This window comes from Pseudomonas sp. E1BtOHC1 (assembly GCF_058744285.1).
Genome location: NZ_CP196023.1, coordinates 562080 through 616945, shown reverse-complemented (window position 1 = coordinate 616945; position 54866 = coordinate 562080). Strand labels below are relative to the sequence as shown.

General features: G+C 61.6%; 54 protein-coding genes and 1 pseudogene (2 of these 55 cut by a window edge). 27 read left to right on the top strand and 28 right to left on the bottom strand.

The features are described from left to right. The 4 genes from ACSSVC_RS02915 to exbB form a co-directional block, all read right to left on the bottom strand. Positions 1-878, bottom strand: partial view of a hydrogen peroxide-inducible genes activator gene (locus tag ACSSVC_RS02915; protein ID WP_102881293.1) — the 5' portion only. The gene continues 43 nt to the left of window position 1, outside the view; 878 of the gene's 921 nt are visible here — the first part of the coding sequence; it begins with the start codon at positions 876-878; its stop codon lies beyond the left edge, outside the window. 147 nt (positions 879-1025) lie between these two features. Further along, positions 1026-1778, bottom strand: a complete 753-nt coding sequence (locus ACSSVC_RS02910; RefSeq protein WP_317070627.1) for an energy transducer TonB family protein — start codon at positions 1776-1778, stop codon at positions 1026-1028. After that, positions 1775-2203 (bottom strand): TonB system transport protein ExbD, encoded by a 429-nt coding sequence (exbD, locus tag ACSSVC_RS02905; protein WP_102862272.1) that lies wholly within the window; start codon positions 2201-2203, stop codon positions 1775-1777. The genes ACSSVC_RS02910 and exbD overlap by 4 nt, the downstream gene beginning before the upstream one ends. Before the next feature lie 6 nt (positions 2204-2209). Then, positions 2210-3214 carry a tonB-system energizer ExbB gene (exbB, locus tag ACSSVC_RS02900; RefSeq protein ID WP_492611973.1) on the bottom strand — a complete coding sequence of 335 codons (1005 nt, stop codon included), beginning with the start codon at positions 3212-3214 and terminating at the stop codon, positions 2210-2212. Positions 3215-3404: 190 nt separating this feature from the next. On the opposite strand from exbB, the gene ACSSVC_RS02895 reads away from it, so the two are divergent. After that, positions 3405-4262, top strand: coding sequence for an SDR family oxidoreductase (locus ACSSVC_RS02895; RefSeq protein ID WP_346633424.1), 858 nt, complete (start codon positions 3405-3407; stop codon positions 4260-4262). Between the two features lie 42 nt (positions 4263-4304). Here the strand turns inward: ACSSVC_RS02895 and ACSSVC_RS02890 are convergent, their stop codons facing one another. The 6 genes from ACSSVC_RS02890 to ACSSVC_RS02865 all read right to left on the bottom strand — a co-directional run bounded on the left by ACSSVC_RS02890 (position 4305) and on the right by ACSSVC_RS02865 (position 9594). Then, entirely contained in the window at positions 4305-5045 is a 741-nt protein-coding gene (locus tag ACSSVC_RS02890) for a hypothetical protein (protein ID WP_346633423.1), read from the bottom strand. A gap of 55 nt (positions 5046-5100) precedes the next feature. Beyond that, positions 5101-5481 (bottom strand): RidA family protein, encoded by a 381-nt coding sequence (locus ACSSVC_RS02885; RefSeq protein ID WP_007921133.1) that lies wholly within the window; start codon positions 5479-5481, stop codon positions 5101-5103. 24 nt (positions 5482-5505) lie between these two features. After that, positions 5506-7611: a bifunctional GTP diphosphokinase/guanosine-3',5'-bis pyrophosphate 3'-pyrophosphohydrolase gene (gene spoT, locus ACSSVC_RS02880; protein ID WP_346633422.1), complete on the bottom strand. Its 2106-nt coding sequence runs from the start codon at positions 7609-7611 to the stop codon at positions 5506-5508. A gap of 57 nt (positions 7612-7668) precedes the next feature. Next, on the bottom strand, positions 7669-7932 hold the full coding sequence (gene rpoZ / locus ACSSVC_RS02875) for a DNA-directed RNA polymerase subunit omega (RefSeq protein ID WP_007921129.1): 264 nt from the start codon (positions 7930-7932) through the stop codon (positions 7669-7671). A 167-nt stretch (positions 7933-8099) separates the two neighbouring features. Next, positions 8100-8720, bottom strand: a complete 621-nt coding sequence (gene gmk / locus ACSSVC_RS02870) for a guanylate kinase (protein ID WP_123726837.1) — start codon at positions 8718-8720, stop codon at positions 8100-8102. Between the two features lie 10 nt (positions 8721-8730). Further along, positions 8731-9594, bottom strand: a complete 864-nt coding sequence (locus ACSSVC_RS02865; RefSeq protein WP_346633421.1) for a YicC/YloC family endoribonuclease — start codon at positions 9592-9594, stop codon at positions 8731-8733. A 272-nt stretch (positions 9595-9866) separates the two neighbouring features. Between ACSSVC_RS02865 and rph the strand changes: the two genes are divergently transcribed. Further along, positions 9867-10589: a ribonuclease PH gene (gene rph, locus ACSSVC_RS02860; protein ID WP_011064229.1), complete on the top strand. Its 723-nt coding sequence runs from the start codon at positions 9867-9869 to the stop codon at positions 10587-10589. A 30-nt stretch (positions 10590-10619) separates the two neighbouring features. Beyond that, positions 10620-10988, top strand: coding sequence for a DUF4870 domain-containing protein (locus ACSSVC_RS02855; RefSeq protein WP_346633420.1), 369 nt, complete (start codon positions 10620-10622; stop codon positions 10986-10988). A gap of 61 nt (positions 10989-11049) precedes the next feature. Here ACSSVC_RS02855 and crc read toward each other — a convergent pair whose 3' ends face one another. After that, positions 11050-11829 (bottom strand): catabolite repression control protein Crc, encoded by a 780-nt coding sequence (gene crc / locus ACSSVC_RS02850; protein ID WP_123726834.1) that lies wholly within the window; start codon positions 11827-11829, stop codon positions 11050-11052. An 81-nt stretch (positions 11830-11910) separates the two neighbouring features. Here crc and pyrE point away from each other — a divergent pair, with 81 nt between their 5' ends. Then, positions 11911-12555, top strand: a complete 645-nt coding sequence (pyrE, locus tag ACSSVC_RS02845; RefSeq protein WP_346633419.1) for an orotate phosphoribosyltransferase — start codon at positions 11911-11913, stop codon at positions 12553-12555. A gap of 167 nt (positions 12556-12722) precedes the next feature. Here pyrE and argB read toward each other — a convergent pair whose 3' ends face one another. The 4 genes and pseudogenes from argB to coaBC all read right to left on the bottom strand — a co-directional run bounded on the left by argB (position 12723) and on the right by coaBC (position 16985). Continuing rightward, positions 12723-13628 carry an acetylglutamate kinase gene (gene argB / locus ACSSVC_RS02840; RefSeq protein WP_011064225.1) on the bottom strand — a complete coding sequence of 302 codons (906 nt, stop codon included), beginning with the start codon at positions 13626-13628 and terminating at the stop codon, positions 12723-12725. 24 nt (positions 13629-13652) lie between these two features. Beyond that, positions 13653-15053: pseudogene (locus ACSSVC_RS02835) on the bottom strand (phosphomannomutase/phosphoglucomutase); the annotation flags it as partial. A gap of 262 nt (positions 15054-15315) precedes the next feature. Further along, a complete protein-coding gene (dut, locus tag ACSSVC_RS02830; protein ID WP_102862261.1) occupies positions 15316-15771 on the bottom strand; it encodes a dUTP diphosphatase in 456 nt (151 codons plus the stop codon). A gap of 5 nt (positions 15772-15776) precedes the next feature. Beyond that, complete coding sequence (coaBC, locus tag ACSSVC_RS02825) at positions 15777-16985, bottom strand: bifunctional phosphopantothenoylcysteine decarboxylase/phosphopantothenate--cysteine ligase CoaBC (protein WP_346633418.1); 1209 nt, start codon at positions 16983-16985, stop codon at positions 15777-15779. Between the two features lie 132 nt (positions 16986-17117). Here coaBC and radC point away from each other — a divergent pair, with 132 nt between their 5' ends. Further along, complete coding sequence (radC, locus tag ACSSVC_RS02820) at positions 17118-17792, top strand: RadC family protein (RefSeq protein ID WP_102881287.1); 675 nt, start codon at positions 17118-17120, stop codon at positions 17790-17792. Between the two features lie 48 nt (positions 17793-17840). Here the strand turns inward: radC and ACSSVC_RS02815 are convergent, their stop codons facing one another. Next, positions 17841-19424: an ABC transporter substrate-binding protein gene (locus ACSSVC_RS02815; RefSeq protein ID WP_346633417.1), complete on the bottom strand. Its 1584-nt coding sequence runs from the start codon at positions 19422-19424 to the stop codon at positions 17841-17843. A 475-nt stretch (positions 19425-19899) separates the two neighbouring features. Here ACSSVC_RS02815 and rpmB point away from each other — a divergent pair, with 475 nt between their 5' ends. Then, positions 19900-20136: a 50S ribosomal protein L28 gene (gene rpmB, locus ACSSVC_RS02810; RefSeq protein WP_011064219.1), complete on the top strand. Its 237-nt coding sequence runs from the start codon at positions 19900-19902 to the stop codon at positions 20134-20136. 11 nt (positions 20137-20147) lie between these two features. Next, positions 20148-20303, top strand: a complete 156-nt coding sequence (gene rpmG / locus ACSSVC_RS02805) for a 50S ribosomal protein L33 (RefSeq protein ID WP_003177274.1) — start codon at positions 20148-20150, stop codon at positions 20301-20303. A gap of 58 nt (positions 20304-20361) precedes the next feature. Here rpmG and ACSSVC_RS02800 read toward each other — a convergent pair whose 3' ends face one another. After that, positions 20362-20724: a cupin domain-containing protein gene (locus tag ACSSVC_RS02800; RefSeq protein WP_346633416.1), complete on the bottom strand. Its 363-nt coding sequence runs from the start codon at positions 20722-20724 to the stop codon at positions 20362-20364. A gap of 238 nt (positions 20725-20962) precedes the next feature. On the opposite strand from ACSSVC_RS02800, the gene ACSSVC_RS02795 reads away from it, so the two are divergent. Further along, positions 20963-22456, top strand: a complete 1494-nt coding sequence (locus ACSSVC_RS02795) for an aldehyde dehydrogenase (protein ID WP_346633415.1) — start codon at positions 20963-20965, stop codon at positions 22454-22456. A gap of 173 nt (positions 22457-22629) precedes the next feature. Further along, a complete protein-coding gene (locus ACSSVC_RS02790) occupies positions 22630-23778 on the top strand; it encodes an MFS transporter (protein WP_346633414.1) in 1149 nt (382 codons plus the stop codon). A 4-nt stretch (positions 23779-23782) separates the two neighbouring features. Here ACSSVC_RS02790 and ACSSVC_RS02785 read toward each other — a convergent pair whose 3' ends face one another. Beyond that, positions 23783-25351: a phospholipase D family protein gene (locus tag ACSSVC_RS02785; protein ID WP_492612549.1), complete on the bottom strand. Its 1569-nt coding sequence runs from the start codon at positions 25349-25351 to the stop codon at positions 23783-23785. Between the two features lie 72 nt (positions 25352-25423). Then, positions 25424-26848 carry an aminotransferase-like domain-containing protein gene (locus tag ACSSVC_RS02780; RefSeq protein ID WP_346633412.1) on the bottom strand — a complete coding sequence of 475 codons (1425 nt, stop codon included), beginning with the start codon at positions 26846-26848 and terminating at the stop codon, positions 25424-25426. A 180-nt stretch (positions 26849-27028) separates the two neighbouring features. Between ACSSVC_RS02780 and ACSSVC_RS02775 the strand changes: the two genes are divergently transcribed. Next, on the top strand, positions 27029-27274 hold the full coding sequence (locus ACSSVC_RS02775) for a DUF1127 domain-containing protein (RefSeq protein ID WP_404937904.1): 246 nt from the start codon (positions 27029-27031) through the stop codon (positions 27272-27274). 31 nt (positions 27275-27305) lie between these two features. On the opposite strand, the gene ACSSVC_RS02770 is transcribed toward ACSSVC_RS02775, so the two are convergent. After that, positions 27306-28619, bottom strand: a complete 1314-nt coding sequence (locus ACSSVC_RS02770; protein ID WP_346633410.1) for an NAD(P)/FAD-dependent oxidoreductase — start codon at positions 28617-28619, stop codon at positions 27306-27308. 147 nt (positions 28620-28766) lie between these two features. Here ACSSVC_RS02770 and ACSSVC_RS02765 point away from each other — a divergent pair, with 147 nt between their 5' ends. Continuing rightward, the gene (locus ACSSVC_RS02765) at positions 28767-29120 is read left to right on the top strand and encodes a YkgJ family cysteine cluster protein (RefSeq protein ID WP_102862531.1); all 354 of its coding nucleotides are present in this window, start codon (positions 28767-28769) and stop codon (positions 29118-29120) included. A 62-nt stretch (positions 29121-29182) separates the two neighbouring features. Here ACSSVC_RS02765 and ACSSVC_RS02760 read toward each other — a convergent pair whose 3' ends face one another. Next, positions 29183-29671: an Lrp/AsnC ligand binding domain-containing protein gene (locus tag ACSSVC_RS02760; RefSeq protein WP_011064210.1), complete on the bottom strand. Its 489-nt coding sequence runs from the start codon at positions 29669-29671 to the stop codon at positions 29183-29185. A 157-nt stretch (positions 29672-29828) separates the two neighbouring features. On the opposite strand from ACSSVC_RS02760, the gene dadA reads away from it, so the two are divergent. From dadA to ACSSVC_RS02730, 6 genes are all read left to right on the top strand, one after another. After that, entirely contained in the window at positions 29829-31130 is a 1302-nt protein-coding gene (gene dadA / locus ACSSVC_RS02755) for a D-amino acid dehydrogenase (protein ID WP_346633409.1), read from the top strand. Continuing rightward, the gene (locus tag ACSSVC_RS02750; protein ID WP_346633408.1) at positions 31102-31455 is read left to right on the top strand and encodes a RidA family protein; all 354 of its coding nucleotides are present in this window, start codon (positions 31102-31104) and stop codon (positions 31453-31455) included. Before dadA ends, ACSSVC_RS02750 begins: the two co-directional genes overlap by 29 nt. 91 nt (positions 31456-31546) lie before the next feature. Continuing rightward, positions 31547-32620 (top strand): alanine racemase, encoded by a 1074-nt coding sequence (gene alr / locus ACSSVC_RS02745; RefSeq protein WP_492611972.1) that lies wholly within the window; start codon positions 31547-31549, stop codon positions 32618-32620. A 132-nt stretch (positions 32621-32752) separates the two neighbouring features. Continuing rightward, the gene (locus ACSSVC_RS02740; RefSeq protein WP_123726820.1) at positions 32753-33301 is read left to right on the top strand and encodes a cupin domain-containing protein; all 549 of its coding nucleotides are present in this window, start codon (positions 32753-32755) and stop codon (positions 33299-33301) included. A gap of 182 nt (positions 33302-33483) precedes the next feature. Further along, positions 33484-33900, top strand: a complete 417-nt coding sequence (locus ACSSVC_RS02735) for a c-type cytochrome (protein WP_123726819.1) — start codon at positions 33484-33486, stop codon at positions 33898-33900. Positions 33901-34036: 136 nt separating this feature from the next. Beyond that, positions 34037-35965, top strand: coding sequence for an acetyl-CoA hydrolase/transferase C-terminal domain-containing protein (locus tag ACSSVC_RS02730; protein ID WP_492611971.1), 1929 nt, complete (start codon positions 34037-34039; stop codon positions 35963-35965). Positions 35966-36072: 107 nt separating this feature from the next. On the opposite strand, the gene ACSSVC_RS02725 is transcribed toward ACSSVC_RS02730, so the two are convergent. Next, complete coding sequence (locus tag ACSSVC_RS02725) at positions 36073-36645, bottom strand: xanthine phosphoribosyltransferase (protein ID WP_346633405.1); 573 nt, start codon at positions 36643-36645, stop codon at positions 36073-36075. Between the two features lie 55 nt (positions 36646-36700). Continuing rightward, positions 36701-38710, bottom strand: coding sequence for a DNA helicase Rep (gene rep / locus ACSSVC_RS02720; RefSeq protein ID WP_346633404.1), 2010 nt, complete (start codon positions 38708-38710; stop codon positions 36701-36703). Positions 38711-38977: 267 nt separating this feature from the next. Between rep and ACSSVC_RS02715 the strand changes: the two genes are divergently transcribed. Next, entirely contained in the window at positions 38978-40651 is a 1674-nt protein-coding gene (locus ACSSVC_RS02715) for a putative bifunctional diguanylate cyclase/phosphodiesterase (RefSeq protein ID WP_346633403.1), read from the top strand. Between the two features lie 54 nt (positions 40652-40705). On the opposite strand, the gene ACSSVC_RS02710 is transcribed toward ACSSVC_RS02715, so the two are convergent. Beyond that, a complete protein-coding gene (locus ACSSVC_RS02710; RefSeq protein WP_346633402.1) occupies positions 40706-42106 on the bottom strand; it encodes a NorM family multidrug efflux MATE transporter in 1401 nt (466 codons plus the stop codon). 157 nt (positions 42107-42263) lie between these two features. Here ACSSVC_RS02710 and ACSSVC_RS02705 point away from each other — a divergent pair, with 157 nt between their 5' ends. The 3 genes from ACSSVC_RS02705 (at position 42264) to ACSSVC_RS02695 (ending at position 46444) form a co-directional block, all read left to right on the top strand. Then, a complete protein-coding gene (locus ACSSVC_RS02705) occupies positions 42264-43184 on the top strand; it encodes a LysR substrate-binding domain-containing protein (protein WP_404937899.1) in 921 nt (306 codons plus the stop codon). A 192-nt stretch (positions 43185-43376) separates the two neighbouring features. Then, positions 43377-45353: a methyl-accepting chemotaxis protein gene (locus tag ACSSVC_RS02700; protein WP_346633400.1), complete on the top strand. Its 1977-nt coding sequence runs from the start codon at positions 43377-43379 to the stop codon at positions 45351-45353. A 122-nt stretch (positions 45354-45475) separates the two neighbouring features. Beyond that, positions 45476-46444 (top strand): Ca2+-dependent phosphoinositide-specific phospholipase C, encoded by a 969-nt coding sequence (locus ACSSVC_RS02695; RefSeq protein WP_492611970.1) that lies wholly within the window; start codon positions 45476-45478, stop codon positions 46442-46444. 3 nt (positions 46445-46447) lie between these two features. On the opposite strand, the gene ACSSVC_RS02690 is transcribed toward ACSSVC_RS02695, so the two are convergent. Further along, positions 46448-47374: an ABC transporter six-transmembrane domain-containing protein gene (locus ACSSVC_RS02690; protein WP_346633398.1), complete on the bottom strand. Its 927-nt coding sequence runs from the start codon at positions 47372-47374 to the stop codon at positions 46448-46450. Between the two features lie 113 nt (positions 47375-47487). Here ACSSVC_RS02690 and ACSSVC_RS02685 point away from each other — a divergent pair, with 113 nt between their 5' ends. Then, entirely contained in the window at positions 47488-48066 is a 579-nt protein-coding gene (locus ACSSVC_RS02685; RefSeq protein ID WP_346633397.1) for a TetR/AcrR family transcriptional regulator, read from the top strand. A 111-nt stretch (positions 48067-48177) separates the two neighbouring features. After that, positions 48178-49392 carry an aldose 1-epimerase family protein gene (locus ACSSVC_RS02680; protein WP_492611969.1) on the top strand — a complete coding sequence of 405 codons (1215 nt, stop codon included), beginning with the start codon at positions 48178-48180 and terminating at the stop codon, positions 49390-49392. Between the two features lie 4 nt (positions 49393-49396). Here the strand turns inward: ACSSVC_RS02680 and ACSSVC_RS02675 are convergent, their stop codons facing one another. Then, positions 49397-50890, bottom strand: a complete 1494-nt coding sequence (locus ACSSVC_RS02675; RefSeq protein ID WP_492611968.1) for a YifB family Mg chelatase-like AAA ATPase — start codon at positions 50888-50890, stop codon at positions 49397-49399. Positions 50891-51069: 179 nt separating this feature from the next. Next, a complete protein-coding gene (locus tag ACSSVC_RS02670; RefSeq protein WP_346633374.1) occupies positions 51070-51330 on the bottom strand; it encodes an accessory factor UbiK family protein in 261 nt (86 codons plus the stop codon). 416 nt (positions 51331-51746) lie between these two features. Here ACSSVC_RS02670 and glnK point away from each other — a divergent pair, with 416 nt between their 5' ends. The 4 genes from glnK (at position 51747) to sutA (ending at position 54517) form a co-directional block, all read left to right on the top strand. Then, complete coding sequence (gene glnK, locus ACSSVC_RS02665; protein ID WP_002555808.1) at positions 51747-52085, top strand: P-II family nitrogen regulator; 339 nt, start codon at positions 51747-51749, stop codon at positions 52083-52085. Positions 52086-52118: 33 nt separating this feature from the next. After that, entirely contained in the window at positions 52119-53456 is a 1338-nt protein-coding gene (locus ACSSVC_RS02660) for an ammonium transporter (RefSeq protein WP_346633373.1), read from the top strand. Positions 53457-53665: 209 nt separating this feature from the next. Next, positions 53666-54091 (top strand): secondary thiamine-phosphate synthase enzyme YjbQ, encoded by a 426-nt coding sequence (locus ACSSVC_RS02655; protein ID WP_123726806.1) that lies wholly within the window; start codon positions 53666-53668, stop codon positions 54089-54091. 102 nt (positions 54092-54193) lie between these two features. After that, positions 54194-54517, top strand: coding sequence for a dormancy-specific transcriptional regulator SutA (gene sutA, locus ACSSVC_RS02650; protein ID WP_123726805.1), 324 nt, complete (start codon positions 54194-54196; stop codon positions 54515-54517). A gap of 124 nt (positions 54518-54641) precedes the next feature. On the opposite strand, the gene ACSSVC_RS02645 is transcribed toward sutA, so the two are convergent. Continuing rightward, positions 54642-54866: the end of an HAD family hydrolase gene (locus ACSSVC_RS02645; protein WP_346633372.1), read on the bottom strand. 480 nt of this gene lie beyond the right edge of the window; 225 of the gene's 705 nt are visible here — the last part of the coding sequence; the start codon falls outside the window, past its right edge; it ends in the stop codon at positions 54642-54644.

Below are 54866 nucleotides of genomic sequence, written 5' to 3'. Positions count from 1 at the left end.
GAGTCGGCGAGGATCTCGATGGCCTTGGGCCGCGGGAAGCTGGCACGCCAGGCGATGGCCACGGTGCGGAACGGCACCGGCGGAGTCAGTGGGCGGACTTCGATCACCCCGGGTGCGTAGTGATGGCTGTCCACTGCCGACAGCGGCAGGATCGAGATGCCCAGGCCGGAGGCGACCATGTGGCGGATGGTTTCCAGGGAACTGGATTCCACGGTGGTGTGCTTGGCGCCGTCGTTGCCCTTGGTCAGGGTCGGGCAGGCTTCCAGTACCTGATCGCGGAAGCAGTGGCCTTCGCCCAGCAGCAACAGGCTCTTGTCGTTGAGCAGGCTGGCGTCGATGGTTTCCTTCTTGGTCCAGGAATGGCCGCTGGGCATCAGTACATAGAAGGGTTCGTCGTACAGCGGCAGGGTCAGGACATCGGCCTCGTTGAACGGCAGGGCGATGATGATGGCGTCCAGCTCGCCGTTGCGCAGTTTGTCGCGCAGGACGTGGGTGAAGTTTTCTTCGATATACAGCGGCATTTGCGGAGCGACCCGGTGCAGCTGTGGAATCAGGTGGGGAAACAGGTAAGGACCGACGGTGTAGATGGCGCCCACCTTCAGCGGTGCGGTCAGCTGGTTCTTGCCGGCCTGGGCCAGTTCGCGGATGCCTTGGGCCTGTTCCAGAACCTTCTGTGCCTGGGCAACGATGGTTTCGCCTACTGGCGTCAGGCGCACCGCGCTCTTGCTGCGCTCGAAAATCAGCACACCGAGTTCGTCTTCAAGCTTCTTCACGCCTACCGAAAGGGTCGGCTGGCTGACATGGCAACGCTCGGCGGCGTGGCCGAAGTGCTGCTCTTGGGCGAGGGTAACGATGTAGCGTAATTCTGTGAGAGTCATAGCGGGCGTCCATGAGGTTGCGGCCAAGCATAACGGCTGCAATCGATAGACGCACGTTATCAGACAGAGGGTGGAGTGCGACACCCGCCAATGTCTGCTGCAGGCTGCACAAACGACAAGGGCACCCTGAGGTGCCCTTGCGTTGTATCAGCGGCGGCCGCGGCTTCTGTCGATCTCGTAGTTGTACGAGGCGGTGATTTCCACGCTGCCGTTGGTGAGCATGTCGGCCGGTGGCTTGGGCAGTGGCTGGGCGCGCCGGATCATGTCCAGGGTGGCCCGGTCCAGATCAGCGTTGCCCGAGCGTCCCACCAGTTCGTAGGACAGCACCTTGCCTTCGGCATCCACCACGAAGCGCAAGGAGTTGGTGCCTTCCTTGCCGCGACGCTGGGCTTCGCCCGGGTAGCGCTTGTATTTCGCCAGGTGGGCTTGCAGTTCACCCTGCCAGTTGGCTTTGGCGGCTGCCTGGGCCGGTGACGGGCCTGGAGTCGCTGGAGCCGGCTGCTTGGACGGCGACGGGGTTACCGGAGCGTCGCTGGGCTTTTCCTCGGAAGGTTTTTCCTTGGGTGGCTCAGGCTTGACCACCGGTTTTGGCGGCTGCGGCTTGGGCTTCTGCTTGACCGGCTTGGGCACCGAAATAGTCGGCTTCGGTGCTTCGGCGAGCTTGGGCAATGGCAGTTCTTCCACGGGCGCCGGTGGTTGCGGCGGGGTCACCACTTTCGGTGGTGCCGGTGGAGGCGGCACAGGGGCAGGCGCCAGTTCGACCACCATGGCTTGTGGTGGAATGGGCATCGGCTGTGGCTTGGACCAGTTGAGGGCGAGCAGGATCGCCACCGCATGGACACCCAGCACCACCGCCAGGCTACCGCTGTAACGCGTCAGTCTTTGGCGCGTCGTGATCATTTCTTGGCTGCCGTCTCAAGTCCGACCAGGCCGACTTTCAGGTAGCCGGCGGCCCGCAGTGTGTCCATCACGCTCATCAGGTCGCCGTAGTCCACGCCCTTGTCAGCCTGGAAGAAGATCGTGGTGTCCTTCTTGCCCTGGGTGCGGGCGTCGAGAATGGCTCCGAGGGTTTCGGCCTTGACCTCGTCTTCACCGAGGAACAGGCGTTGATCGGCCTTGACGCTGAGGAACACCGGTTTCTCGGGGCGCGGCGCCGGCTTGGCGCTGGAGGCAGGAAGATCGACCTTGATGTCCACAGTGGCCAGAGGGGCGGCCACCATGAAGATGATCAGCAGCACCAGCATCACGTCGATGAACGGCGTGACGTTGATTTCGTGGTTTTCGGCCAGGTCGTCGCCTGCGCCTTCTTTCAAATGCAAGCCCATGGCTGATTACCCCACTTTCACCATGTGCGGTTGTGCGGAGCGCTCGGTCGGCTGGTGATCCAGGTCACGGCTGACCAGCAGCAGGACTTCTGCCGAGGCGTCTGCCACCTGGGCCCGATAGCCGGTGATGGAGCGAGCGAAGACGTTGTAGATGACGACCGCCGGGATTGCTGCAACCAGGCCCAGGGCGGTGGCCAGCAGGGCTTCGGCGATACCCGGGGCAACCACGGCAAGGTTGGTGGTCTGGGTTTTGGCGATGCCGATGAAGCTGTTCATGATGCCCCAAACGGTACCGAACAGACCGACGAACGGTGCGGTTGAGCCGATGGTGGCCAGTACGCCGGTGCCACTGCTCATGTTGCGGCCGCAGGCGGCTACCAGGCGTTCCAGGCGGAACGCGACGCGCTCCTTGATGCCTTCTTTTTCACGGCTGTTGACCGAAAGGCGCATTTCTTCCAGGGCGTCGTGCACCAGCAGGTGGGCGAGGGTGCCTTCCTTGGATGCGCTGGTGCTGGCTTCTTTGAGGGTGGTGGCCTTTTTCAGGGCGGCGATTTCACTGCGCAGACGGCGTTTGGCGCCCATCAGCTCAAGGCCTTTGGCGATCCAGATGGTCCAGGTGATGATCGAAGCGATGGCCAGCCCGATCATCACCAGTTTCACGATGATGTCGGCGTTCTGGTACATGCCCCATGGCGACAGGTCGTGTGCCATGCCCAGGCTGTTGTCAGCTTCGAGGACTTCGGGAGCGTCTTCACCAAGCACTGGCTGGCCTTCGGCCTGAGCCGGTTCGCCAGAGACTGGGGCGGAGACGGGAGCGGTTGGATCGGCGGCCGGATGCTCGGTGGCCGGTGCGGTCGCGGCAGGGGCTGCGGCGGTGGCCGGTGCATGCTGGTCGGCGAAGGCTGCGGTCGGTGCCAGCAGCAGGCTGCACAGCAGCGCTGCAACCGCGCTCACGGAGCGCAGCGGGCTTGGGCGTTTGGTTGGCGAGGCGGAGAGTTGATTGCTTGTCATGCTGGCCGGACCTGAGAGGAAAAAAGGGTTAAATGTCCTTCTAGGCCTCGCAGGGCCGAGAACAAAATGGGCGAGCATTATTGCAAGTAATTCTTGTTAACAGAAGTAATAGAGTATCTTTTTTTCCTTGATTGCTAGCCGTTCGTCCAGTGTCGAGGCTAGTCTTGACCTTTCTGAAAGGAGTTTTCTGATGTCCTCCCCCTCTGTTTTGATCGCCGGCTGCGGTGATGTCGGGAGTCGCCTGGCGACTCAATTGCTGGCCGAGCAATGGCAGGTTTATGGCCTGCGTCGCAACGTTTCGCGCTTGCCGCAGGGGGTGGTGGGCGTCGCCGGAGACCTGTTCAGCGAGCACTGTCCGGCGCACTGGCCGCAAGCGTCCCTGGATTACCTGGTGTACTGCGCGGCGGCCACGGAACATGACGAGGCCGGGTATCGCGCGGCCTATGTCGAGGGCTTGCAGCATGTCCTGAGCTGGCTCAAACAGCATGGTCAGCAGCCCAAGCGTTTGTTGTTCGTGTCCAGCAGCAGTGTCTACGAGCAAAAGGACGGCGAGTGGGTCGACGAGAGCTCCCCGGCCCTGGCGACTGGCTACTCGGGCCGTTTGATGCTGGAGGCAGAGCAGGTGGCCTTGGACAGCGGGATTCCTGCCAGTCGGGTGCGCCTGACCGGTATCTATGGGCCGGGCCGTGAATGGTTGCTGACCCAAGTGCGTCGTGGCTATCGCGTTGCCATCGATCCGCCGTTATATGGCAATCGCATTCATGCCGACGATGCGGCGGGGTTGCTGGCGTTTTTGCTCAAGGCTGACCAGGGCGGTGCTGTCCTGGACGACTGCTATATAGGCGTGGATGACGCGCCTGCGCCTCTGGCGGAGGTGGTTGGCTGGCTGCGTGATTACCTGGGCGTGACCGAATGGGCTGATGATGCCAGCGTCCGGCGCACAGGCAGCAAGCGCTGCAGCAATGCCCGGGTCCGGGCATTGGGTTGGGTGCCACGTTATTCGAGCTATCGCGAGGGGTATGCGGAGATTCTTCAGGGACAAGACTGAGCCGGGCTGTAGCCGCTGCGGTTGGCAGCGGCTACAGGGGTGTCATTGTTTTTCCAGCAGCCATTGCTGACTGCCCGGCGTCAGCGAGGGCACTTCATCCGCCAGTGCGGTATTCACCGCCTGGAAGATTTCCATCTGCTGATCCTTGCGGACAAAGATCCAGGAGTTGCCCTGGCCATTGAGCTGCAGCCAGATGCTGTCATTGCCGCCGCTCATGGAGGCGCAGTCACCGGCCAGGCACAGGGCGTAGCGATCGGCGCCTGGCAGGCCTTGCACGGCGCCGTTGGCCTGGAACTGTACTTCGCTGCCCAGTCCGGGGCCGCTGACGATTTTCCATTTGCCACCCAGATAGGCCGAGTACAAAGCGCGCTCGAAGTTGGCGCCCAGTGGCGCGCCTTCAGGTGCCGGGTCTTTGGGCGCTGCGAACACTTGTTCGGGTTCGTTGTCGTTGGCCACTTGCAGCAATTGCTTGCCGTTGCGCTTGAGTTCGGTGGCGGCGCTGCCATAGAACTCGACCTTTGTGGTGTTTGAGCCGTCGCCGATGATCTTGCCTTCGATGGTCTCGAAGCCATTGGTGTAGCGGGCCTGGCCAGCTTTGGTGTTGAGTTCCCATTCCAGGTTCGGGCCGTAAGCCTGGAGGGCTTCACGCAAAGGGCCGCCCTTGGAGGCTGCGTCGATCGCTACCTGATTGATCCAGATGCCGCCAACATCGTTTTTGGCGGGGTCGCTGGCACAACCGCCGAGCAATACGGCGAGCAGCGAAACAGCTAGCGCTTGGCGCATGACGAAATCCTTTCAGAACGAAAACGGCGCAGCCTGAACAGCTGCGCCGCGGGTGTTACTCGATGACCAGAATGGCATCCATTTCAACCTGTGCGCCCTTTGGCAGGGCCGCCACGCCAATGGCGGCGCGGGCTGGGTAAGGCTGTTGGAAGTACTTGCCCATGATCTCGTTGACCTTGGCGAAGTGGCTCAGGTCGGTGAGGAAGATGTTCAGTTTGACGATGTCCTTGAACGAACCACCAGCAGCTTCGGCCACCGACTTGAGGTTCTCGAACACCTGGACGGTCTGGGCTTCGAAGCCCTCAACCAGTTCCATGGTTTTTGGATCGAGAGGGATCTGGCCCGACATGTAGACGGTGTTGCCCGCCTTGATGGCCTGGGAATAGGTGCCGATGGCGGCGGGGGCCTTGTCGCTGGTGATAACTGTCTTGGTCATGAATGACTCCTTGTAATGGAAGGGCTACGCACGCATGCGGGTGATGCGGATGACCCCGGTCAGGGCGCGCAGTTTCTTGATTACGCGGGCCAGGTGCACGCGGTCGTGCACGCTGACCACCAGTTGGACCACGCTGATGCGACCATCGCGTTCGTCCATGCTGATTTTCTCGATGTTGCCGTCGGCGGCGTTGACGCTGCTGGCCAGCAGCGCGATCAGGCCGCGCTGGTGCTCCAGCTCGACCCGCAGTTCGACGTTGAATTCGCCGGTGACATCCTTGGCCCAGGACAGCTGGATGCATTTTTCCGGGTTGTGGCGGATTTCACTGATATTGCGGCAGTTGTCCAGGTGCACCACCATCCCCTTGCCGGCGGACAGATGGCCGACGATCGGGTCGCCGGGGATCGGTGTGCAGCACTTGGCGTAGCTCAGGACCAGGCCTTCGGTGCCGCGGATCGCCAGCGGGCCTTCCGGGCTTGGCAATTGTTCGCCTTCGCCCAGCAGGCGGCGTGCGACTACATAGGCCATGCGGTTGCCCAGGCCGATGTCTTCCAGCAGGTCCTCGATCAGCTCCAGGCGGTATTCCTGAAGAATCGCCTGGATACGTTCCGCCGGGATTTTTTCCAGGGAGCTGTCGAAGCCGTTGAGCACCTTGTTCAGCAGGCGTTCGCCGAGGCTGATGGACTCGGAGCGACGTTGCAGCTTGAGGGCGTGACGAATGTGGGTGCGGGCCTTGCCGGTGACCACGAAGTTGAGCCAGGCCGGGTTCGGCCGCGCTCCCGGGGCGCTGACGATCTCCACGGTGGAACCGCTTTGCAGGGGTTCCGACAGCGGGGCCAGGCGGCGGTTGATCCGGCAGGCGATGCAGCTGTTGCCCACGTCGGTGTGCACCGCATAGGCAAAGTCCACCGCGGTGGAGCCTTTGGGCAGCTCCATGATCCGGCCTTTGGGCGTGAACACGTAGACCTCGTCCGGGAACAGGTCGATCTTCACGCTTTCGATGAATTCCAGGGAGTTGCCGGCCCGCTGCTGCATTTCCAGCACGCCTTTGACCCATTGGCGAGCCCGGGCGTGGGTGCCTTTGGGCTGCTCATCGCCGCTGGATTTGTACAGCCAATGGGCAGCGATGCCGTTGTTGGCCATCTCTTCCATTTCCCGGGTGCGGATCTGAATCTCGATCGGCACGCCGTGCATGCCAAACAGCGTGGTATGCAGGGATTGGTAGCCGTTGGCCTTGGGAATGGCGATGTAGTCCTTGAAGCGTCCGGGCAGCGGTTTGTACAAATTATGTACAGCGCCGAGCACGCGGTAGCAGGTGTCTACTTTGTCGACGATGATGCGGAATGCGTAGACATCCATGATCTCGTTGAAGGCGCGACGCTTGCCGCGCATCTTCTTGTAGATGCCGTACAGGTGTTTCTGGCGCCCACTGACCTCGCCCTGGATTTCATCAATCGCCAGGCAGTGGCTCAGGGACTCTTCGATTTTGTTGACGATTTCCTTGCGGTTGCCCCGGGCGCGTTTGACCGCCTGGTAGATCCGCGCGGAACGCATCGGGTGCATGGCCTTGAAGCCCAGGTCCTCGAACTCGATGCGAATGGCGTGCATGCCCAGGCGATTGGCGATGGGCGCGTAGATTTCCAGGGTTTCCTTGGCGATCCGCCGACGTTTTTCGCCGGACAGCACTTCCAGGGTGCGCATGTTGTGCAGGCGGTCGGCGAGTTTGACCAGGATCACGCGAATGTCGCGAGCCATGGCCATGGCCATCTTCTGGAAGTTTTCAGCTTGGGCTTCGGCCTTGGTTTCGAAGTTCATCTGGGTCAGTTTGCTGACCCCATCCACCAATTCGGCCACGGTTTCACCAAACTGCGCGCTGAGCGCTTCTTTGGCGATTCCGGTGTCTTCGATCACGTCATGCAGCATCGCAGCCATCAGGCTCTGATGGTCCATGTGCATGTCGGCAAGAATGTTCGCTACCGCGAGTGGGTGCGTGACGTACGCCTCGCCGCTGCGACGGCGTTGACCGTCATGGGCTTGTTCGGCGTAGAAATACGCTCGGCGGACCAGATTGACCTGGTCCGTGCCGAGATAGGTCGATAAGCGATCGGCGAGGGCGTCTATGCTCGGCATGATGTCTCCTGCCGTAAGCTGTGATCCCGCGCCGTGCTACGTCGACCAGGCATAGGCTTAGACGGCCTCGTTGGACTCGTCCTCGAAAGCAGCAAAAAGCGGTTCATCTTCAACGATTTCGGCTTCGGCGATAGCTGCGTAGTCGATCAGGCCTTCAGCGATTTCGCGCAGGGCGACAACGGTAGGCTTGTCGTTTTCCCATGCTACTTTCGGCTCTTTGCCGCCGGTTGCCAGTTGACGGGCACGCTTGGTAGAGAGCATGACCAGCTCAAAGCGGTTATCCACGTGTTCTAGACAGTCTTCAACGGTTACGCGGGCCATGGTCTTCCTCGTAGCAAATGCAATATGCGCGCTGCCCGGATGGGCGAGCGGACTCAACAGTTTAAAAAATCACCAGCGTTTAGGGAAGCGCTGATTTTTTGACCAAGCTCTTCAACGCGCTGCAAGTGCCAATGTAAAGCGCTTGCAGCGGTTTTGGGAAGTGCTGTTTAACCAAGCAATTCGGCAAGCAATTTGCCAAAGCGCTGCTGCTGACGTTTCTGTTGCAGCTGATTGGAGCGGAAAATCGCTTTCAGATCATCCAGCGCGTGGGCGAAATCGTCGTTGATGATCAGGTAGTCATAGTCGACGTAGTGGCTCATTTCGCTGACGGCTTCACGCATCCGCCCTTCGATGATTTCGTCGCTGTCCTGCCCGCGGTTGGTCAGGCGCTGGTGCAGGGCCTGCAGTGACGGCGGCAGAATGAAGATCGAGCGTGCCTGAGGCATCAGCTTGCGCACCTGCTCGGCACCCTGCCAGTCGATTTCCAGAATCAGGTCATGGCCTTCATCCAGGGTCTGCTGCAGGTGGCTTTGGGAGGTGCCATAAAGGTTGCCAAAGACTTCGGCACGCTCGAGAAAATCGCCGTGCTCGATCATCTTCACGAACTCGCTGCGTTCGACGAAGTGATAGTTCACGCCATTCACTTCACCTGGGCGCATGGCGCGGGTGGTGTGGGAGACCGAGACGCGGATCTCCTGATTGGCGTCGGTCAGGGCCTTGACCAGGCTGCTTTTGCCCGCGCCCGACGGGGCGGAAATGATGTACAGGGTGCCGGTGCTGTGGGTCATGTCAGTTGCCTTACTCAATGTTCTGCACTTGTTCGCGCATCTGCTCGATCAACACCTTGAGGTTGACCGCAGCCTGGGTGCTGCGCGGGTCGAAGGCCTTGGAGCCCAGTGTGTTGGCTTCGCGATTGAGCTCCTGCATCAGGAAGTCCAGGCGCCGACCGGCAGCGCCGCCGGACTTGAGCACGCGGCGTACTTCGATGATGTGGGTGCTCAGGCGGTCCAGTTCTTCGGCGACGTCGCTCTTTTGCGCCAGCAAGACCATCTCTTGCTCGAGGCGGGCGGGGTCCAGCTCGGCTTGCATGTCGGCGAAGCGGTCGAGGACTTTCTGGCGCTGGGTCGCGAGCATCTGCGGAACCAGTTCACGCAAGGTCGCCACGTCTTCTTCAATGGAGGACAGGCGTTCGTTGATCAGTCGGGCCAATTCGGCGCCTTCGCGCTCGCGGCCATTCTTCAGGTCTTTCAGGCCCTGGTTGAACAGGGCCAAGGCGTCGCTGTTCAAGGCTTGCGGGTCAGTGGCGTCGGCCACCAGCACGCCGGGCCAGGCCAGGACTTCCAGGGGATTCAGGGCTGCCGGCTGCTTGATCAGGCTGGCGACGGATTCGGCAGCGGCGACCAGTTGTGCCGCACGCTCACGGTCGACCTGCAGTGGCTTGCCGGTGGTTTCTTCAGTGAAGCGCAGGGTGCATTCGACCTTGCCCCGGGACAGGCCCTGGCGCAAGGCTTCGCGGACTGCGCTTTCGAGGTCGCGAAAGGCTTCCGGCAAACGCAGGTGCGGCTCCAGGTAGCGGCTGTTGACCGAGCGCAATTCCCAGCTCAGGGTGCCCTGAGTGCCGGCCCGTTCGACTCGGGCGAAGGCGGTCATGCTGTGCACCATGGAGGTACCTCCGATTCAGCGCCGGCGCCAACCCCAAGAGGATTGAGCGGGCCTGATAGTGATGAATTGAAGCCGACAGGCTGCGAAGGCGCAGGATTGTAGCGCAGTGCGGCCGGAGGCCCCAATCCCTGGCGCTGACAATGGGCTGCAGGTCGTCGCTACAGGACCGATCTGACGCGTAAATGTGCCTTTGGCCGTTTTAGGCGTGCCCTGGTGCGGTTGCGGGCTTTATAATGCTCGGCAGTTTTCCGTCCTCGTACAGGTGTTCCCCTATGAAACGTCCAAGTGGTCGCGCTGCCGATCAGCTCCGCTCGATCCGCATCACCCGCAACTACACCAAACACGCCGAGGGATCTGTACTGGTCGAGTTCGGTGATACCAAGGTGATTTGCACTGTCAGTGTCGAGAATGGCGTACCGCGCTTCCTTAAGGGCCAGGGTCAGGGTTGGCTGACCGCCGAATACGGCATGCTGCCGCGCGCCACCGGCGAGCGTAACCAGCGTGAAGCCAGCCGTGGCAAGCAAGGCGGCCGGACTCTGGAAATCCAGCGTCTGATCGGTCGTTCCCTGCGTGCCGCACTGGACATGTCCAAGTTGGGCGACGTGACCCTGTATGTCGATTGCGATGTGATCCAGGCGGATGGTGGCACTCGTACCGCTTCGATCACAGGTGCCATGGTGGCCCTGGTAGACGCTTTGAAAGTGATCAAGAAGCGTGGCGGCCTCAAGGGTGGCGATCCACTCAAGCAGATGATTGCTGCCGTGTCCGTGGGCATGTATCAGGGCGAACCGGTTCTGGACCTGGACTATCTGGAAGACTCGGCAGCCGAGACCGACCTCAACGTAGTGATGACCAGCACTGGAGGCTTCATCGAGGTGCAGGGCACCGCCGAGGGTGCGCCATTCCAGCCTGCTGAACTGAATGCAATGCTGGCCCTGGCTCAGCAAGGTATGAACGAAATCTTCCAACTGCAGCAGGCGGCACTCGCCGATTGATGGGCGCCGGTCTTCAGCAAGGAGAGCACCATGAGTGATGAGCAGCTACCCCAGCCCACCCCGAGCCATGAAGTTCGGCAATGGGCAATGTTTTGTCACTTGTCCGCCTTGCTGGGGATCTGGGTTCCATTCGGCACACTGATTGGGCCGCTGATTCTTTGGCAGATGAAGCGCGAGACCGATCCCTTCATTGATGCACAAGGTAAGGAAGCGCTGAACTTTCAGCTGACGGTCGCTATCGCTTCGGCAGTGTGTTTCCTGCTGATGATCGTGATAATCGGGTTCTTTATGTTCGGCCTGTTGGCGATTGGTGGTCTGGTGCTGACCATCATCGGTGGGGTCAAGGCTGGAGAGGGAGTGCCATATCGCTACCCTTTCACGTTGCGCCTGATCAAATAGAGCAAGCGCGCACAAAAAAGCCGACAGTGATGTCGGCTTTTTTGTGGCTGTGAACGGACGCTTAGATGGTCAGTGTCCAATCATAGTCCACGATCAGCGGTGCATGCTGCGAAAAACGCGGCTGGCGCGGCAGGCGTGCGCTGCGGACAAAGCGGCGCAGGCCGGGAGTCAGCAACTGATAGTCGAAACGCCAGCCCAGGTTGAGCATCTCGGCCTGTTCATTGTCCGGCCACCAGCTGTACTGGTCGCCTTCGCGACTGACTTCGCGCAGTGCGTCGACATAACCCATGTTGCCGATAATCTCGTCCATCCAGGCGCGTTCAGGTGCCAGGAAGCCCGGAGATTGCTGGCCGTCACGCCAGTTCTTGATATCCAGCTTCTGTTGCGCCACGTACAGCGAGCCACAATAAATGTACTCGCGACGTTTGCGCCGCTGCTTGTCCAGATAACGGGCGAAATCGTCCATTAACTTGAACTTCTGGTTCAAGTCTTCATCGCCGTTCTGCCCTGATGGAAGCAGCAAGGTCGCGATGCTGACCTTGTCGAAATCGGCTTGCAGGTAGCGCCCGTAACGATCGGCTGTCTCGAAGCCGAGGCCGCTGATGACCGCCTTCGGCTGCAACCGCGAATACAAAGCCACACCGCCTTGGGCAGGGACTTCAGCATCGCAGGCATAAAGGAAGTAGCCATCCAGTTGGAAGGCTGGGTCGTCCAGTTCAAAGGCAGAGGCGCGGGTGTCCTGCAGGCAGATGACGTCGGCATTCTGTGCCTGCAGCCAACTGAGCAAACCACGCTCCACTGCAGCCTGAATACCATTGACGTTCACACTGATGATCCGCATAAATGGCCCCAAAAATCACGTGCGTGTATGATACCCGAGCTCTACCTAATTAGCTAAATCCGTGGTATCTGGGGTTTTTTCATGCAGGCGTATCAGCGCGATTTCATTCGTTTTGCCATCGATCGCGGGGTTCTGCGCTTCGGTGAGTTCACCCTGAAGTCCGGGCGCACCAGCCCTTACTTCTTCAATGCCGGTCTGTTCAACAGCGGTTCGGCCCTGGCCCAGCTGGGGCGTTTCTATGCGGCGGCGATCGTCGAGAGCGGCATTCCCTTCGATGTGCTGTTTGGCCCGGCTTATAAAGGCATTCCCTTGGCAGCAGCCACTGCAGTGGCTCTGGCTGAACATCATCAGCGCGATCTGCCTTGGTGCTTCAACCGCAAGGAAGCCAAGGCGCACGGTGAAGGCGGGAGCCTGGTAGGCGCGCCATTGACCGGCGATGTGCTGATCATCGATGACGTGATCACTGCCGGCACTGCGATTCGTGAAGTGATGCAGATCATCGAGTCCCAGGACGGTGCCAAGGCTGCCGGTGTGTTGATCGCCCTGAACCGCGAGGAGCGTGGCAACGGTGAGTTGTCGGCGATCCAGGAAGTCGAGCGTGACTTCGGCATTCCAGTGGTGAGTATCGTTTCCCTGACCCAGGTCCTGCAGTTTCTGGCGGATGATCCGGCGCTCAAGCAGCACTTGCCGGCGGTAGAGGCCTACCGCGCGCAGTACGGAATCTGACACTGTAGGAGCCGGCTTGCCGGTGAAGAGACCTTGAGTCTTGAGTTGCCCGTGTGAGCGCCTTCGCTGGCAAGCCAGCTCCTACACAAGCCAGCTCCTACAAAGATTGCGTCGATAAAAAAGCCCCCGCCCGGGATGCCGGGCGGGGGCTTTTTTGTGGCTGTCGCTTAAGGGCGCTTGCGGTTGCTGATCAGGGTGCCAACACCGGTATCGGTGAAGATCTCCAGCAAAATCGCATTGGGTACGCGACCGTCGATGATCAGGGAACTGCCGACGCCGCCTTGTACTGCTTCCAGGGCACAGCGGATTTTCGGCAGCATGCCGCCGTAGATAGTGCCATCGGCGATCAGCTCGTCTACCTGCTGGGTGCTCAGGCCGGTCAGGACCTTGCCGGACTTGTCCATCAGACCGGCGATGTTGGTCAGCAGCATCAGCTTTTCGGCTTTCAGTGCTTCAGCCACCTTTCCGGCGACCAGGTCGGCGTTGATGTTGTAGGACTCGCCGTTGGCGCCAACGCCGATCGGCGCGATCACCGGGATGAAGTCACCCTTGACCAGCAGGTTCAGCAGGTCGGTGTTGATCCCGACCACTTCGCCCACATGGCCGATATCGATGATTTCAGGCGTGGTCATTTCCGGTGTCTGGCGGGTCACTGTAAGTTTCTTCGCCCGGATCAGCTCGGCATCTTTACCGGTCAGGCCGATAGCGCTGCCGCCGTGACGGTTGATCAGGTTGACGATGTCCTTGTTGACCTGGCCGCCGAGGACCATCTCCACCACGTCCATGGTCTGTGCGTCAGTCACGCGCATGCCGTCGACGAAGTGGCTTTCGATCGACAAGCGCTTGAGCAGGTCACCGATTTGCGGGCCGCCGCCGTGCACCACCACCGGGTTGATCCCGACAGCCTTCATCAGCACGATGTCGCGGGCGAAGCCGGTTTTCAGCTCCTCGCTCTCCATAGCGTTGCCGCCGTACTTGATCACCAGGGTCTTGCCGACATAGCGGCGAATGTAGGGCAGCGCTTCGGATAGGACCTTGGCGGTATTGGCGGCGGCATCGCGTTCGATGGTCATTCAGGGCTCCGGTGCTTCAAACAGTCAAAACGGTAGTTGGAGATCAGGTGCAACACGTTTCAGCTGGACGTGGAACACGTCCTTGATCCGCTGCAGCTCGGCTTCGTCATCAGCCTCGAAGCGCAGCACCAGCACAGGGGTGGTGTTGGAGGCGCGAACCAGGCCCCAGCCCTTGGCATAGTCGACTCGCACCCCGTCAATGGTGGTCAGGTCGGCGCCTGCGCCCCACTGCGCGTCGTGCAGGGCATCAATGATGCTGAATTTGCTCTCTTCGGTCACATGGATATTGATTTCCGGCGTAGAAATATCGTTCGGGAAGGTCGCGAACAACTCTTCTGCAGTGGATTTTTCCTTGCTGAGAATCTCCAGCAACCGTGCGGCGCTATAAATGCCGTCGTCGAAACCGAACCAGCGCTCCTTGAAGAACACGTGGCCGCTCATCTCGCCGGCCAGCAGGGCACCGGTCTGTTTCATTTTCTTTTTGATCAACGAGTGACCGGTTTTCCACATTAGTGGGCGACCGCCATATTCCTTGATCAGCGGAATCAGGCGCCGGGTGCATTTGACGTCAAAGATGATCTCCGCGTCCGGGTTGCGCGCCACCACATCCTTGGCGAACAGCATCAGCAGGCGATCGGGGTAAACGATACTGCCGGTGTTGGTCACCACGCCGACGCGATCGCCGTCACCGTCGAAGGCCAGGCCCAGGTCGGCGCCGGTTTCCTTGACCTTGGCGATCAGGTCTTCAAGGTTCTCGGGTTTGCCCGGGTCCGGGTGATGATTGGGGAAGTTGCCGTCCACCTCGCAGAACAGCGGAATGACTTCGCAGTTCAAGGCCTCGATCAGTTGCGGGGCAATGACCCCGGCGGCGCCGTTGCCGCAATCCACCACGACTTTCAGGCGGCGGGCCAGCTTCACGTCCCGGGTGATCTCGTCGGCGTAGCGCGGCAGGATGTCGACCTTGGTGATGCTGCCCTTGGCGCTGCTCAGGTTGTTGGTCTTGAGGCGCTGGTGCAGGGCCTGGATCTGTTCGTTGGCCAGGGTGTCGCCGGCAATGACGATCTTGAAACCGTTGTAGTTCGACGGGTTGTGGCTGCCGGTGAGCATCACGCCGGACTTGCCGGCCAGGACGTTGGCGGCGTAGTACAGGGCAGGGGTAGGTACCAGGCCGACATCGCTGACGTGGCAGCCGCTGTCGTGCAGGCCCTGGATCAGTTGCGCTACCAGCTCTGGCCCGGACAGGCGACCGTCGCGCCCCACGCAAACATCGGGTTCGCCTTGTTCAAGGCTCTGGGAGCCAATGGCGCGACCGATCCAGTAGGCGGTTTCGGCGGTCAGGGTTTGCGGTACAACGCCGCGGATGTCATAGGCGCGGAAGATGCTCTCGGGAAATGTCGGGGCGACTTTGGCTGCGTTGCTCATCACTGAGGGTGCTCCATTTGAAGAGGGGGCAGTACGGCCGGGGAAATGACAGGCCGGCGGGCTCAAACTGAAGGGTATGACGGCGTTTTCAGCATAGAGTTCGTACTGTGAAAGTGCCATCCGGAGGGCACTTGCCGGTCTGCTGATGCTCAAGAGCCCGATTTGACAGGCCCATGGGGCCATGCAGAAACCGGCGGTCATTTATCCTTGAATCCCCTGCAGCCACCCTCGGGCCGGGCCAGGTGCCCGGTCCGAGGGCGCGCAATCAGTGACTACCGGAGTGGCCGAAACCGCCTGCGCCACGCTGACTTTCATCAAAAGCCTCAACCACTTCGAAGTGCGCCTGCACCACCGGCACCAGCACCAGTTGGGCGATACGCTCGCCAACAGCGATATTGAAGGCGGTCTGGCCGCGGTTCCAGCAGGAAACCATCAGTTCGCCCTGGTAGTCCGAGTCGATCAGGCCTACCAGGTTACCCAGCACGATGCCGTGTTTATGGCCCAGGCCGGAGCGCGGCAGGATCAGCGCCGCGAGGCCCGGATCGCCAATGTAGACCGACAGCCCGGTAGGGATCAGCAGCGTCTGGCCTGGCTCCAGGATGGTGTCTTCCTTGAGCATAGCCCGCAGGTCGAGGCCGGCGGAGCCCGGCGTGGCGTACTGCGGCAGAGGGAATTCGTTGCCGATGCGTGGGTCGAGGATCTTGGCTTGTAAAGCGTGCATTGAAGTTAAACCTGGTTCAGCCGTTCGGCGATAAAAGAGATCAGTTGGCGGGCAATCTTGCCCTTGCTGGTCTGGGCGAAGAGAGTTGCGTGCAACTCCCGGTCAATCACGCTGCAGGCGTTTTCCTCGCTGTTGAAGCCAATGCTCGGGTTGGCTACGTCGTTGGCGACGATCAGGTCGAGGTTCTTGTCCTTCAATTTGCGTGCAGCGTAGTCGAGCAGATTTTCGGTTTCGGCGGCGAAACCGACACTGAATGGCCGGTCCGGCCGCGTAGCGATGGTGGCCAGGATATCTGGGTTGCGCACCATCTGTAGTAGCAGGCCGTCACCTTTCGTAGGGTCTTTCTTTAATTTCTGTGGGGCGACGACTTCCGGGCGGTAGTCCGCGACCGCCGCGGAGGCGATGAAAACGTCGCACGGGATGGCCGCCTCGCAGGCCGCGAGCATGTCGCGAGCGCTGACTACGTCGATCCGAGTGACTCTGTCGGGGGTCGGCAGGTACACCGGTCCGGTGATCAGAGTGACCCGGGCGCCGGCTTCGACGGCAGCCTCGGCCAGGGCGAAGCCCATTTTTCCTGAGCTATGGTTGGTGATGTAGCGCACCGGATCGATGTTTTCCTGCGTGGGCCCGGCCGTGATCAGCAGGTGTTTACCGGTCAGTGCCAGGTGCTGGAAGCAGTCGGCGGCGCACAGCGCCAGATCGTTGGCTTCCAGCATGCGGCCCAGACCGACGTCGCCACAGGCCTGGCTGCCGGAGGCCGGGCCGAAGACCCGCAGGCCACGGCTTTGCAGCAATTGGGTGTTGGCCTGGGTGGCAGGGTCGCGCCACATGGCCTGATTCATGGCCGGGGCGATGGCGACGGTGGCGTCTGTGGCCAGGACCAGAGTGGTCAGCAGGTCATCGGCGATGCCCTGGGCCAGGCGGGCGATCAGGTCGGCCGTGGCGGGGGCGATCAGGACCAGGTCGGCCCATTTGGCCAGCTCGATGTGGCCCATGGCAGCTTCTGCGGCCGGATCCAGCAGGTCGAGATGGACCGGGTGCCCGGAGAGAGCCTGCATGGTCAGCGGGGTGATGAATTCACTGCCGCCCCGAGTCATGACCACACGCACTTCGGCGCCCTGGTCGAGGAGTCGGCGAACCAGCTCCGCGCTCTTATAGGCGGCAATGCCGCCGCCGACGCCGAGCACGATGCGTTTCCGATACAGCCGCTGCATAGGCCTGTTTTTCCGTTCAGTGATTGCTGCGTGGCATGCCCCCTCCCCAGGTGAAATACCACGCAAAAAAGAGGGGGCTAAGATAGCACAGCGCCCGCTGCCGAACAGCGGCGCCATGCACAGGGAGGTGTGATGAGTATTCGTGATTGGCCTGCGGCGGAGCGCCCGCGGGAACGGCTTCTGGAGCAGGGCGCCATCAGTCTTTCCGACGCCGAATTACTGGCTATTTTCCTGCGCACCGGGGTAGCCGGAAAAAGTGCGGTCGACCTGGCGCGGCACCTGTTGCATCGCTTCGGCAGCTTGCGCAGTCTGCTGGAAGCCGATCAGCTGACCTTCACCCGTCAGTTGGGGTTGGGGCCGGCCAAGTACGCCCTGTTGCAAGCGGTGTTGGAGATGGCGCGTCGGCATCTGGCAGAAAAACTCCACCGGCAGTCGGCCCTGGAAAGTCCGCTGGTGGTGCGTGATTACCTGAAGTCGATGCTGCGACACGAGCCCCACGAGGTGTTTGGCTGTCTGTTTCTCGACACCAAGCATCGGGTCCTGGCCTTTGAGGTGCTGTTTCAAGGTTCGATCGACAGCACCACGGTGTACCCGCGGCAAGTGCTCAAGCGCACCCTGGCGCATAACGCCGCAGCGGTGATTCTCTGTCACAACCATCCATCGGGCATCTCTGAGCCCAGCCCGGCCGATCGAGTGGTGACCCGGCGTTTGCAGGAAGCACTGGAGTTGATCGATGTAAGGGTGCTGGATCACTTCATCGTGGGAGAGGGCGATCCGTTGTCCATGGCCGAGTATGGCTGGATCTGAAGGCGGCCAGCTTCAAGGTCGGCATTGACCTTGAAGCTGGCCTGTGTGTCATTTGACGCTGACCTTCGAGTAGTCCTGGCGGCCGAAGGGGCTCACTTGATAACCCTCGACCTGTTTGCGGGTCAGGGCGAAAGCGGTCGGGTGAGCCAGGGGGAGCCACAGCGCCTGTTGCTGGATCTGGGTCTGGGCCTGTTGGTAGAGCTTGCTGCGCACGCCCTGTTCGCTGGTGGTCTTGCCGGCGGTGATCAGCTTGTCCAGGTTCTGGTCGCAGTAGCGGGCGAAGTTGGTGCCGGATTTGACCGCTGCACAGGTGAACTGTGGTGTGAGGAAGTTATCCGGGTCGCCGTTGTCGCCGGCCCAGCCCATGAACAGCAGGTCATGTTCGCCGGCCTTGGCCCGGCGGATCAGCTCGCCCCATTCGATCACGCGGATTTCCGCCTGGATTCCCACTTGGGCCAGGTCCGCCTGCAGCAGTTGGGCGCCCAGGCTCGGGTTGGGGTTGAGCAGGCTGCCGGAGGGGCGGGTCCAGATCGTGGTCTCGAAGCCGTTTTTCAAGCCTGCCTTGGCCAGCAACTGACGAGCTTTTTCCGGGTCATGGGCGTAACCCGGCAGCTCCTTGGCGTAGCTCCAGGTATTGGCCGGGTAGGGGCCGTTGGCGGCCTCGGCGGTGCCTTCGAACACCGTCTTGAGGTAGTGGGCCTTGTCGAAGGCCAGGTTGATCGCCTGGCGTACTTCGGGTTTGTCCAGAGGCGGATGCTGGCTGTTGATCGCGACAAAGGCCGTCATGAAGGCAGCAGTTTTCTCGATCTTCAGGGTTGGATCGTCACTGGCGGCCTGGACATCCAGGGGCTTGGGCGACAGGGCGATCTGGCACTCATTGCGCCGCAGTTTCTGCAGGCGCACGTTGGCGTCTGGGGTGATGGCGAATATCAGCGAGTCTACCGCCGGTTTGCCGGCAAAGTAGTCGCGGTTGGCCTTGTAGCGGATCGAGGCGTCTTTCTGGAAGCGCCCGAAAATGAACGGGCCGCTGCCGATTGGCTGGCTGTTGAGCTTCTCCGGGGTACCGGCCTTGAGCAACTGGTCGGCGTACTCCGCGGAGTAGATCGAGGCGAAGCCCATGCTCAGCGTGGGAAGGAAGGTCGAGTCGGCGTGATCCAGGGTAAAGCGCACGGTCAGCGGGTCCAGGGCGTCGATCTTCTTGATCAGGCTGGGCAACTGCAGGGATTGGGCGTGTGGGAAACCGCTCTGGGCGACCTTGTGCCACGGTTGGGCTGGGTCGAGCATGCGCTCGAAGCTGAATTTGACGTCTTCGGCGGTCAGCTCACGGCTGGGGTTGAAGTAGTCGGTACGGTGAAACTTGACCTTGGGATGCAGCTTGAAGACATAGCTCAGGCCATCCGCGGAGACTTCCCAGCTATCGGCCAGGCTGGGGACCACCTTGCCGCTGACAGCGTCGAATTCCACCAGGCGGTTCATCAGTACGTCGGCGGACGCGTTGGTGGTGGTCAGCGAGTTGTACTGCACCACGTCGAAGCCTTCCGGGCTGGCTTCGGTGCAGACGCTCAACGCGGCGGCCTGGGCCAACGGGCTCAGAAGAGGGGCGAGCAGGAGCGGGAGGGCGGCGAGACGCATGGTCGGGTTCCTTGTGCAGATCGAAAGCCCATCTGCGAGTGCAGTCTGGAAATGCCTTACCCTAGTGGCCTCTTTGTAAAATGACTATCCCTTTTGTATCCGCCGCTGAAACCTGGGGCGCGGTCAGGGCCCGAGCCGTGATTTTGCACAGATAGGCCCGCGTTCAGCGGCAGATTTGTTCCCGGGGTTTCGAGAGAAATATATTCTGCGACGAGCGGTAGATTTCTGCGGTAGCCTTTGCCGCAGGCGTCCGGCGCAAGAAAATCAGGACTTTTCATCATCCTGCACACAGCGGCTGTTGTTGCTATGGGGTCTTTCTGGTATAAAGCAGCGCTCTTTTCTAGGGGCCCGGTTCCTTCGCTTGTAGGTGTAGCCGGTAAGACCCTAAAGAAACGCGGCGCCTGGCGCCAAATGACTGAGAGATTAAGCGGCCAACCCATGCCGGGTTGGGCATGTGGTTTTAGAGGGCTGAGGCATGTCTAGAGTCTGTCAAGTTACCGGTAAGGGTCCGGTGACTGGGAATAACATTTCCCACGCAAACAACAAAACCCGTCGTCGTTTCCTGCCGAACCTGCAGCATCACCGCTTCTGGGTTGAGTCCGAGAAACGTTTTGTGCGTCTGCGCGTATCTGCCAAAGGCATGCGTATCATCGACAAGCGCGGCATTGATGTCGTGCTGGCCGAAATCCGTCGCGATGGCGGCAAGGTTTAAGGGAGCTAATCATGCGTGAATTGATTCGTTTGATCTCGAGCGCCGGTACTGGTCACTTCTACACTACCGACAAGAACAAGCGTACTACTCCGGACAAAATCGAGATCAAGAAATATGATCCGGTTGTTCGTAAGCACGTGATCTACAAGGAAGGCAAAATCAAGTAATTGATTTTTCTTCTGACAAAAAAACCCGCCTTCAAGCGGGTTTTTTTGTGCCTGGGATTCAGGCTTTCTGTTCGAAGGCCACGTAGACCTTGCGGCAGGGCTCCAGCACTTCCCAGGTGCCCTTGAAGCCGGCCGGGATCACAAAGCGGTCGCCAGAGCGCAAGGTCTTGGCGTTGCCGTCGTTGTCTCGCAGCACCGACACGCCCTGGAGAATCTCGCAGTATTCGTGTTCGGTGAAGTTCACCGTCCATTGGCCCACTGCGCCTTCCCAGATCCCGGCATTGAGCTGCCCGCAGGGGCTGCCGTAGTGGTTGAACACCGCTTGCTCGGGATCGCCCTTGAGGATTTTTTCCGGAGCAGGGCGGTAGCGTTCACCCTCGGTGTTGGCCTGGCTGAAGTCGACGACGTTGTGGATGCTCATTCTTGTATTCCCCCGTGATTGCGGCGCGAGTGGCTATGAAGGCCAAAGTCTATGTTTATTAAAATGCACATAGCAATGGCGTTTGCCCGGACTTTGTCAAATATATTGAAAGTACAGGGGTCGCTGGTTTAGGGTGGCGGGTGCCTTTGGCCGAAAACAGGCTGGCCGGGCAGAATTCTTCATGAGTGCCGGCGTAGTTCGCATGGCGCTTGTATTCAAATAAGAGGAGGACACTCGTATGACCACCCTGACTCGTGCCGATTGGGAACAACGTGCCCGCGACCTGAAAATCGAAGGCCGCGCCTACATCAACGGTGAATACACCGCATCTGTTTCCAATGACACCTTCGAGTGCATCAGCCCGGTAGACGGCCGTGTGCTGGCAACCATTGCCAGCTGTGACGCCGCCGATGCCCAGCGCGCCGTGGACAATGCCCGCGCCACCTTCAACTCTGGCGTCTGGTCGCGCCTGGCGCCGGCCAAGCGCAAGTCCGTCATGATTCGTTTTGCCGGCCTGCTCAAGCAACACGCCCAAGAGCTCGCGCTCCTGGAAACCCTGGACATGGGCAAGCCCATCACCGACTCCCTGGAAATCGACGTTCCCGGCGCGGCGCAGGCCCTGAGCTGGAGCGGCGAGGCCATCGACAAGATCTACGACGAAGTCGCTGCCACCCCCCACGACCAACTGGGTCTGGTGACCCGTGAGCCCGTGGGCGTAGTCGCGGCCATCGTGCCGTGGAACTTCCCGCTGATGATGGCCTGCTGGAAACTGGGGCCGGCGCTGTCCACCGGTAACTCGGTGATCCTCAAGCCTTCGGAAAAATCCCCGCTGACCGCGATCCGCATCGCGGCCCTGGCGGTGGAAGCCGGGATTCCGGCTGGCGTATTCAACGTACTGCCAGGCTACGGCCACACAGTGGGCAAGGCCCTGGCCCTGCACATGGACGTGGACACCCTGGTGTTCACCGGCTCCACCAAGATCGCCAAGCAACTGCTGGTGTACTCCGGTGAATCCAACATGAAGCGCGTCTGGCTGGAAGCCGGTGGCAAAAGCCCGAACATTGTGTTCGCCGATGCCCCGGACCTGCAGGCCGCCGCCGAATCCGCTGCCAGCGCCATCGCCTTCAACCAGGGCGAAGTCTGCACCGCCGGTTCCCGCCTGCTGGTGGAGCGTTCCATCAAGGACAAATTCCTGCCGCTGGTGATCGAGGCCCTGAAAGCCTGGAAACCGGGCAACCCACTGGATCCGGCTACCAACGTCGGCGCCCTGGTGGACACCCAGCAGATGAACACCGTGTTGTCCTACATCGAGGCCGGTCATGCCGATGGCGCCAAACTGGTGGCCGGTGGCAAGCGCACCCTGCAGGAAACGGGCGGTACCTACGTCGAGCCGACGATTTTCGACGGCGTCAGCAACGCGATGAAGATTGCTCAGGAAGAGATCTTCGGCCCCGTGCTGTCGGTGATTGCTTTCGACAGCGTGGAAGAGGCGATCCAGATTGCCAACGACACCCCGTACGGGTTGGCGGCAGCGGTCTGGACTGCGAACATCTCCAAGGCTCACCTGACGGCCAAGGCACTGCGTGCCGGTAGCGTGTGGGTCAACCAGTACGACGGTGGCGACATGACCGCGCCGTTCGGCGGCTTCAAGCAGTCGGGCAATGGTCGGGACAAGTCGCTGCACGCGTTCGACAAGTACACCGAGCTGAAGGCGACCTGGATCAAGCTCTGAGTCTTCGGGGTTGAGGCGATGGCGTCCGCCAGGGCGCTTTCGCCGGCAAGCGCCACGCCGTACAGGCGCTCCTGCCCGAAGCTGTTGATCCACAGCGCAGCCGGACTTCCCGAGAGGGGAGTCCGGCTGTGTTGTCTGTGGCTTGCAGAATAATGATCCACAGGAGTGTGGAAATGCCTTGGGCGACCTATTTCGCCGTTTTATCCGCTGTCTTGAGTGTCGGCCTGGCCCTGGGCATGACCATGCCGCTGGTGTCCTTTCGCCTGGAAAGCTGGGGCTACGGACCCTTTGCGATAGGTGTGGTAGCGGCGATGCCGGCCATTGGCGTGCTGCTGGGCGCGAAGATTTCCAGCCGCCTGGCGGCCCGCTTCGGTACCGCCAACCTGATGCGCCTGTGCCTGTGGGCGGGTGCGCTCTCTATTGGGCTGCTGGCGCTGTTGCCCAGCTATCCGGTGTGGCTGGCGTTGCGCCTGATCCTGGGTGTGGTACTGACCATCATCTTCATCCTGGGGGAAAGCTGGATCAACCAGCTGGTGGTGGAGCAGTGGCGGGGGCGGCTGGTGGCGTTGTATGGCAGCGGCTATGCCTTGAGCCAGCTGGCGGGTCCCCTGCTGCTGGGCGTCCTGGGTACCACGCAGGACTACGGTTTCTGGGTCTCGGTGGGGTTGTTGGTGGCGGCGCCCTTGCTGCTCTTGGGGCGTAGCGGAGCGCCGAGCACCGAGTCCTGCAATGTCACCCTGATCGACCTCTGGCGCTTCTGTCAGACGCTGCCGGCGATTGGTTGGGCGGTGGCCTTGTTCGCTACTTTCGAGGCTCTGATCCTGACCCTGCTTCCGGTTTATTGCTTGAGCCAGGGCTTCACCGAGGACGTGGCCCTGGCCATGGTCAGCACCGTGGTGGTGGGCGATGCATTGTTGCAGCTGCCGATCGGCGCCTTGGCCGATCGCGTCTCCCGGCGCGGCCTGTTCACCGGTTGCGCGGTAATCCTGCTGTGTTCCAGCCTGGCCATTCCCCTGCTGCTGGACAGCGTATTGATCTGGCCTTTGTGGGTGCTGTTCGGGGCCAGCGCTGGCGGGTTGTTCACTCTGTCGCTGATCCTGATCGGCGAGCGTTATCGCGACGATGCGCTGGTGCGAGCCAATGCCCATGTGGCGCAGTTGTGGGGTATCGGTTGTCTGATCGGTCCCTTGGTGGCAGGGGCGGGCAGTCAGTGGGTCACCGGCCACGCGATGTTGCTGCTGGTAGCGGCGGGGGCCTTTGGCCTGTTGCTTCTGCTGCTGCGTCAGGGCGCTTTTGGAAGCGTCCAGGCACAACCCCTGTAGCGCTTCAAAGCATGCGCTCCAGACCGATGCGGGTGCTCAGCCAGGCATTGATGCGTCGCCACCAACTGCCGGGCTCGTGGCTCAGGCTGTGCAACTGCCCTTGGTCCTCGGTGATCCAGACCAGCTTGCCGCCCTCCAGTTTGACCTGGTAGCTGAGGGGCGGCGCCATCCCTTGCAGGGCCAGGGCGCGTACATGCTCGGCCAGTTCGGGGCTGTCCACCAGCACCCCAACCTCGGTGTTCCACAGCACTGAGCGTGAATCGAAATTGAACGAGCCGATAAAGCTCTTCTGTCGGTCGAAGACCATCGCCTTGCTGTGCAGGCTGGAATCCGATCCCTTCAGGGAACCGCTGTGGAACAGCCGCGGACCGCTGCCGCCGCCCCGCTCTCCGGGTTGTCTGCGCAACTCGTAGAGCTTCACGCCGTGTTCCAGCAAGGCCTTGCGATAGGGCGCGTAGCCGCCATGCACCACCGGCACGTCGGTGGCTTCCAGGGAGTTGGTCAAGAGGCTGACCGCGACCCCGGCGTCAGCCCGGCCGGTCAGGTACACCAGCCCCGGCTGGCCCGGGACGAAGTAGGCCGAGACCATGATCAGTTCCTTGCTGACGCCCTTGAGTTCCGGTGCCAACTGGGTGGTCAGCAGCAAGTGCGGGTCGGGATCGCCCTTGGCCAGGACCTTGGTCGGCGCATCCCACAGGGCTTGGTTCCAGGCCCAGATCAGTTCCTTGCGCCAGATATCCATGCGCGGCTGGGTTTGATAGGTCATCAGTTGGCGATACAGGACCTGGTTCTGCCGGCGGCTGTCCTGTAGCGACTCTTCCAGGCGCTGGCGGGTGTTGTTCAGGGCCTTGGCTGAAGGTGCGTAAGACAGGAACTCGCCTATGGGCCGGCTCAGGGCGCTGTTCCAGTATTGGTCGAAGCTATGGCCCAACTGCTCGGCCACGGGGCCGGCGCTGAACATGTCGATGTCGGTGAAGTTGAGATTGGGTTCGGCATCGAAGTATTCGTCGCCGAGGTTGCGCCCGCCGACGATGGCCACGCTGTTGTCCGCCAGCCACAGCTTGTTGTGCATCCGTCGATGCTGCTGCGACAGGTTGAACAGGCGGCCCACGGCTCGGGTAACACCGGTGCTGCGGCCCAGGTGCAGCGGGTTGAACAGGCGGATCTGGATCTGCGGGTGGGCGGCCAGGGTGGCGATGATCTGGTCCAGCCCGTCACTGGTGGTGTCGTCCAGCAGGATGCGTACCCGCACGCCTCGATCGGCAGCCTTGAGCAGTTCGTCCACCAGCATCCGGGTGCTGATGCCGTCATGGACGATGTAGTACTGCAGGTCGAGGCTGCTCTGGGCGTTGCGGATCAGCTCGGCGCGGGCCATGAAGGCTTCAGTGCTGTTGGGCAGCAAGCGAAAGCCGGAGCGTCCCTGGTAAGGGGCGGCCTGGGCCCTGATGGACTGGGCGAAGCTGGAATCCTTGGCGGCCAACGCTTGGCTGGGCTGGTAAGGCACTTCCTGGGTGGCGCAGCCGCCCAGCCCGAGGGTCAGGATCAGCGCTAGGATAAACCCCTGTTTACGGATCAAGTCAGGTCATCTCGCATCACGGCGCGGGTTGGCATGGGACGGCTGGCTTCCTGCAACGTGACCCGGGGTTCAGTCCTGGGTTTCGCTGAGCAGCTTGATGGCTGCGGAGCCGACTTTGCGTACCGCGTCCTCGATCTGCGCGGTTGGCTTGGCAGCGTAGTTCATCCGCAGGCAATTGCGGTACTTGCCCGAGGCGGAAAAGATACTGCCCACGGCGATCTGCACGCCTTGGTCGAGCAATGCCCGGTTGAGTTTCAGAGCGTCGAAGCCTTCGGGCAGTTCGATCCACAGCATGAAACTGCCCTGGGGACGACTGGCGCGGGTGCCTGTGGGGAAATAGCGGCTGACCCAGTCGAGCATCAGGTCGCGGTTGCGCTGGTATTGAGTGCGCATCTTGCGCAAATGGGGTTCGAAGTGGCCGCTTTTCAGGAACTCGGCGATGGCCACCTGGGGCTGCGTGGCGGTGGAACCGGTGCTGATGTACTTCATGTGCAGCACCCGCTCCAAGTAGCGGCCGGGCGCGACCCAGCCGATGCGCAGGCCGGGGGCCAAGGTCTTGGAGAAGGAGCTGCACAGCAGGACCCTGCCGTCGTCGTCGAAGGACTTGATGGTTCGCGGGCGTGGGTAGGTGTAGGCCAGTTCGCCATACACATCGTCCTCGATGATCGCCACGTCGAAGCGCTGGGCCAGGGTCAACAGGGCCCGCTTGCGCGACTCCGGCATGATGTAGCCCAAGGGATTGTTGCAGTTGGGGGTCAACTGTATGGCCTTGATCGGCCACTGCTCCAGAGCCAGTTCCAGGGCTTCCAGGCTGATCCCGGTAATCGGGTCGGTGGGGATTTCCAGGGCCTTCATGCCCAGCCCCTTGAGGGTCTGCATGGCGCCGTGAAAGCTCGGCGAGTCTACGGCAACAATGTCCCCAGGCTCGCAGGTGGCGCGAATGCTGGAGGACAAGGCCTCGTGGCAGCCGGTGGTGATCACCAGGTCATTGGCCCCCAGCTGGCAGCCGGAATCCAGCATCAGCCGCGCCACTTGCTCGCGCAATTCCAGCACGCCGTAGATGTTGTCGTAGTGCAGGCCGGGCATGTCCTGGCGCCGGCTGAGCCGGGCCATGGCCCGCAGCAAGGGCTTCATGGTTGGTGTGGTGATGTCCGGCATACCGCGGCCCAGCTGCACCACGTCCTTGCGCGGCACCGCGCGGATCAGCTCCAGCACCTGGTCCCACTGGGAGATTTCCACCGGCCGCTGGGCCGGGCGACCGACCGCCGGCAGGGCGGGCAACTCACGGCTGGGGGGGACGAAGTAGCCGGATTTTGGCTTGGGCATGGCCAGGCCGTTGTCTTCCAGCAGGCGATAGGCCTGCTGCACTGTGCTCAGGCTGACCCCGTGTTCTACGCTCAGGGCGCGCACCGAGGGCAGTCGATCACCGGGGCGATAGAAGCCCTGTTCGATGCGGGTGCCCAGGAGTTCGGCGAGGTTCACATAGAGGGTCATGGCGTTGGCTCGAAGTGGCAGTCACGGAGGACCAGTACAGATGGGGCAAAAATACAGGATTCAGCGATATTTTTGGCAAAACTGTATGGAAATAATACCGCTGTATTGGGTCTGTATTGGTTTTGATGCGGCGCCCATCATGTTCGCTCATGGCAACTTGAGCAAACAGGAGCAATGGAAATGAACGGCTTGAGCGATGTGCGGCTGTCGTTACGCAGTCAGGAACTGGAGGCCGAGCAGGAGCGGGGAGCGGCGGCGACCCTGCCACGCACTGCGCCGTCCGGGCTGGGTCCCTGGGGCTTGTACTGGCATCGGCTGCGTACCCGCAAGGCGTTGCTGGAGTTGACCGCCGAGGAGTTGCGGGACGTGGGGCTGAGCCGCGAGGAGGCCCGGGCCGAAGGCCTCAAGCCTTTCTGGCGGCTGTAATCCCGCAGCGGCGGCAAGGAGCCGCGCAAGGTCAGGCCAGCTCTTTCAGGCGATGCCAGAGCATGCCCAGGGCCAGCAGTGGTGAGCGCAGGTGCTTGCCGCCGGGAAAGGTGATGTGTGGCACCTTGGCGAACAGGTCGAAACCGCCACCCTGTTGGCCGCTGATGGCTTCCCCCAGCAACTTGCCCGCCAGGTGCGTGGCGTTCAGCCCATGGCCTGAATAGGCCTGGGCGTAATACACATTGGGTTGGTCCTTGAGTCGGCCGATCTGTGGCAGGCGGTTGGCGCCGATGCCGATCATGCCGCCCCACTGGTAGTCAATCTTCACCTCGGCCAGTTGCGGGAACACTTCCAGCATCTTCGGCCGCATGTAGGCAGCGATGTCCTTGGGGTCGCGCCCGGAGTAGTGGCAGGCACCGCCGAACAACAGGCGCCGATCGGCCGAGAGTCGGTAGTAGTCCAGGGCTACGCGCTGGTCGCAGACGGCCATGTTCTGAGGCAGTAGCTCCTGCGCCTGGGCCTCACTCAAGGGTTCGGTGGCAATGATGTAGCTGCCGGCCGGCAGCACCTTGCCCCCCAGCTCCGGGTTGAGGTCGTTGAGGTAGGCGTTGCAGCCCAGGACCAGGGTCTTGGCCCGTACCGTGCCGCGATGGCTGTGGACCTTGACCTCGGGACCGTAGTCGATGCGAGTCACTGCCGAATGCTCGAACAGACGCACGCCCATCTGCTGCGCCGCCTGAGCTTCACCCAGGGCCAGGTTCAGCGGGTGCAGATGGCCCGAGCCCATGTCGATCAGCCCGCCAACGTAGCGTTTGGAGCCCACCACGCTGTGCATTTCAGCGGCCTGCAACAGGCGGGTTTCGTGGCGATAGCCCAGGCTGCGCAGTTCTTCGGCGTCCTCGGCAAAGCCTTCAAGGTCCGCCGGCTTGTTGGCCAGGTCGCAGTAACCCCAGGTCAGATCGCAGGGGATCTGCAGGCGTTCGATGCGCTGGCGGACGATTTCCACGGCCTCCAGCCCCATGAGTTTCATCTGCCGCACACCGTCGTTGCCGAGCACCTTGGTGAACTGATCCAGGCCGTGGCCGACCCCACGAATCAACTGTCCGCCGTTGCGGCCGCTGGCGCCCCAGCCGATCTTGCGGGCTTCCAGCAGGATCACACTGAACCCGCGCTCGGCCAGTTCCAGGGCGGTATTGAGCCCCGAGAACCCGCCGCCTACCACGCACACGTCCGCTGTCAGCTCGCCTGCCAGTGTCGGGTAGTCAGGCTGCGGCAGGCTGCTGGCGGCATAGTAAGAGGCGGCGTGCCGATCGCTGGCGGCGGATTGCTGAGCACTGGCGGGCATGGAAAGCGTCCTGATCAGGGGGTCTGTAAAAATTGCCGGAGCATAAGCCGGGGCTTTCGTTTGCGGCAACCGCAGGACGCCCGGTCCTGTCTGCGCCGATGCATTTGAGGCAGAATTCACGGCTATTCATGTCCCGGTAGCCTTTTCATGAGCTGTAACCGTCAAATAGTCCGCAGCCTGCGTCAGCAGATTCCCTCCTTCGAGTGCGTTCCTGGCTGCCACGATTGCTGCGGGCCAGTGACTACTTCGCCTGAGGAAATGTCTCGCCTGCCGCGCAAGACCGCTGCCGAACAGGACGCTGCCATGGACGAGCTCAACTGTGTGCACCTGGGCCCCAATGGCTGCACGGTGTATGACGAGCGCCCGCTGATCTGTCGCCTGTTCGGCACCACGCCGAGTCTGCCGTGCCCCAACGGCCGGCGTCCGGTAGAGATGATCCACCCCCGGGTCGAGAAGCAGATCCACGACTACATGGCCAGTAATCGTCAGGTCCTGGTCTAGCCCGTCACTCCTTGTAGGAGCTGGCTTGCCGGCGAAAGCGTCCCGGACCGGCGCTCCTCATCTCAATCCGGAATGGGCAGGCTCAGGCTCTCCTTCACTTCCTCCATCACGATGTAGCTCTTGGATTCCCGTACATGGGGCAGCTTGAGCAGGATGTCCCCCAGCAGCTTGCGGTAGGACGCCATCTCTGAGATCCGCGCCTTGACCAGATAGTCGAAGTCGCCGGACACCAGATGGCATTCCAGCACGTGCGGCAGCTTCAGCACCGCGCGACGGAACTCCTCGAAGGTATCCCCTGACTTGTAGTCCAGGCTGATCTCGACGAACACCAGCAGGCTGCCCTTCAGGTGCTGCGGATTGAGCCGGGCGTTGTAGCCCATGATGATTCCTTCGCGTTCCAGGCGGCGCACTCGCTCGGTGCAAGGGGTGGTGGAGAGTCCGACTCGTTCCCCCAGCTCGGTGAAGGAAATACGCCCATCGGCCTGCAGTATCCGCAGGATATTGCGATCTATCTTGTCCAGGGCACGACGGGTCTGATGATTGGTGCGCATAGGGGATGCCCCTCCGTGAAAAGCGATATCGCCGAGAATTCTCGCCAAATATAGGCGGTTATATAGTGAAAATCACTGCTCAATGTTTCTTACACTGCGCCCATCTTTGCTCTGAATAACAAACGTCAGCGGTCAAGCCGCGATGAGGGATATGAAAATGCGCGTTCTGGTCTTGGGCAGTGGCGTTATCGGAACCACCAGTGCCTATTACCTGGCTCGAGCCGGGTTTGATGTGACCGTGGTGGACCGCCAGCCGGCTGCAGCCATGGAAACCAGTTTCGCCAACGCCGGTCAGGTATCCCCTGGCTATGCCTCGCCCTGGGCTGCTCCGGGCGTGCCGCTCAAGGCCATCAAATGGCTGCTGCAGCGCCACGCACCGCTGGCAATCAAGGCCACCGCCGATATCGATCAATACCTGTGGATGGCGCAGATGCTGCGCAACTGCACCGCCAGCCGTTATGCGGTGAACAAAGAGCGCATGGTGCGTCTGTCCGAATACAGCCGTGACTGCCTCGACGAACTGCGGGCGGAAACCGGTATCGCCTATGAAGGCCGCAGCCTGGGCACCACCCAGCTGTTCCGCACCCAGGCGCAACTGGACGGCGCGGCGAAAGATATCGCCGTGCTCAAGGAATCCGGCGTGCCGTTCGAGCTGCTGGATCGCGAGGGCATTGCCCGGGTCGAACCGGCTCTGGCCAACGTCACCGACATCCTTGCCGGTGCCCTGCGTCTGCCAAATGACCAGACCGGCGACTGCCAGATCTTCACCACTCGCCTGGCCGAAATGGCCATCAAGCTGGGTGTGGAGTTCCGTTTTGGCCAGGACATCCAGCGCCTCGACTTCGCCGGCGACCGGATCAATGGCGTATGGATCGACGGCAAGCTGGAAACCGCCGACCGCTACGTGCTGGCGCTGGGCAGCTATTCGCCGCAACTGCTCAAGCCGCTGGGCATCAAGGCCCCGGTCTACCCGCTCAAGGGCTATTCCCTGACCGTGCCGATCACCAACCCGGCGATGGCTCCGACTTCGACCATCCTCGACGAGACCTACAAGGTTGCGATCACCCGTTTCGATAACCGTATCCGGGTCGGCGGCATGGCTGAAATAGCCGGTTTTGACCTCTCGCTGAACCCACGCCGGCGCGAAACGCTGGAGATGATCGTCAACGATCTCTATCCTCAGGGCGGTGATCTGTCCCAGGCCAGTTTCTGGACCGGGCTGCGTCCTACCACCCCGGATGGCACGCCAATCGTCGGTGCCACGCCGTTGCGCAATCTGTTCTTGAACACCGGCCATGGCACCCTCGGTTGGACCATGGCCTGTGGTTCCGGTCGTTTGCTTGCGGACCTGATGGCCAAGAAAAAGCCGCAGATCAGCGCCGAAGGCCTCGATATTTCCCGTTACGGCAACCCTCAGGAGTCAGCTAAACATGTCAATCCAGCGCCAGCTCACCAATGAGCGCATGAGTCAGATCGTCGTTCACAGCGGTACGGTGTATCTGTCCGGGCAAGTCGGTGACGACCTGCAGGCCGGAATTGAACAGCAGACTCGGGAGACCCTGGCCAACATCGAGCGTCTGCTGGACCTGGCCGGCACCGACAAAAGCAAGCTGCTGTCGGTGACCATCTACCTGAAGGACATCGATGCCCATTTCGAAGGCATGAACAGTGTCTGGGACCAGTGGTTGCCAAAAGGCGTGGCACCGGCCCGGGCTACTGTGGAAGCCAAGCTCTGTGAGCCGGAAATCCTCATCGAGCTGTCGGTAGTGGCCGCTCTGCCTTAAGCGACAAGATCCCTCTCCCGGTGCCGGTGGTGGTCCGCCGTCATCCAGCACCGGTTTTTTATTCCCCATGACCGCCTAGAAGTCTGCCGCCATGCGTCCTGCCCGTGCCCTGATCGATCTCCAAGCCCTGCGTCATAACTACCAACTGGCCCGTGAAGTTTCGGGTGTTCGCGCTCTCGCGGTGATCAAGGCCGATGCCTACGGTCATGGCGCGGTGCGATGCGCCCAGGCGCTGGAGAGCGAGGCCGATGGCTTTGCCGTGGCCTGTATCGAGGAAGCCCTGGAACTGCGCGCCGCCGGCATCCGTGCGCCGGTGCTGTTGTTGGAGGGGTTCTTCGAAGCCTCTGAGCTGGCGCTGATCGTCGAGCATGATTTCTGGTGTGTGGTGCATTCGCTGTGGCAGCTCGAGGCCATCGAGCAGACGCCGGTGGCCAAGCCGCTGACGGTCTGGCTCAAGCTGGATTCGGGCATGCACCGGGTTGGCCTGCATCCCAAGGATTACCAGGCGGCCTATCAACGGCTGCAGACCAGCGGCAAGGTCGAGAAGATCGTGCTGATGAGCCACTTCGCTCGCGCTGATGAGCTGGACTGCCCACGCAGCAGTGAGCAGGTCGCGGTATTCGAGGCGGCTCGCCAGGGGCTGGGGGCCGAGATCAGCCTGCGCAATTCGCCCGCAGTATTGGGCTGGCCCAGCGTGCCAAGTGACTGGGTTCGCCCGGGCATCATGCTCTACGGTTCCACGCCGTTCGAAGAAAACAACTCCGTGGCAGAGCGTCTGCAGCCGGTCATGACCCTGGAATCCAAGGTGATCTGTGTGCGTGAGCTGCCCGCCGACGAGCCGGTTGGCTATGGCGCCAAGTTCATCACCGACAAGCCGATGCGCATCGGCGTGGTCGCCATGGGTTATGCCGATGGCTATCCACGCCACGCGCCAACCGGCACTCCGGTGTTGGTGGACGGTCAGCGCAGCCGCCTGCTGGGCCGGGTGTCCATGGACATGCTGTGTGTCGACCTGACGGATGTGCCTCAGGCCGGGCTGGGTTCCACCGTTGAGCTATGGGGCAAGAACATCCTCGCCAGCGAGGTCGCCCTGGCCGCCGATACCATCCCTTATCAGCTGTTCTGCAACCTGCGTCGGGTGCCGCTGGTGTACTGCGAAGACTGAGATTGCGCGGGTTGTACCGAAAGTCGCCTGCCCTCGGGGGAATCGGGGCCAAGTGTTGTAAATACTGAACGCTGTCGCCATGATAACGCTCAATTACAACAACGCCTGATTCCCGCCTAGGAGGCTGCCGCATTGGACGTCGGTGAACGACTACAATCCATCCGTAAACTGAAAGGTCTTTCCCAGCGTGAACTCGCCAAGCGCGCGGGCGTCACCAATAGCACCATTTCAATGATCGAAAAGAACAGTGTCAGCCCCTCGATCAGCTCACTGCGAAAGGTGCTGGGCGGCATTCCCATGTCCATGGTCGAGTTCTTTTCCGAGGAAGTTCTCCAGGAAACGCCTTCTCAGATCGTCTACAAGGCCCACGAACTGATCGATATCTCCGATGGTGCAGTCACCATGAAGCTGGTGGGCCGGGCCCATCCAAGTCGCGCCATTGCCTTTCTCAACGAGATCTATCCGCCGGGCGCCGATACTGGCGAAGAGATGCTCACCCATGACGGCGAAGAAACCGGGATTCTCCTCGAGGGTCGCCTGGAATTGGTGGTAGGGCTGGAAACATTTGTCCTCGAAGCCGGTGACAGCTACTACTTTGAGAGTACGAAGCCGCACCGTTTTCGTAATCCGTTCGATGCTCCGGCGCGACTAATCAGCGCAGCCACTCCGGCGAATTTCTAGACCAAGAGGCATCCTGCAAGGCTTGCAGAGAGGGCCCCAGCGACATTTCGCCGCGATTAAGACCCCTTCGACTTTGGGGTTGTTTCAGTGTGGCGGGCTAACCGTTATACTTTCGCCCGCCTGCGAAACCGTGGCCGCAGGCGTGACTAGCCACCATTGAGGGTGTACGCGTGAACCTAATTATGAAAATGCTGGCCGCACCAGCAACCGTATTGGCCCTTTGGGCAGTCAGCGCTCAAGCTGCGACTAATGATGACATTGCCAAGCGTCTTGAGCCTGTTGGCCAGGTCTGCGTCCAGGGGCAGGAATGCAAGGGTATGGAAGTCGCTGCTTCTGCTGGCGGCGGCGGTGGGGCGAAATCCCCGGATGACGTGATCGCCAAGCACTGCAATGCTTGCCACGGCACCGGCCTGTTGGGCGCACCGAAAATCGGTGACACCGCAGCCTGGAAAGAGCGCGCCGATCACCAGGGCGGCCTCGACGGCATCCTGGCCAAGGCCATCACCGGTATCAACGCCATGCCGCCTAAAGGCACTTGCATGGATTGCTCCGATGACGAGCTCAAAGGTGCTATCCAGAAGATGTCCGGCCTGAAATAAGCCGCCATCTTCAGCGAAAAAGCCGCTTACGAGCGGCTTTTTTGTGGGCGTAATTCAGCCTGTGCACTGTTCAACGCAGCAAACTCCCGGCAAGCTCGGTCCAACCTCAATTCATGGATGGTCCCCGGAGGGTCAGATGCTGCAATCCTGTTCTATCGAGCATGCGGTAGATGAAGTGCTCGCCCGTTTGCCGCAACACATTCACATGGGCATGCCCCTGGGCCTGGGCAAACCCAACCGTTTTGCCAACGCCCTGTATCGCCGCATTGCCCAATTGCCCGAACGCCAACTGACGATCTACACCGCCCTGAGCCTGGGCCGTCCGTCCCTGGGCGACGGCTTGCAGAAGCGCTTTCTCGAACCCTTTGTGGAACGGGTGTTCGGCGACTACCCGGAACTGGATTATCTCGCCGACCTGCACCGCGACAGCCTGCCGGCGAACATCCGCGTCGAGCAGTTCTTCATGCAGCCCGGCAGCCTTTTACACAGCGCCGCAGCGCAGCAGGACTACGTCAGCAGCAACTACAGCCATGCAGCCCGGGACATCAACGCCGCCGGCCTGAACCTGGTGGCGCAACTGCTGGCCCGCGATCCGCAACACCCCGGCCGTCTGAGCCTGAGCTGCAACCCGGATATCACCCTCGACATGCTGCCGATGATCGCCAAGCGCCGTGCCGCAGGGGAGACCATCCTGATTCTCGGTCAGGTCCACAGCGACCTGCCTTATATGCCCGGGGACTCCGAGATCGACGCGGCGGACCTCGACCTGCTGATCGACGAAGAAGAGCACAGCACTCTGTTTTCCACGCCGAACATGCCGGTGGGGATTCAGGATCATTGCATCGGCATGCATGCCAGCACCCTGGTGCGCGACGGCGGCACCCTGCAGATCGGCATCGGCTCCATGGGTGATGCACTGACCGCAGCCTTGCTGGCGCGGCAGGCTGACAACGACGGTTATCGAGCCCTATTGACGGACCTGCAGGTGAACCAATGGCAGTCGCTGATTGACCGTGAAGGTGGCGTCGAGCCCTTTGCCCAAGGCCTTTACGGTTGCAGTGAAATGTTCGTCAACGGTCTGCTGGCCCTGGCGGATGCCGGCATCGTGCGGCGCAAGGTCTACCCGACCCTGGAGCTGCAACAACAAGCCAACGCCGGCACCCTGGACCCGGCCACGGCTGGCGGGGTTTCGGTCCACGGTGGTTTCTTCCTTGGCCCGCGCAGTTTCTATCAGCGGCTGCGAGAGCTGCCCAAGGGCAAGCTGGCGGAGTTCAACATGACCGCCATCAGCTACATCAACGAACTCTATGGCGACGAGGCCCTCAAGCGCCTGCAGCGTCGGGACGCACGATTCATCAACAGTGCCTTCACCATGACCCTGATGGGGGCGGCGGTGTCCGATCAGTTGCAGGGCGGGAAGGTACTGAGTGGTGTTGGCGGGCAGTACAACTTCGTTGCCCAGGGCCATGCTCTGCACGATGCTCGCTCGGTGCTGATCCTGCGCAGCTGGCGTGAGTCCGCTGGCGAGGTCAGTTCCAACATTGTCTGGGAGTACGGCCATTGCACCATCCCGCGCCATCTGCGGGACATCGTGATCACCGAGTACGGTATTGCCGATCTGCGGGGTAAAACGGATGCGAAAGTGATCGAGGCGCTGCTCAATATCAGCGACTCACGCTTTCAGCCGGGGTTGATGGAGCAGGCACAGAAAGCCGGAAAACTGCCAAAGGATTTTCGTCTGGATCCGCGTTTTACCGACAACAGCCCACAGCGTTTGCAGAATATTCAGGCACGTCACAGCCACCTGTTTCCAGAGTATCCGCTGGGCAGTGATTTCAGCGATGAAGAGCGTGACCTACTGCGGGCGCTGAACTGGCTGAAGAGCAAGTTCAAGCTCAGCGAGATCCTCGAGCTGGGCAAGGCGGCACTCGATGCGCCGGAGCCTGAGGCATTCCCGGCGCACCTTGAGCGCATGGGGCTGGAGAAGCCCGAAGGCCTGCGTGAAGACCTGTACCAGCGTTTCCTGCTGGCTGGCCTGCAGGCCACGGCAACCACCTTGTCGTAGGAGCCGGTTTGCCGGCGAATGGGCCATCAAGTCTTGCATTGCTCTCAAGGGCGTCTTCGCTGGCAAGCCAGCTCCTACACAAGCCAGCTCCCACAAGGCGGGCGGGGTTAGTCGATGAAGGTGACCACGCCGCCAGCCAGGGATTTGACCCGGGCCAGGGATTCCACGCGGTAGCCCTGGGAGTCCAGTTCGGCACGGCCGCCCTGGAAGGACTTTTCGATCACGATGCCCAGGCCGGCCACGGTGGCACCGGCCTGCTTGATGATCGAGATCAGCGCCTGGGACGCCTTACCGTTGGCCAGGAAGTCATCGATGATCAGTACGCGGTCGCTGCTGGTCAGGTGCCGTGGGGAGATGGCGACGGTGCTTTCCACCTGTTTGGTGAAGGAGTACACGGTGGCCGACAGCAGGTTCTCGGTCAGGGTCAGGGACTGGTGCTTGCGGGCGAAGATCACCGGCACGCCCAGGTTCAGACCGGTCATGATCGCCGGGGCAATCCCCGAGGCTTCGATGGTGACGATCTTGGTGATGCCCGAGTCCTTGAACAGCGTGGCGAATTCGTCGCCGATCAGCTTCATCAACTGCGGATCGATCTGATGGTTCAGAAAGGCGTCGACTTTCAGTACTTGATCGGAAAGCACGATGCCTTCTTCGCGAATTTTCTTGTGCAGTGCTTCCACGGAGCTTCCTCAAATAGCGCCTGTTGCGCCAAAGGTCAGTTAAAAATAGTCGATTTTAGCGCTTTAACATCGCGCGTATATCCGCCAAAGCGCTATTGCCGCGAACGGCTTTGACTTCGGTCGGCGTGTCGTCGTTGCCTTCCCAGGCCAGATCGTCCGGGGGCAGTTCATCGAGGAATCGGCTCGGCGCGCAGTCGATGATTTCACCGTATTGCTTGCGCTTGGCTGCGAAGGTGAAGGCCAGGGTCTGGCGAGCACGGGTAATGCCCACGTAGGCCAGGCGTCGTTCTTCCTCGATGGTGTCGGCTTCGATACTGGAGCGGTGCGGGAGGATTTCCTCTTCCATGCCCATGATGAACACGTAGGGAAATTCCAGGCCCTTGGAGGCATGCAAGGTCATCATTTGTACACCTTCGGCGCCGTCTTCCTCTTCCTGCTGGCGTTCCAGCATGTCCCGCAGGACCAGCTTGCCGATGGCGTCTTCGACGGTCATTTCGCCGTCTTCGTCTTTTTCCAGGGTGTTCTTCAAGGCCTCGATCAGGAACCAGACGTTGCCCATCCGGTAGTCTGCGGCCTTGTCGCTGGAGCTGTTGGTGCGCAGCCAGTTCTCGTAGTCGATGTCCATGACCATGCTGCGCAGGGCGGAGATCGGGTCTTCGCCGGCGCATTGTTCGCGGACCCGGTCCATGAAGCGCTTGAAGCGCGCCAGGCGGTCGGTGAAACGGCTGTCCAGGTGCTCGCCCAAGCCGATTTCATCGGTGGCGGCGTACATCGAGATCTTGCGCTCGGTGGCGTAGTTGCCGAGTTTTTCCAGGGTCGTGGAACCGATTTCCCGGCGCGGCACGTTGATCACCCTGAGAAAGGCGTTGTCGTCGTCCGGGTTCACGATCAGGCGGAAGTAGGCCATCAGATCCTTTACTTCCTGGCGTCCGAAGAAGCTGTTACCGCCGGACAGACGATAGGGCACCTGATGGTGCTGCAGCTTCAGTTCGATCAGTTTGGCCTGGTAGTTGCCCCGGTAAAGAATGGCGAAGTCGCTGTAGGGCCGGTCGGTGCGCAGGTGCAGGCTAAGGATCTCCATCGCCACCCGTTCGGCCTCGGCATCTTCGTTGCGGCAGCGGATCACGCGGATTTCGTCACCGTGGCCCATCTCGCTCCACAGCTGCTTTTCGAACTCATGGGGGTTGTTGGAGATCAGCACGTTGGCACAGCGCAGGATACGGCTGGTGGAGCGATAGTTCTGCTCCAGCATCACCACTTTCAGGGACGGATAGTCGTCCTTGAGCAGCATCAGGTTTTCCGGGCGCGCGCCACGCCAGGCGTAGATCGACTGGTCGTCGTCGCCCACCACGGTGAACTGGTTGCGCTTGCCGATGAGCATCTTCACCAGCAGGTACTGGCTGGCGTTGGTGTCCTGGTATTCGTCCACCAGCAGGTAGCGGACCTTGTTCTGCCATTTTTCCAGGATGTCGGCGTGTTCTTCGAACAACTTCACCGGCAGCAGGATCAGGTCGTCGAAGTCCACCGCGTTGAACGCCTTGAGCGTGCGCTGGTAGTGGGTATAGACGATGGCCGCAGTCTGTTCCTTGGGGTTGCGGGCATTTTCCAGGGCTTCGGCGGGCAGGATCAGGTCGTTCTTCCACGAGCCGATCATGTTCTTGATCTCGTCGACGCCGTCGTCTCCGGAATACTCCTTCTGCATGATGTCGGTCATCAGGGCCTTGACATCAGTCTCGTCGAAGATCGAGAAGCCCGGCTTGTAGCCCAGCCGCGCATGCTCCTTGCGGATGATGTTCAGGCCCAGGTTGTGGAAGGTCGACACGGTCAGGCCGCGACCTTCGCCACTGCGCAGCAGGGTGCCGACCCGCTCCTTCATTTCCCGCGCGGCCTTATTGGTAAAGGTCATGGCGACGATGTACTGGGCGCGGATGCCGCAGTTCTGGATCAGGTGCGCGATCTTGCGGGTGATCACGCTGGTCTTGCCGGAGCCTGCGCCGGCGAGCACCAAAAGAGGGCCGCCGACATAGTTCACGGCTTCTTGCTGCCGGGGATTGAGTCGGGACATGACAGTAAAAAGGGATCGGTTACGAAAAGGGCGGGCATTTTAACAGGCTGGACAGATTCTGCTGCTCTCTCCGACTTGTGACGCACAACGCTATCTAAATTTGCCGGTTTTGATACTTTCCCTCAGGATGCGCGCTGAATATGCGTCTAATGTTCGAGTTAGAGCGGTACAAGAAATTGCGTATGATAATCAATATCAATTGTTATTGCTTATTTGCGCGCCATAATGCCCGCCGCCAACTTATTTTGCAGAGTCTAGGGAGCTAGCTTGTCTAAGCCTGTCGAACCCTTGCGTTTGCTGCTACTGGCCGAAGAGCCTGTGTGGACAGCGTTGTTGCGCGAGTGTGTCGCTCCGTTGGGAGACTCGGTGGTATTGATCAGTGCTCCCACCTGGGAGTCGGTCAGTCGTTTGTTCGAAGACGATCGCAATGCGGTCCTGTTGACCATTCCACGCCTGCAGCCCGGTCCCGGGCGTTGCAGTTTGCCCACCATTCTATTGCTGGACCATGAGCCCTCGGTGGCCCCGGTGGGCGTCAGCGACTGGCTGGTGGGTTCCTGCCTGAGTACCGATGCCCTGCGCCGCTGCCTGCGTCATGTGCGTGAGCGCGGTGTGCTGGAAAACACCTTGCAACGCCTGGCCGAGCAGGACCCCCTGACCGGTATTGCCAACCGGCAGGGCTTTCAGACCCTGCTGGCCGCGCGGCTGGCGGAAAACGATGGTCGCGGCCTGGCCCTGGGGCACCTGGACCTGGATAACTTCCGTCACGCCAACGATGCCCTCGGCCACCAGGCCGGTGACCGGCTGATCCTGCAGGTGGTGTCGCGGCTCAAGAGCCAGCTGGAGGCCGGTGACCAACTGGCCCGCCTGGGCAGCGACGAGTTTGCCTTGCTGATCGACACCCGCCGCGCGCCGCAGCGTGCCGAATGGATGGCCGAACGCATCACCGAAGCCATGGCCGAACCCTATTGGGTCGACGGCGAAAGCCTGTTGATCGGCTGCAGCCTGGGGATTGCTCATGCCCGGGCCAATGCCGGCGCCGACCCGTTGATGTGGCATGCACATATCGCCATGCAGCAGGCCAAGAGCACCCAGGGTTGCACCTTTCATATCTTCAACGAGCGGATCAATCGCAACGCTCGCAGCCTTGCCGATCTGGAAAGCGAGCTGCGTCGGGCCTTGCGCCGTGACGAGCTGGAGCTGCATTACCAGCCGCGGCTGAACCTGCATGACGGCAAGATTGTCGGCCTCGAAGCCCTGGTGCGTTGGCGTCACGGCGAGCGCGGCCTGCTGCCTCCCAGCGAGTTTGTGCCCCTGGCGGAACAGAGCGGGCTGATCGTGCCCCTGGGCTACTGGGTGATTTCCCGTGCTCTACGAGACATGCAGGCCCTGCGCGAGCGCGGGCTGCCTTCGCTGCATATGGCGGTCAACCTGTCGTTCCGCCAGTTCCAGGACAGCCAGTTGCTCTCGACCCTGAGCCGGCTGATTGCCGAGCGCGGGGTTGAAGCCCAGTGGCTGGAGTTCGAGCTGACGGAAACCGCAGTGATGCGCCGCAGCGATCTGGTGAAGCAGACCATGGATGCCCTCGGGCGCCTGGGGGTGCGTTTTTCCCTGGACGACTTCGGTACCGGTTTCTCTTCCTTCGTCCACCTCAACAGCCTGCCGATCACCCTGCTCAAGGTCGACAAGAGCTTTGTCGGGGGCATGGAGCAGCGTGAAGAGAACCGCAAACTGGTGCACGCCATGATCAACCTGGCCCACAACCTCAATCTGGATGTGGTGGCCGAGGGGGTGGAAACCGCGGAGCAACTGGCGTTGCTGCGAGGCTTTGGCTGCGATCAGGTCCAGGGCTACCTGATCAGCAAGCCGCTGCCCCTGGCTGATCTGATGGAGTACCTGACGTTCGGCAGCAGCCAGCAGTCGCTGCAGGAAGGGACGCTTTAAGCGACTGATACCGGTGCTGATCCACCGCCTTGGGCGGCGGTGATCAGCTCCCTGTCAATCCGCGCTGCTGGTCTGAAGGTTCATCGCCGCTGCCACGGGCTCGCGCTTGATCATGCGGCGCATCCGCCACTCGAACGCTAGGGTCAGGCTGATGGCCGCGCAGGCCAGGCCCAGGGCCAGTCCCCACCAGACACCGGTCGGTCCCCAGTCCAGGGTAAAGGCCATCAGCCACGCCGAAGGGGCACCGATCAGCCAGTAGCAGCCCAGGCCCACCAGGAAGGTGGTCTTGGCATCCTTGAGGCCGCGGATCGCGCCCATGGCGATGGTCTGGGTGCCATCGAACAGCTCGAACCAGGCCGCCACCGCCAACAGGCTCACCGCCAGTTGAATCACCTCGGCGAAGGCCGGGTCATTGTGGTCCAGGAAGAGCCCGATCAACTGGTTGGGTAGCAGCCAGAAAATCATCGCGAACCCCAGCATCGCCACCGCGCCGAAGGCGATGCCGACCCGTCCGGCCAACCTTGCATCCAGCAGTTGTCCGGCACCGTAGTGCTGGCCAATGCGCATGGTGATGGCGTAGGAGATGCCAGCCGGCACCATGAACGCCACCGACACGATCTGCAGGGCGATCTGGTGCGCCGCCAACTGGGTGCTGCCCATGGTGCCCATGCACAGCGCGGCGAAGGCGAACAACCCGACTTCCACCGCATAGGTGCCGCCAATGGGCAGGCCCAGGCGCCACAGTTCCCGCAGGTAATGGGTGTTCAGCCGGGCCAGGCCCTGACGCAACGGGTACGCGGCGTAGGCCGGATGGCGCTTGATGTGCCAGGCCAGTGCCAGCGCCATGCAGTTGGCGACGATGGCGGTCACCAGGCCGATGCCCACCAGGCCGAGTTTCGGCAGGCCGAACATGCCGGTGATCAATGCATAGTTGAGCAGGAAGTTGGCCACAGTCCCTGCCAGGCTGATGACCATCACCGGCGTCGCCCGGCCGATGGCGCTGGTAAAACCGCGCAAGGCCATGAAACTCAAGTAGCCGGGCAGGGCGAACGGCAGGATCAGCAGGAACTGGCCGGCGGCCTGGACGTTGCTTGGGGTCTGGCCGAACAGCAGCAACAGCGGTTTGAGGTTCCACAGCAGCAGGCCGGCGACCAGGGCCATGATCCAGGCCAGCCACAGGCCGGCCTGGGTCAGGCGGGCGGCGCCCTCGATGTCTCCGGCGCCCTGACGAATCGCCACCAGGGTGCCTACAGCGGCAATCACGCCGATGCAGAAAATCGAGACAAAGGAATAGCTGGCGGCGCCCAGACCGCCGCCGGCCAGGGCTTCGGGGCTGAGGCGGGCCATCATCAGGGTGTCGGTGAGAACCATCAGCATGTGCGCCAGCTGGGAGGCGATCAGCGGCCCCGCCAGCCGCAGGATGGCCCAGAGTTCGGTACGTGCTGGATGCTGCATGGTCATCAGGCTCGATCAGGGTAAAGTCGGGGAGAGCGCTGATTCTCGGCGCTTCTGGGCCATAGCACAAAGGGATAAAAATACTTGCTGGCATGATAAAAACTCATGCGAACGACTTTCTGGTAGCGTTGCGTCATTCCGCTGCCGGAGCGCATCCATGTCCCGCCGTCTTCCTCCTCTTTATGCCCTGCGTGCCTTTGAAGCAGCGGCGCGGCACAGCTCGTTCACCCGGGCGGCCGAGGAGCTGTCCATTACCCAGAGTGCTGTCAGCCGGCATATCCGCACCCTGGAGGAGCACTTCGCTTGCCGGCTGTTCCAGCGCAGTGGGCGCAATCTGCAACTGACCGAAGCGGCGCGTTTGCTGCTGCCGGGCATCCGCGAGGGCTTCGGTGCCCTGGAGCGGGCCTGCAATACCTTGCGGGCCGAAGACGACATCCTGCGCATGAAGGCGCCGTCGACCCTGACCATGCGCTGGTTGCTGGCGCGCCTCAGCCGTTTCCGCCATCTGCAGCCGGGCAACGAAGTGCAGCTCACCAGTGCCTGGATGGATGTGGATTCCGTGGACTTCAACCAGGAACCCTTCGACTGTGCGGTACTGCTGAGCAACGGACACTTTCCACCGGATTGGGAAGCCAGCTACCTGTTCCCGGAGTTACTGGTCCCGGTGGGCGCTCCGAATCTGCTCGAAGACCTGCCCTGGGATGTGGCGCGGCTGGCGGCCACGGAGTTGTTGCATCCGACTCCTGACCGGCGGGACTGGCGCAGTTGGCTGGAGCAGATGGGGCTCACGGATCAGGTTTCCCTCAAGGGCGGGCAGGTGTTCGACACTCTGGAGCTGGGGATGATTGCGGCGGCTCGGGGCTACGGCGTGTCCATGGGGGACCTGCTGATGGTGGCCGAGGATGTCGCTCAAGGTCGCTTGAGCCTGCCCTGGCCGACTGCCGTCGCCAGCGGCTTGAACTATTACCTGGTGTGGCCCAAGACCCGGCCGGGAGGTGAACGTTTGCGTCGTCTCAGCGACTTTCTCCAGGGTGAGGTCGAGGCGATGCAATTGCCTGCGGTAGAGCGCCTGGGCTGAAACGTTGAAGCACCCGGCCGGCAAGGTTGTGCACATATCCTTGCAAGACGCTCAAGTATTGCCCGGCGCCGCCGAATCCTAGGACATGGAACCAGCGTTCAGGAAGGTCCTAATTACTAAAAACACTTAGAAATATTGTTGCCGAGCGTGCCACTCGATCAGGATGATCCGCCTTCTCGGCCAGGAGCCATCATGTCCCAACCCCGTGCCCGGATAGCCTCCCAGCTAGGGCTTGCCCTTGCCCTGATACTCGCCCTGGTGATCAGCGGCAGTACCCTGTTTGCCCTGCGTTCTCTGGATTCGGCGAATCTCGACACCCGAGAAGAGCACTTGGCCAGCGAAGCGCGCCTGCTGGCGGACCAGCTCAACACCTTTCACAGCAGCCTGCGCGAAAGCACCCAGCGCCTCAGTGGCTTGTTTGAAAACCGCTTCAGCAGCGGCATGAGCCTGCATCCCGAACAACCGGTGACAGTGGCTGGGGTCCAGACCCCCGGGCTGCACCTGGGGGACATGGTGCTGAACAACAACTTCGAGGAAGTGGACGAGTTCAAGCAGATGACCGCCGGGGTGGCGACCCTGTTCGTGCGCAGCGGCGACGACTTCATTCGGGTCAGTACCTCCCTGAGCAAACAGGACGGCAGCCGGGCCATTGGCACCTTGCTCGACCACGCCCACCCGGCCTATCAGAAACTCATGGCGGGGCAGGGTTATGTTGGCCGGGCGCTGTTGTTCGAGCGCTTCTACATGACCCAGTACACCCCGGTGCTGGATCGTGCCGGCAAGGTGATTGCCGTGCTGTTCGTTGGTTTTGACTACACCGATGCGCAGAATGCCCAGTTCGACAATCTCAAGCGCTTCCGCATCGGACAGAGCGGCTCCCTGGCCTTGCTGGACGAGCAGCACAAGTGGCTGGTGCCGCCGGCGGGCGTGCAAGGCCTGGATCAGGCCGCGCAGGTCATGACCGATGCGGCGAAGGAGCCGGGCAAGGGGCGCTTCTGGAGCGACCAGGGCGAAGACTTCTACAGCCTGGCGGTGCCTTTTGCCGGTGGGCCCTGGGCGGTGGTGGCGAGCATGCCCAAGGCCGAGATCCGGGCGGTGACCTGGAGCGTCGGTATCCGTCTGGTGATCGGCAGCCTGTTGGCGATGTTGCTGGCGGTGGGCGCCACGGTCTGGCTGCTGCGCAGCAAGCTGGCACCCTTGAGTGATCTGGTGCGTCAGGCCCAGGCCCTGGGCGGTGGCGACCTGAGTGCGCGGTTGAATGTATCCAGCCACGATGAGATCGGCCAACTGGCTCGTAGCTTCAACCAGATGGGTGAAGCCTTGTCGACCATGGTCGAGCACATCCGCCGTTCTGCCGCTGAGGTCAACGGCCGGGCCCAGGCCTTGTCCGGCCTGTCCAGCGGTGCCTATGAGGGCATGGAGCAGCAGTCGGGCGAGATCACCAGCATGGCGGGGGCGGTGGAGGAGTTCAGCGCCACGTCGCTGAACATCGCTGACAATATGGGCAGCACTCAGCGCCTGGCCCAGGAAAACGCCCAGCAAACCCACATCGGCCGCGAGTCCATGGAACAGGCGTCATCGTCCCTTGAGCAGATTGCCGGGGCGCTCAACAGCACGGCTACGGTGATCAATACCCTGGGCCAACGCTCCCAGGAGATCGGCGGAATTGTCGGGGTGATCACTGCGATTGCCGACCAGACCAACCTGCTCGCTCTCAACGCCGCCATTGAGGCGGCCCGTGCCGGCGAGCAGGGTCGCGGCTTCGCCGTGGTGGCGGATGAGGTACGCAACCTGGCGTCGCGTACCCGCGAGGCCACGGACGAAATCTCGCAGATGATCAACAGCATCCAGCAGGAAACCGGCCACGCCATCGAAACCATGGAGCAGGGCAACCGACTGATGCAGGAAGGCTTGTCGCGCAACGCCGACGTGGCTTCGGCCCTGGCTCTGATCGACGAGCAGAGCCGCAGCGCCGGCGAGCAGTTCGCCGCCATCACCACGGCCACCCAGGAGCAGAGCAGCACCGCCACGGTGCTCAGCAGCAACCTGCAGAGCATTGCCCAGGCCAACAGCGAGCAACGGGAAGTGGTGTCCAACCTGGCAGTCACTGCCCGTGAACTGGAAACACTGGCCGCCGACCTGCGCCAGGAAGTCGACCGCTTCCGCTGACCGCGGCCATTTCACCCTGCAACCCTGGGTTGCAGGGTGAATGTTGCAATGACGCTTGATTCGACTAAAACAGATGAGCAGCGATTGGCCCTTCAAGGACTTCTCTTTCAGCAGGAGCTGGCATGACTCATCTCACTCGTTTTGTCCCGCGCGTACTCGCCCTGTCGGCACTGGTGTTCAGCCAGATGGCTCTCAGCGAGGAAAGCCCGGCGTTCATTGCCCCGGCGACCTGGAGCACGCCGTTCAACGGCATTGCCCAGGTGGCCTGCCATAACTGCTACGAGAAGCAATATGCGCGCACCTTCACCAGTGTGCTCGACAGTGTGCGCACCCTGGAACTGGACTTCTGGGATCAGCGCGATGCGGTGAGCGGCGGTTCACCCCGTCACTGGTTCGTGCGGCATAACCCCGGCACCCTGTTCCAGTCCGGCAATGACAACAACTGCACCGGCGACGGCACGGGCAAGAACGATCTCGAAGCCTGCCTGAACGACGTGAAGAACTGGAGCGACAATCACCCCGGGCATTTCCCCATCACGCTGATCCTGGACAAGAAGCAGGGCTGGTCCAAGGAAAGTTCGGGGCGCACACCGAAGGACTTCGATGAGCTGATGACGCGGATTTTCCAGGGCAAGCTCTATACCCCCCAGGACCTGGCAACGCACATAGGCAGCAGTGCCGGGGCCTTGCAAAAAAACCTCAAGGGCAAGTCCTGGCCCACCGCCAGCCAGCTGCAGGGCAAGGTCCTGCTGGTGCTCAATCACTCGGAGAACCAGAAGCTTTCCCAGTACGCCGAGGCCCGGACCTCCAGCGCCAAGGTGTTCATCTCGCCGGTGACCAATGGCCAGAACGATGTCAGTGGCAAGGTCAGTGGCATGTCCGATCAGTCATCCGGCTATGTGGCCATGAACAATATGTCCAAGGTTGACAAGAAGTGGGCGACCCAGGCCTTTGCCTACAGCCACATCGGCCGGGTCTGGGGAGATGACGGGGTGTCTTTCACCCAGCACATCAGCGAGAAGATCAACCTCTCGGCGTACTACAAGTTCGCTGAGCAGAACGCCGGCGGCTATCGCATCCGGCCGTTCTGAGGTTTACCGGGGCTCGGTCGGCTCACCCAGTCCTGGGTCCACGCGCTTGCCGATGTCCCGCAGGCGCGCCAGTTGATCGACCATGGTCGGGGCCTCGTCGACGCTGCTGACGAAGGTCCACAGGTAAGTCATCACCGCATACACATGCCCGGCCTTGACCTCGGGTGACAGCGCCAGCTGACTGATGGCAATGACGAACAGAATCGCCGCTACGGCGCCCAGAAACAGATAGGCCGCCGCCTCCCGGTCCGAGAGCCAGATACGCAGCCGCGACAGCAGCCGATAGTGGCGCTGCAGCGAGGCGGCGCCGACCTTGGCCACCAGGCCGATTTCCTTTTCCAGTCGATCGTTCAGGCGTTCGTGCAACTGCTGATTGCGCCGTGCAAAGCGCGGCAGCAGGGTGACGCACAGCAGCAGGGCCCCCAGGCAGGCAAGGCCGATCCAGGGTTCGATCACCAGCAGCATGATCGCGGCTCCGACAATCGATACCAGGGCGGTGGCGATGGTCGGCACATGCTTTTCGAAGAAGTCGACGAACTCCCTGGCCAGCACCACCCGCGCCGCTGCCGTGGAAGTGTTTTGCTGCTGCAGGCGCTGATTGAGGATCACCGGCACCGCCAGGTCGGCGTAGATGCGGGTGAAGGTGCGGGTGTCCACCGCTCGCCGCGCGGCCCCCACGACCCAGAAGCCCAGCACCACCAGGGCGTAGATCAGCGCGTGGGTGGTGTCACCCCGCAGGATCGAGTCTACGGCGAACCCGGCAAACAGCGGGTAGGCCAGCAGCAGGGCGTTCTCTAGCGCCACCAGGGACAACGTGACAAACAGCTTGCCCGGGTACGCCCGGGCAATGGCCTTGAGTGTCTGGCCAGCGGATTGCTGACCGATCTTTTGAGTGGAGTCGACGACAGCGGATGGGGTGACGACAGACATGGGTGCACCACAGGTGTGATAACGGTTAATATTGAGCGACTGCTCAATTATCTTTGAGCGACCGCTCAAAATGCAAGCGCCGTCCATCTCGGCGTCAAGAGGTCCGATTGCCCATGTCCCGTAACGACCGTAAAGACCAGATCATCGATGCGGCCCTGGAGCTGTTCCGTAGCAAGGGCTTCGCCGATGTCTCGACCCGTGACCTGGCCGAACATGCCGGGTTGTCTCGCAGCCATGTCTATCACTACTTCAGTGATTGGAAGGAGCTGCGCCGCGAGGCCTTCATACGGTTTGCCAATCAACAGCTGGAGGCGTTGGGCGCACCGCTGCAAGGCGCTGCGCCCCTGGAGGCCCTGCAGGGTTTTCTCAGCCATTGCCTGCCCGATTCCACCTATGACGGCTGGGCGCTGTGGTTGGATGCCTGGGATGAGGCCATGCATGACGAGGAGCTGGCCGAGGCCTACCTGAAGATCAACGGCCAGTGGCAGCAGATGCTGGCAACGATCGTCGACAGTGGTGTGCAGTCCGGAGTGTTTCGCTGTGCCAGCCCCGAGCGGGTGGCGCGGCAGCTCTTCGCCCAGGCCATGGGCTACGCCGATGACCTGCTGCTGCGGGCCTCGCCCGAGGCCGCCGCGGCTGCCCTGGATGAAGTTCTGGAGGTGGCGGGATTGCTGCTGGGTTTCCAGGACTGAGGGGGTGAGCGGGAGTGATTGGATCTGGTAGTCGTACTGCGATTTTGCAGCTTGCTGAAACGATTCTTCAGCGCTATAAATCCATTACAACTCCAATAAGGGCACCTTTCCATGACCTCCCTCAAACTGCTTGTCACCCTCGCTGCGCTGACCGCCACTTCCCACGCCATGGCCTGGGACTATGTGTTGCTCGACAGCGACAAGGCGGCCCAGAACCTGCACCTCACCAGTCAGCAGTTGGGGGTGAAGACCCCGCAACCTTTTTCCGTGACCCTGCGCACCTTGCATGGCGGTCGCCAGGAAGGGGTGAGCATCATCGACATCGACAATGGCGTGATGAAGCTCTCGGTGGTGCCGACCCGGGGCATGAATGTGTTGCAGGCCTCGGTGGGCGATGTGCGCCTGGGCTGGGATTCACCGGTCAAGGAAGTGGTCAACCCGGCGTTCATCGAACTCAATGGCCGCGGTGGCCTGGGCTGGCTGGAGGGCTTCAATGAGCTGGTGACGCGCTGCGGTTACGAATGGGTCGGGCACCCTGGGCTGGACAATGGCGAGCTGCTGACCCTGCATGGCCGCGCGGCGAACATTCCCGCCAGCAAGGTCACTCTGCACATCGACGAAAAACCGCCGTACGCCATTCACTTGCGTGGCGAGCTCAAGGAACAGGCGTTCAAGAAGGTCGATTTCAGCGTTGCCACCGAACTGGTCACCGAGCCCGGCAGCACCAGTTTCACGCTCAATGATCGCTTGACCAACAACGGTGATTATCCCAAGGAGTACCAGGCGCTGTACCACAGCAACTTCAGCACGCCGTTCCTTGAGCAGGGGGCGAAATTTGCGGCACCGGTGAAGCAGGTCTCGCCCTTCAACGACAAGGCCAAGGCCGATCTGGCGGACTGGCAGACCTATCGCGGCCCGACCCGTGACTATGACGAGACCGTCTACAACGTCGTGCCCTACGCCGACACTCAGGGCGAGACCCTGGCGGTGCTGCATAACAAGGCGGGCAGTCTCGGCGTATCGCTGGGCTTCAATACCCAGCAGTTGCCGGTGTTCTCGCTATGGAAGAACACCGACACCCAGGGCCAGGGTTATGTGACGGGGTTGGAACCGGGCACCAGTTTCTCCTACAACCGTCGCTATCAGCATCCGCTGAACCTGGTGCCGACCATCGGAGCCAAGGAGCAACGGCAATTCCAGATCCGCTACAGCCTGCTGGCGGACAAGGCCGCTGTGGATAATGCCCTGAGTCTTGTCAGTAAGATTCAGGATGGGCGCCAGACCGAAGTGCGCCCCACGCCGCTGGTGGATCTGTCCAAGGAGTGACCCTTCAACTTGTGCTCGGCCGATAGTGCAGGGCTTCTGCCAGATGCTCGCGGTTGATTCGTGCCGCCTGCTCGAGATCGGCCAGGGTCCGGGCCACCTTCAGCAGGCGGTGGGCGGCTCGTAGCGACAGGCCCAGGCGTTCGCAGGCCGCTTCCAGCCAGCGTTCGTCTGCCGTGGATAACCGGCAATGGCGCCGTAGGCCGGGGAGGTCGAGATGGGCATTGGCGCAGCCCTGGCGTTGTTGTTGCAGCTCGCGAGCTAGAGCCACTCGGGCGGCGGCGCTGGCGCTGTCGTCTCCCGGTTGCGGCTCGGGGTTCAGGGTGGTGGCTTCGCGGGCCACGGTCAGGTGCAGGTCGATGCGATCCAGCAACGGGCCGGACAGCTTGTTGCGATAGCGCTGGATCTGTTCCGGCGTGCAGCGGCATCGTCCGCTGGGATCGCCAAGGTAGCCACAGGGGCAGGGGTTCATGGCGGCTACCAGTTGGAAGCGCGCCGGGAACTGCACCCGGTCGCGAGCGCGTGCGATGACGATCTGGCCCGACTCCATGGGCTCGCGCAGAACCTCCAGGACCTTGCGGTCGAACTCCGGCAATTCATCGAGAAACAACACGCCGTGATGGGCCAGGGTGATTTCTCCCGGTTGTGGTTTCGAGCCGCCACCTACCAGCGCAGGGCCTGATGCCGAATGATGGGGTTGGCGGAAGGGGCGCTGGGGCCAGTGGCGCAGCGGCTTGTGGCTGCTCACCGATTGAATGGCCGCGACTTCCAGGGCTTCTTCTTCCTGCAAGGGTGGTAGCAGGCCGGGCAAGCGACTGGCCAGCAAGGTCTTGCCGGTGCCGGGCGGGCCGCTGAACAGCAGATTGTGGGCGCCGGCGGCAGCGATCAGCAGGGCACGCTTGGCGGCCAGTTGACCCTGGACTTCCCGCAGGTCGGGGTAGGGCGAGTGATTTTCCTGCAAACCGTCGCTGACGTAAGGCGGGAGGGGGGCGTGACCATTGAAGTGGGCGACGGCCTCCAGCAGATGGTCTACGGCGATCACCTGCAGGCCCGAGGCCAAGCAGGCTTCCTCGGCATTGGCACGGGGCACCAGCAGGGTGTGTCCAGCCTTGCGTGCCGCCAGCGCGGCCGGGAGCACACCGCGCACCGCTCGCACCTCGCCGGACAAGGCCAGCTCACCCAGGCATTCGATGTTGTCCAGTGCCAGGGCCGGCACCTGCACGCTGGCGGCGAGGATGCCCAGGGCGATGGCCAGGTCGAATCGTCCACCATCCTTGGGCAAGTCCGCCGGAGCCAGGTTGAGGGTGATGCGTCGAGACGGGAAATTGAATCCGGCGTTGAGAATGGCGCTGCGCACCCGGTCCTTGCTTTCCTTGACTGCGGCTTCCGGCAGCCCGACCAGGGTCAGGCTCGGTAGGCCGTTGGCCAGGTGCACTTCAACGCTGACAGCCGGAGCCTGTACGCCCACTTGGGCACGGCTGTGGATGATTGCCAGGGACATGGGGGGATCTTCCTTGAGACGGCGGGAACCGCGTCCTGCGGTGCTGCAAGGATAGATGAGGGCTTTGGCGGGAGGAGGCTTTGAATGCGCACAGGATATGTCACCGGCGCTACGGCTTTCGTTGGCAAACCGGCTCCAGGTTTGTAGGAGCCGGCTTGCCGGCGAATCGCGGGTTCAGCTCATTGCGCTGTCGGATTGAGTCGGGCTTCCAGCTCCGCCACTTTGGCCTCGAGGCTTTCCAGGCGTGCCCGGGTGCGGGCCAGGACCACCATCTGGCTGTCGAATTCTTCCCGGCTGACCAGGTCCAGCTTGCTGAAGCCGCTTTGCAGCAGGGCCTTGAACTGGCTTTCGATTTCATTGCGAGGCAGAGGTGTTTCACCGCTGAGCAAACGCGAGGCGTGGCCGCTCAGGGCATCGAGAAGGTCTTTGGGCGCGAGCATGGGAGTGTCCTGAATAGCAGATGGGCCGCAGTGTATCACGCACGGCTCAAGGGCTTGGTGATGCCCGGCCTGCACGTTTTTCGCGCATTTGGGCGGGCGCTCACGCACCGTTATTGTGCGTATCCGCAGTGCCGATTTGTGGCAAGCCCGGGCGGCCCTGGGCAAAGGATTGAAATCACTGATTTTTCCCGAGCTGGCAAGCTTTCTGCTTAGACCCTGGTGACCCATGCACTGATGCAGTCGCTGTGACGAATGCAGTGCGGCAGGCGGAGCGGGGAGTGTTTCGTCAGAAGCGGTTAGCTGGCGTCGGTCTGGCTGAGGAAGGCCGACGATGCGTTACAAAGCCAGGCACTGCGCTTAGACTTGAGTCGGGTTTGTTTTCCTGGGGCAAGTCCACCAATTCGGGAGAGAGTTTCATGAAGCTAGTCACTGCCATCATCAAGCCGTTCAAATTGGACGACGTGCGCGAGTCGCTGTCCGAGATCGGCGTGCAGGGCATTACCGTCACTGAGGTCAAAGGCTTCGGCCGGCAGAAGGGTCACACCGAGCTGTATCGCGGTGCGGAGTATGTGGTGGATTTCCTGCCCAAGGTGAAGATCGATGTCGCCATTGACGACAAGGATCTTGACCGGGTTATCGAGGCGATAACCAAGGCCGCCAACACCGGCAAGATCGGTGACGGCAAGATCTTCGTGGTCAATCTGGAACAGGCTATTCGCATCCGTACCGGCGAAACCGATACCGACGCAATCTAAGCCGCCAAACCCAACGCCCCAGGAGAAAACAATATGACTCTGCGTAAATTCGCAGGGCTAGGAGCCCTTTTGTCCCTCGTAATGCCTGGCCTGGCCATGGCAGCAGACGAAGTGGCAGCTCCAGTCCTCAATTCCGGCGACACCGCCTGGATGCTGACTTCCACAGCCTTGGTGCTGTTCATGACCATTCCTGGCCTGGCGCTGTTCTACGGCGGCATGGTGCGGTCGAAAAACATTCTTTCGGTGATGATGCAGTGCTTCGCCATTACCGGCCTGATCAGCATTCTGTGGGTCATCTATGGCTACAGCATTGCGTTCGACACGACGGGCATGGAGCAGGGAGTCGTCAACTTCAACTCCTTCTTCGGGGGCCTGGGCAAGGCTTTCCTGGCGGGCGTGACCCCAGCCAGCGTAACCGGCCCGGCGGCGCTGTTCCCTGAAGCGGTGTTCATCACCTTCCAGATGACTTTCGCCATCATTACTCCGGCGTTGATTGTCGGTGCCTTCGCCGAGCGGATGAAATTCTCCGCCATGCTGATCTTCATGGGTGTCTGGTTCACCCTGGTGTATGCACCGATCGCGCACATGGTCTGGTCCGGCAACGGCGGCCTGATGTGGGACTGGGGCGTGCTGGACTTCGCCGGCGGCACCGTGGTCCACATCAACGCCGGTATCGCAGGCCTGGTGGCTTGCCTGGTGCTGGGCAAGCGCAAAGGTTTCCCTACCACGCCAATGGCTCCCCACAACCTGGGTTACACCCTGATGGGCGCAGCCATGCTGTGGGTCGGTTGGTTCGGCTTTAACGCCGGTTCCGCTGCTGCGGCCAACGGCACTGCCGGCATGGCCATGCTGGTGACACAGATCGCTACTGCCGCCGCGGCTCTGGGCTGGATGTTTGCCGAGTGGATCACCCACGGCAAGCCAAGCGCACTGGGTATCGCTTCGGGTGTGGTCGCCGGTCTGGTGGCAATCACTCCGGCAGCTGGCACGGTTGGCCCGATGGGCGCCCTGATTATTGGCCTGGCCGCTGGCGTGGTGTGCTTCTTCTGCGCCACCAGCCTCAAGCGCAAGCTGGGTTATGACGACTCCCTGGATGCCTTCGGCGTTCATGGCATCGGCGGTATTCTCGGCGCGATCCTTACCGGTGTGTTCGCCGCTCCATCTCTGGGCGGCTTCGGCACCGTGACCGACATCGCCGCGCAAGTCTGGATTCAGTGCAAAGGTGTGGGCTTTACCGTGATCTACACCGCGATCGTTACCTTCATCATTCTCAAGGTCCTGGATGCCGTCATGGGGCTGCGGGTTACCGAGGAAGAGGAAGCGGTCGGTCTCGATCTGGCGCAACACAACGAGCGTGGTTACAACCTGTAATCGCGGCTGAAAAAAAGCCCGGCTCCGGCCGGGCATTTTTTTGCCTGGCGTTTGTCATTGAGAAAGGCTGAAAGGTTTTTCTGATAGGCATTGGCGTGTTTGCCATGGCGATATCCAGCAGGGCAAATGCTTACACTAAAGCAGGATTATTCGGCGCTTTGTTTTTTCCCTGAGCGCGCTAGAATGCGCGCCGAAGCGTGGAGAACGGTATGTGGCAACAGACCCTGATTACCCTGCGGGCCAGGCCCCGGGGCTTTCATCTGGTGACGGACGAGTTGCTCGCCGGCCTGCCCGAGTTGAGGGCATGTCGGGTTGGTCTGCTGCATTTATGGCTACAACATACCTCGGCCTCGTTGACCATCAACGAGAACGCCGATCCGGCGGTACGGCGTGACTTCGAGCGTTTCTTCAACACCCTGGTGCCTCAAGGCATGGCCGGGTACGAACATGACGACGAGGGCGCGGACGACCTTCCGGCGCACTTCAAAGCCAGTTTGCTAGGCTGTCAGCTGACTTTGCCGGTAGCGGCGGGGCGCTTGGCGCTAGGCACCTGGCAAGGTGTTTATCTGGGCGAGCATCGCGATCATGGCGGTGCTCGCAAAGTCCTTGCCACCCTGCAGGGTGATGAGGCATAAGCCGCTGAGTATCAGTGGACGTTGATTTTTTTCCGGCAGCCTTCGACAGTCGGCGCAGCTGGGCTATAACTAATCTGCTTTTCGCAAGTCATGAGGTAGAACATGAGCGACGATGATCTGGAAAACGACGACCTCGAAGTAGGTGACGAAGACGATACCGAAGAAGGTCTTGAAGCGGCCGCCGAAGATGTGGCGGAAGACGATGGCAGTGATGTTCCTGCTCCGACCGCCAAAGGCAAGGCCAAGGCCGCCGTCTCGGTAGACGAGCTGCCGAGTGTCGAAGCCAAGAACAAGGAGCGTGATGCACTGGCGCGTGCCATGGAAGAGTTCCTGGCCCGTGGCGGCAAAGTGCAGGAAGTCGAGGCCAATGTGGTCGCCGATCCGCCCAAGAAGCCTGATAACAAGTACGGCAGCCGGCCTATCTGAGCCTTGCTACTTGCTTGCTGAAAAAGCCCGCCGTCGCTGCGGGCTTTTTCATGGGCGCGTGCCGGGTGAATGGCGCCGCATGGCGGCGATCGCGAGCAAGCTCGCTCCTACAGAACGAGCCGCATCAGGCACCGCTGTGCCAGCGGCCCAGCAGTGCTGGAAGCTCTTTGAGGCTGCGAATCTCGGCATCAGGGGCGCGTTCGGCTTCCCAGGTCTTGCCCGCAGGATTGAACCAGATGGCACGCAGGCCCGCCTGCTGGGCGCCGGCAATGTCGTCGCCCGGGTGATCGCCGATATGCACAGCAGTATCCGCAGTGGCGCCACCGCGCTGCAGGGCTTCATGGAACAG

Bases quoted from the DNA above. Each gene is read 5' to 3' on its own strand.
- ACSSVC_RS02790 (WP_346633414.1), top strand. From the start codon at position 22,630: ATGCCTTGGGCGACCTATTTCGCCGTTTTATCCGCTGTCTTGAGTGTC.
- radC (WP_102881287.1), top strand. From the start codon at position 17,118: ATGAGTATTCGTGATTGGCCTGCGGCGGAGCGCCCGCGGGAACGGCTT.
- ACSSVC_RS02780 (WP_346633412.1), bottom strand. From the start codon at position 26,848: ATGACCCTCTATGTGAACCTCGCCGAACTCCTGGGCACCCGCATCGAA.
- ACSSVC_RS02660 (WP_346633373.1), top strand. From the start codon at position 52,119: ATGACTCTGCGTAAATTCGCAGGGCTAGGAGCCCTTTTGTCCCTCGTA.
- ACSSVC_RS02735 (WP_123726819.1), top strand. From the start codon at position 33,484: ATGAAAATGCTGGCCGCACCAGCAACCGTATTGGCCCTTTGGGCAGTC.
- ACSSVC_RS02770 (WP_346633410.1), bottom strand. From the start codon at position 28,619: ATGCCCGCCAGTGCTCAGCAATCCGCCGCCAGCGATCGGCACGCCGCC.
- ACSSVC_RS02705 (WP_404937899.1), top strand. From the start codon at position 42,264: ATGTCCCGCCGTCTTCCTCCTCTTTATGCCCTGCGTGCCTTTGAAGCA.
- ACSSVC_RS02795 (WP_346633415.1), top strand. From the start codon at position 20,963: ATGACCACCCTGACTCGTGCCGATTGGGAACAACGTGCCCGCGACCTG.
- ACSSVC_RS02895 (WP_346633424.1), top strand. From the start codon at position 3,405: ATGTCCTCCCCCTCTGTTTTGATCGCCGGCTGCGGTGATGTCGGGAGT.
- ACSSVC_RS02760 (WP_011064210.1), bottom strand. From the start codon at position 29,671: ATGCGCACCAATCATCAGACCCGTCGTGCCCTGGACAAGATAGATCGC.
- ACSSVC_RS02855 (WP_346633420.1), top strand. From the start codon at position 10,620: ATGAGTGATGAGCAGCTACCCCAGCCCACCCCGAGCCATGAAGTTCGG.
- ACSSVC_RS02690 (WP_346633398.1), bottom strand. From the start codon at position 47,374: ATGTCTGTCGTCACCCCATCCGCTGTCGTCGACTCCACTCAAAAGATC.
- pyrE (WP_346633419.1), top strand. From the start codon at position 11,911: ATGCAGGCGTATCAGCGCGATTTCATTCGTTTTGCCATCGATCGCGGG.
- rpmB (WP_011064219.1), top strand. From the start codon at position 19,900: ATGTCTAGAGTCTGTCAAGTTACCGGTAAGGGTCCGGTGACTGGGAAT.
- gmk (WP_123726837.1), bottom strand. From the start codon at position 8,720: ATGACCCACAGCACCGGCACCCTGTACATCATTTCCGCCCCGTCGGGC.
- rph (WP_011064229.1), top strand. From the start codon at position 9,867: ATGAAACGTCCAAGTGGTCGCGCTGCCGATCAGCTCCGCTCGATCCGC.
- ACSSVC_RS02815 (WP_346633417.1), bottom strand. From the start codon at position 19,424: ATGCGTCTCGCCGCCCTCCCGCTCCTGCTCGCCCCTCTTCTGAGCCCG.
- sutA (WP_123726805.1), top strand. From the start codon at position 54,194: ATGAGCGACGATGATCTGGAAAACGACGACCTCGAAGTAGGTGACGAA.
- ACSSVC_RS02695 (WP_492611970.1), top strand. From the start codon at position 45,476: ATGACTCATCTCACTCGTTTTGTCCCGCGCGTACTCGCCCTGTCGGCA.
- ACSSVC_RS02700 (WP_346633400.1), top strand. From the start codon at position 43,377: ATGTCCCAACCCCGTGCCCGGATAGCCTCCCAGCTAGGGCTTGCCCTT.
- ACSSVC_RS02775 (WP_404937904.1), top strand. From the start codon at position 27,029: ATGAACGGCTTGAGCGATGTGCGGCTGTCGTTACGCAGTCAGGAACTG.
- ACSSVC_RS02675 (WP_492611968.1), bottom strand. From the start codon at position 50,890: ATGTCCCTGGCAATCATCCACAGCCGTGCCCAAGTGGGCGTACAGGCT.
- ACSSVC_RS02750 (WP_346633408.1), top strand. From the start codon at position 31,102: ATGTCAATCCAGCGCCAGCTCACCAATGAGCGCATGAGTCAGATCGTC.
- rpoZ (WP_007921129.1), bottom strand. From the start codon at position 7,932: ATGGCCCGCGTAACCGTTGAAGACTGTCTAGAACACGTGGATAACCGC.
- ACSSVC_RS02710 (WP_346633402.1), bottom strand. From the start codon at position 42,106: ATGCAGCATCCAGCACGTACCGAACTCTGGGCCATCCTGCGGCTGGCG.
- ACSSVC_RS02890 (WP_346633423.1), bottom strand. From the start codon at position 5,045: ATGCGCCAAGCGCTAGCTGTTTCGCTGCTCGCCGTATTGCTCGGCGGT.
- ACSSVC_RS02910 (WP_317070627.1), bottom strand. From the start codon at position 1,778: ATGATCACGACGCGCCAAAGACTGACGCGTTACAGCGGTAGCCTGGCG.
- alr (WP_492611972.1), top strand. From the start codon at position 31,547: ATGCGTCCTGCCCGTGCCCTGATCGATCTCCAAGCCCTGCGTCATAAC.
- spoT (WP_346633422.1), bottom strand. From the start codon at position 7,611: ATGCCGAGCATAGACGCCCTCGCCGATCGCTTATCGACCTATCTCGGC.
- ACSSVC_RS02765 (WP_102862531.1), top strand. From the start codon at position 28,767: ATGAGCTGTAACCGTCAAATAGTCCGCAGCCTGCGTCAGCAGATTCCC.
- ACSSVC_RS02730 (WP_492611971.1), top strand. From the start codon at position 34,037: ATGCTGCAATCCTGTTCTATCGAGCATGCGGTAGATGAAGTGCTCGCC.
- exbD (WP_102862272.1), bottom strand. From the start codon at position 2,203: ATGGGCTTGCATTTGAAAGAAGGCGCAGGCGACGACCTGGCCGAAAAC.
- ACSSVC_RS02655 (WP_123726806.1), top strand. From the start codon at position 53,666: ATGTGGCAACAGACCCTGATTACCCTGCGGGCCAGGCCCCGGGGCTTT.
- dut (WP_102862261.1), bottom strand. From the start codon at position 15,771: ATGCACGCTTTACAAGCCAAGATCCTCGACCCACGCATCGGCAACGAA.
- ACSSVC_RS02670 (WP_346633374.1), bottom strand. From the start codon at position 51,330: ATGCTCGCGCCCAAAGACCTTCTCGATGCCCTGAGCGGCCACGCCTCG.
- coaBC (WP_346633418.1), bottom strand. From the start codon at position 16,985: ATGCAGCGGCTGTATCGGAAACGCATCGTGCTCGGCGTCGGCGGCGGC.
- dadA (WP_346633409.1), top strand. From the start codon at position 29,829: ATGCGCGTTCTGGTCTTGGGCAGTGGCGTTATCGGAACCACCAGTGCC.
- rpmG (WP_003177274.1), top strand. From the start codon at position 20,148: ATGCGTGAATTGATTCGTTTGATCTCGAGCGCCGGTACTGGTCACTTC.
- ACSSVC_RS02885 (WP_007921133.1), bottom strand. From the start codon at position 5,481: ATGACCAAGACAGTTATCACCAGCGACAAGGCCCCCGCCGCCATCGGC.
- glnK (WP_002555808.1), top strand. From the start codon at position 51,747: ATGAAGCTAGTCACTGCCATCATCAAGCCGTTCAAATTGGACGACGTG.
- ACSSVC_RS02680 (WP_492611969.1), top strand. From the start codon at position 48,178: ATGACCTCCCTCAAACTGCTTGTCACCCTCGCTGCGCTGACCGCCACT.
- exbB (WP_492611973.1), bottom strand. From the start codon at position 3,214: ATGACAAGCAATCAACTCTCCGCCTCGCCAACCAAACGCCCAAGCCCG.
- ACSSVC_RS02685 (WP_346633397.1), top strand. From the start codon at position 47,488: ATGTCCCGTAACGACCGTAAAGACCAGATCATCGATGCGGCCCTGGAG.
- argB (WP_011064225.1), bottom strand. From the start codon at position 13,628: ATGACCATCGAACGCGATGCCGCCGCCAATACCGCCAAGGTCCTATCC.
- ACSSVC_RS02800 (WP_346633416.1), bottom strand. From the start codon at position 20,724: ATGAGCATCCACAACGTCGTCGACTTCAGCCAGGCCAACACCGAGGGT.
- crc (WP_123726834.1), bottom strand. From the start codon at position 11,829: ATGCGGATCATCAGTGTGAACGTCAATGGTATTCAGGCTGCAGTGGAG.
- rep (WP_346633404.1), bottom strand. From the start codon at position 38,710: ATGTCCCGACTCAATCCCCGGCAGCAAGAAGCCGTGAACTATGTCGGC.
- ACSSVC_RS02865 (WP_346633421.1), bottom strand. From the start codon at position 9,594: ATGGTGCACAGCATGACCGCCTTCGCCCGAGTCGAACGGGCCGGCACT.